The following is a 55663-nucleotide window of genomic DNA, read 5'->3' as shown; positions in this document are numbered from 1 at the left end:
CAGTGATAAAGATACAAAATTTAAACTAAAAAAACAACATAAATATTTGATAATCAATTAATTAAAACAATTTCTTGTTTTACTAAAACACAAAAAAGTCGGAAGAAAAATCTTCCGACCATGACTAGGTATTACATCCTCTTTTTTTTATGTCTTGTACAATCAGTAAATATCATAAAACTAATAAAGAAAAGTATAATGGAAAGCTTGGTTGCAATACCGAAATTTGCAGTATAGAAGTTATAATTAAAGTAAAAACAAAATGTTGAACATTATTAATAGAATTATTTTTGGATTAACTCACTACCACAGTGAGAAATCTGATTGTTGTTGTCACTGTTGAGGACTATATTCAAACCCGATAATACACTTTACTTTTTCTGGGTTTGGCAAATACCAATCCAACTCAAATTGATAAACAATTTTTTAATTCTTACAAATATTAATAATGAAACAAAATATTCAAGAGAGTGCCCTTGAGACAGGTTTGTCCAATCACTCTAAAACTAAAATAAAAAAATCCCCATCCATTGTTATTGCATTAGCATTTATCGTCTTAGTATTTGATGGCTATGATTTAGTAGTATACGGAACAATAGTAAAATCTATTCTAGCTTATGAAGCATGGGGGTTAACTACCGCTGAAACAGGCTCTATAAATAGTCTGGCTCTTGTGGGAATGGCAATAGGGTCACTTACTGTTGGCTACCTTACAGATTTAATTGGACGTAGAAAAGTTTTAATTGGAGCAGTCACATTTTTTTCTCTCTTTATGATTGCGACGGCGTTGGCTCCTACACCGTTTCTGTTCGGGCTTTTTCGCTTTATTTCTGGTTTAGGTCTCGGTGGTGTAATCCCTACAGCAGTAGCTACAACAGTAGAGTTTTCAAGAGCAGGGCGTAAAAATTTCAATAACGCTTTAATGTTTTCCGGTTATTCTATGGGAGGTATTTTCGCCGCATTGTTGGCTATCGGTTTAGTAGAAACAATTGGTTTCCGTGGAATGTTAGGGATCGGTGCATTGCCATTAATTACCGTTGTACCACTATTACTCTATTATCTCCCTGAAAGTCCGGTATATTTAAGATCAAAAGGTCGCATTAGAGAAGCAGATACAATTATAGCAGAATATGGCTTAACACCCATAGAACCAACTTCGCCAATTAAAAAAGAAGTTCGGCAAGTCGAAAAAAAACGCAATCCTTTATTGGCAATCTTTACAGGTCGCTGGGCATTGATTACAATTGTGTTTTTGCTCGCAGCTATTTCTGGTCAGATTTTAATCTATGGACTTAATACGTGGTTGCCTACGTTATTAACTATTGCAGGTTATTCGGCTACTTCAGCATTAACGTTCTTGTTGGTCACGAATGCTGGAGCAGTAGCAGGTTCGCTAATTGCTTCCCCATTGGCAGACAAGTTCGGAGCAAAAAGAGTTGTTTCAGCGGCATTTGCGATGGCAGGCATTGCATTATTCCTAATGGCTCTTGGCTTTAGTACAGGCGACGGTAATGGATGGTCTATGAGCCTTACTTACTTGCTTGTAGCCGTAGTTGGTTTCGGCTCCATAGGTGCACAAATTTTGTTGAATGGCTTTATCGCTACCTATTATCCCGATGCCACTCGTGGTACAGCTTTAGGTACTATCCTTGCAGTAGGTCGTATAGGTGCAGCAGTTGCAATCATTCTTGGCGGTATTCTTATCGCATCAGAACTGTCCAACTTTGCTAATTTCGCAGTATGGGCAATTCCTGCAATTCTTGGTACTATTATCGTATTGAGCGTTCCAAATAGTCAAAAGTAACCTTATAAAATTAGAGGAACAGACACCCGTTGTAATAATTACAATGGGGGTTTTGCATTGCATCAACAATACAATTTTACAATTCAGTAAATATCATAAATCTAAAAAGGAATTGCATAATATTTAGGATAACAAATGTACTGAAATTTGCAGTATAAGATAACAATTTAAAATTACATAGAAAATGAAAAAGTTAGTTTTAGGCTTGTCAGTAATCATATTTACTGCTTGTAACAATAATAAGAAAACAGAACAAAGTGTACAAGAAAACAATCAGCCTGTATTAGAACAAACAACTGTCCCGACGGAACAAGCAAACGAAGTTGAGTTGACCATCAGTGGCGGTGATGATATGAAATTTGATAAAACCGAACTTAAAGTAAAAGAAGGACAAACTGTAAAGTTGATTCTTAAGCATACCGGAAAAGCACCAATTGAAGCAATGGGACATAATGTTGTTATTCTTGCACAAGGTACAGACTTCAATGCTTTCGCTAATGCAGCAATCAATGCTAAAGATAATGACTATATTCCAAAAGAAATGGAAAAAGCCGTTATTACCAAAACAGATATGATTGGTGGCGGACAAACTACCGAAATTACTTTTAATGCTCCTGCAAAAGGTTCTTATGATTTTTTATGTTCTTTCCCAGGCCACTACATCTATATGAAGGGTAAGTTCATTGTAGAATAAAATCATAATTTTAAAATCAGTAAAAGTCACAAATCTTACAAGGAATACCATAATAATAAGTATCAAATTAAGACGGAAATTTGTTAAACATTAAAAATAAGATAAAATGAAAAATTTGGAATTAAGCATACCAGACATGCAAAGTGCTCACTGCCAATCAAGAGTAAATGGAGCAATCAAAGATATTAATGGCGTTACTATTGAAAAATTAGAAGCAGGGAAACTTGCTGTTTCAATAGAGAATGATAGTGTGAAACAAGAGTTGGTCCAGGCTATTGAGAAAGCTGGCTACAAAGTAGATGGCGGAGATAGCGAAAAAACGTCAAGCTGCTCTTGCTGCGTGTAAGTTCAATATTGCTCGGGGATTTGCTGAATATATCCCTGGGCTTTTCTCCATTTACTCTTAGGGTACCAAAACAGTGTTTCCCAATCTCTAACATAAAAAGTTATGTTACATCAATTAAAATTAGGTGACTGTTCGGATGTAATAACGAAAGTACACCGGGTAGCAGATCAGATTATTCAGACCCAATTGGATACAGGTTCATCTGCTCCGTTTGCGATTCAGATAACAAGCGAACTCAATACGGATTATCAAGAACTGAACAATCTGTTTCTTTTAAAATGTGATGTCAGCCTTGAAATTATATTTACAAAGCGAATAATTGAAAAGGTAAAAGAATTGCTGGTATATACCGAGCAAACTATCACGCAAATTGCAAAATCGTTAGGTTATAAAAAAGCTTCGGAGCTTACCGAGCAATTAAAGACCTATACAGGATTAACGTCTGCCCATTTCAAACAGATAAGAAAAAACAAGCTGGCAATTATCAGAAGACAGCAAGAAAAGTAAAACGAAATTTAATTATCAAATATCATGTTTTGATGAACCTCTCTTTGTGAACAACAAGTAGAGGTTTCCTTTTAAAGATAACAAAGCAGATAGAAATTATTTAAAATGAAGAAATTTACATGGCGAACCCATAAAACTGTGAAGGAAACACAGGATACTCTGACCATATACTTTGAAACCGATCAACAACAATTTTCCTACTTGCCTGGTCAGTATCTAAACATCAGATGCAACATAGATGGAGAGATGGTAATTCGCTCGTATTCATTTAGTTCCAAACCCTCAGATCCTAATCCAGCTATTACTGTAAAAAGAGTAACTGGAGGAAAAATGAGTAACTATATTTTTGAAAATGCAGACCAAATAGAAATATGGGAAATTGAAGCACCGTTTGGGAATTTTGTTTTGGAAGATACAATAGCTGGACAATCCAAAATAGTTCTTTTGGCCGGTGGTAGCGGTATCGCACCTTTATTCTCTATGCTCAATAGTATTGATAGTAGTCGTCAAATTCCCTTACTGATATACAGTAATAAAACGCCAAGTGAAACTATTTTTTATAATGAACTGGAAACTTTAGAGATAAATGAAAGTCTCGAAATATGCTATTCCTTTACTTCCCCCGAATTTATCTCTACTAAAATCAATCATATTGCAGGACGATTCTCTCTATTGGTACTTCGTTCCATAATCAAACGACTTGTTCCTGAAATAAACGATGCCCATTACTACATTTGTGGACCTACCGGCTTAATGGATTTATATAAAAATGCCTTAACAGGATTGAATATTCCAGAAGAAAATATTCATTTGGAATATTTCGACCCAGTTCCAGTTGATGTGGGAGATTTGGAAACTGACGGTGTTGTAAAAGATGTGATTGTAAATTACTATGAGGACTACTACGAGAATGATGAAAAGCAGACCTATGAATGCACATCACTCATTGAGGTGCAGCCGAAGCAATCTCTTTTGGATGCAATGAAAGAGCATCATATCAAAGTAGCGAGTTCCTGCAAAAACGGAACCTGTGGGGCTTGTTGGGCAGTAAAAACAGATGGCGAAGTACGGATGCTCCATAATGGGGCTCTGACAGAACAGGATATTGCCGAGGGAATAATTTTATTGTGCCAAAGCTATCCGACAAATGCGGATGTATGTGTAACTGTATCGTGAATAAGAAAAACGATATTGATTAAATAATATGCTGTTAAGCCTTTAATTTGATATTAAAATACTGACGACATATCGAAATAGCTAGAGATGTGCAACTTACTCTTTTGTAACTACTTTAATTCCGTTCATAAGCAATTCTAATGTTCGCTCAATGGCAGATTGACCAGACATCTGAACATATGCAACTGCGCCACCTACCATTGATATTAATATCAGTAAATCTTTTTCACAACAAAAGTCATCTCGTAATAAGTTGCTATTTTTTGCGAGTTGAATTGGTTTTTCGAAAATCTCAAACAATCTGGAAGAAGTCAAGGTTTGTTCCTGTCCGTTGATATAAGGTAAAAAGTTATGATATTCCACCCGTTGTATCAATACCTTTTTTAACAACAGATAGAATCCATTTTTGTTTTCTTGCAATGCTTTAGCGTATAAATCAAGTTGATCTAGATTGTAATGAAATACTGCCGACACAAGAGCTTCCCGATCCGGAAAATGACGATAAAAAGTCATTCTGGAAACATCAGATTCTTTGGCAATTTCAGTCAATGGAATATCTATTCCTTTCTCCATGAATAGATTCAAAGCAGTTTTTACAATTTTTACTTTATTTTGAACAGAATCGGATCTAGCTTTCAAATTCATATAATGATTTTAATTGGTGCAAAATTAATAATTTTTTAAATGTTACACTATGTAACATTTATTTGTTATTTGTTTATCTTTGATAAGAAACAATAACTTCAATATCCTATGAATGCAATTAATCCTGATAAAGTATTTTCACCCGCAAAATTAGGACCCATTACTCTTCCGAATCGGGTTATAAAAGCGGCAACCAGTGAAGGCAGAAGCCCTGACGGAAAAGTTACACAATCATTAATAGACTTTCATGAGGGCTTTATAAAAGGAGGGGTTGGTATGACAACTATTGCCTACTGCGCTATTTCCGCAGAAGGTTTTGCAGCACCGGGAGAAATTTTGATGGTTCGTGAAAATATTTCAGGCCTCAAACAATTTACACAGGCGATGCATAAGGCTGGCGGAAAAGCCTCCGCACAGTTAGGGCATGCCGGTCCCGTAGCCACCAAACAAATCACAGGTGTACAACCAATTGCTCCGTCAAGGTTTAGAAGTCCTTCTAGTTTTCAGGTTTGTCGTGAAATCGGCCGAGAGGAAATGAAAACCATTATCAGGCAATTTGCGGATGCCGCAGAAGTTGCTGCCGATGCCAATTTTGATGCGATCGAACTTCATTTTGGGCATTTGTATCTGGTATCTTCTTTTTTCAGTCCTTGGATCAACAAAAGAAAAGATGAATATGGCGGTTCTATTGAAAATCGTACACGTTTTGCAAAAGAAATCCTTCTTGCCGTAAAAGAAAGGGTGAAAGACCGTTTGGCAATTATTGTTAAAATGTCTATGGATGATGGTATTAAAAACTCAATCTGGTTAGATGAGTCCACACAAACAGCAAGAATTCTGGACGAAACAGGCGCTGTTGATGCGTTTGAGTTAACGATGGGATCTTCGGTAAAAAATCAAATGTATCTGTTCAGAGGTGAAACTGATTTAGAGGGCATGTCAAAAACACAGAAAGGAATTTTCAGATTGGGGGTAAAATGGTTTGGAAAATTAGTGTTAGGTGAATACCCGTACGAACATCTTTATATGCTTAAATCGGCTCGGCAATTCCAGACAGTAGTGAAAAAAGCTCAACTGATTTTGTTGGGAGGAATTAATGATTATGTGCATTTGCAAACGGCTATGCAGGAAGGTTTTGACTTTGTTGCGATGGGAAGGGCATTACTTCGCGAGCCCGATATCATCAATAAATTAAAAGATAATCCGTTGGGAAGAGGAAGATGTATTCAATGCAATAAATGTATGTCTACTGTTTTTCAGACAACCAACTGTGTTTTTATACCCGAATACGCTACTTCGTCTAAACTACCTGTATAAATTATAATTAAAAAAGACTGAATATGAGCAAGAAAGAAATAATCCCGGGGCCAACAGCCACAGATATTACCGTAGATTTGGTAGTTGTAGGTTCGGGAACCGGTATGGCAGCTGCACTAGCAGCCCATGAATTAGGATTAAAAGTATTAGTTATCGAAAAAACAGCTTTGGTTGGTGGCTCTACTGCACGCTCCGGTGGTGCATTTTGGATACCGGCAAATCCTGTTTTGAAACAAGATGGTTCCGATGATACATTGAAAGATGGAGAAACATATTTAACGAATTTAGTTGGAGATAATGCTCCTAAATCCCGTTGGGAAAACTTCTTGCAAAATGGTTCAGCAGCAGTAGAAATGTTGGAGAGAACCACGCCTATGAAATTCTTTTGGGCAAAAGGATATTCAGATTATTTTCCAGAAGTTGTAGGTGGTAAAGTCTTAGGAAGAACCTGCGAATGTCGTCCTTTCAATATGAACTTATTAGGAAAAGACACAGCAAGGTTTCGCCCCGGTCAACTTGAGGCACCTGTACCAGTTCCAGTGACAGGTTACGATTACAAATGGCTCAACTTAATGACAAAAACACCATTTAAGTCTATACCGATTATGCTGAAAAGAGGAATTCAGGGAATTGGCGGATTGTTGATTGGAAAACGATTAGTTGGTGGTGGTCAGGCACTGGCTTCAGGGATGTTTGCTGGTTTGCTTCGGTCAGGTGTACCGGTTTGGACCAATACTTCAATTACAGAATTATTGTTTGATGGTGATAAAGTAACTGGAATAAAAGCGGTTCAAAACGGAAAATTGGTTCAGATAAATGCGAAGAAAGGTGTGGTTTTGGCAGGAGGCGGATTTGATCATAATATGCTAATGCGCCACCAATACCAATCTCCCTCTTTAAAAAATGTAAGTTTAGGTAGCGAAGGCAATACAGGTGATACCATTCTGTTAGGAGAAAAGATTGGAGCAGAAATTACCAATATGACTTCAACATGGTGGTTTCCTGCTATAGCTCCATTAACAGAAGAAGGCGAACCACAAGTATTATTGGCAGAGCGTTCGCTTCCGGGATCATTTTTGGTAAACTATACGGGAAAAAGGTTTATAAACGAAGCGGTGGATTATATGAGTTTTGGACAAATCGTTTTAGAACAGGAAAAGTATGGAACGCCTATAAAAGATATGTGGTTGATTTTTGATCAGAACTACAGAAATAGTTATCTGCTTGCCGGCACACTTTTTCCGGGAATGAAAATTCCACAAGAGTGGTTTGATGCAAAAATTGCTTTTACGGCTGAAAATGCATCTGAACTGGCTCAAAAAGTGGGATTACCTGTCGAAGCGTTTACGGAAACATTTGGCAGGTTCAACACCATTGCAGCTACAGGAAAAGATACCGATTTTGGAAAAGGCAACAGCGCTTACGACCGTTATTATGGAGATCCAACACAAATGCCTAATAATTGTCTTCGACCGCTTTCTGGAAAATTATATGCGGTAAAAATCGTTTTATCAGACTTGGGAACATGCGGTGGAATGATGACAAACGAACATGGACAAGTATTGAAAACCAATCAGGCCGCTTTCCAGGGCTTGTACGCTTTGGGAAATAATGCCTCAAATATTTTTGGAAATAAATATCCCGGAGCTGGCGGAACCATCGGGCAGGGATTGGTATTTGGTTATATTATAGCACATCACGCAGCAAAAAAATAATAAGATATATGAGACTAAATAATAAGGTAGCAATAATAACTGGGGCAGCTTCCGGAATGGGGGAAGCTATGGCTTATTCTTTTGCCAAAGAAGGAGCAAAAGTAGTAGCGACCGATATTCAAAAAGATAAATTAGAAACTATTGTACAAAAAATCAAATCAGATGGTGGTGATGCCATTGCTCTAGTACATAACGTATCAAAACGGGAAGACTGGTTTGAAAAAGTACTTCCAGAAACAATCAGCGTTTTTGGAAAACTGGATATTTTAATCAATAATGCTGGGATTTCAGTGGCAGTTCCTTTTGAAGATCAAACCGAAGACACCTGGAAAAAAGCATATGACATCAACATAAACAGCGTGATGCTGGGAATGCAGGCCGCACTACCACACCTGAAAGAAAGAGGTGGGAGTATCGTGAATATTTCTTCGATTGCCGCTTTAACTGGAATGTCAGGCCCCGGAGTTTATACGGCTTCCAAAGGAGGGGTTTCAGCCATTACCAGAGCGGCTGCAGTAGATTTCGGACCTTTTGGAATTAGGGTAAATGCCATTAATCCGGGCTATATCTTAACACCTATGAGCGAGGCATTTTTGAATAGTCCAGACTATCAAGCCTATTTTCTAGGAATTATTCCTATGAAAAAATTGGGAATGGCTGAAGATATTTCGAATGCCGCATTATTCTTGGCATCAGATGAAGCAAAATACATTACAGGGGTAAATTTACCCGTAGATGGTGGAACAACAGTCAAATAATAAACCCCATTTATGTATTTTCACAAGCCAAGTTACTACAAATTAACCTGGCTTTCTTATATCCTCATTAATCAAAAAGTTATGCTAATGTATTGTTTTTGAAACGTGAACATAATTTCCTCTAATAACTTTCTCTTAAGTACTTAAATTTAATTGAAAATACAATTTCTACTCATTTTTAAGGGATAATTTCCTAAGCATCGCAGCACTCATTCCATCTGTATAAGCACCGTAAGCAGTGACCAAAATTCCCTTTAAGCCATCTTTTGAGGCTATTCCATAAACAGTAGATTCATCACTGGGGTTGCTATCTCCCTCATATCGGTAGACTTGCTCAATTTCAAAGTCATCAATAGTATATTTATTGTTGCCACAAATTAAGCAGTTGTCTTCAAGATTAAAATCTACATCGTAACCTTCCTTGCGAAGATTTTCAATCGCTACCAACACTGTGGCATATTTGTACATTACATTTGTCATATCATAATATTATTAAGTTACTATTATCCTATCGCTGTACTTTTAGAAATCCTCCTGCAACAAATCTTTTAATTTTCGGTGTTGTACGGACAAGTCAGCATACATTATTTTTAATCGGCTATTTTCTTCGTTTAAATTTACCAATTCTAAAAGGATATCGGATCTTAAATCCTTATATTTTGATTTCAATTCAAAAATATTTGTACCATATATACCATATTTCTCAAAAAGTTCCAGACCGGTTTTACCTGCGTTATAATCTTTCAATATATCTAAAACTGGATGTTCGTTTATTTCTTTACTATTCATTTTAATGGATATTGTCTATTACAAAATTCGTTATGATTAATGGTACTGGATATATACTTTTCCTTGATTAGTTTATGATATTTAATGTTGTTGAATATACTTTCTTAAAATATCACAAAAGAAAACCGAAATATCATAAAGTCTTATTTTTAGTAAATGCTGAATTTTGTTTTTTAAATATAATATAGAGCTTATGACACTGTTAATAAAAGGAATGGTGTGCAATAGATGTATGTATGTTCTTGAAAAAGAGTTAACTATTTTGGGTTTTGAAGTAGTGGATGTAAAACTAGGAGAAGCGATAATAAAAGATACAGTAGCTTTTTCGCAAAAACTGGGAGCAATCGAAGCGATGCTGAAAAGTAATGGCTTTGAATTAATGTATAATAAAAACCAAAAAGCAATAAACAATATTAAAGAGTTGGTTGATAATGGTATTAATATGCAATTGGAAAGTGGAATACCTACAAAATTTACAGCTCTTATAAGTAATAAGTTAAACAAGAATTACGATACACTGAGTGCATTGTTTTCTTCAGAAGAAGGAATAACACTTGAAAAGTACATTATTCACTGTAAGATTGAAAAAGTAAAAGAACTTTTGATGAATACAGAAATGTCTTTGACCGAGATTGCTAATGTATTAGGTTATAGTAGTCAGGCATACCTTTCCAATCAATTGAAAAAGCATACAGGCTTTACATCAAGCTATTTTAAACAGCTAAAGGATAGGGATAATCAAACTTTGATTCTTTAAATCAAAAGACTGAATTATTCACGTCCTGTTATTTAAGTTAAATGTAACTGTGAAGAGCTACTGATCATTCAGTAGCTCTTCGTTTTATGTCAATTATTACACCTTATGAAAAGTAAATTTCACAACTTTTAGCGGTCATTTCGTATAGCTGTTTGTATGTTGTAAACCGACCTTTGTCCCTGAAATCTAAAGTTAAAATAAACGTAACAAAATAAATGTAATGATGAAAACAGGTAAAATAGGTTTACTATTCCTTTTCCTAATAGGGATAGGTTTGATACAGAGTTGTAAACAAAAAGAAGAAAAACAATTAAAAGATGAGCCTCCGGTTGTAACAGTAGGTACGATCCAAAGTTCAGAAACAGAAGAATCTGTTGTTTATTCAGGTTCCATCGTTCCAGATAATATGACCACCGTGAGCTTCGCTGTTACCGGAACAATCAATAATGTGAGTGTCAATGAAGGTCAAAAAGTTAGTAAAGGACAGTTTTTAGCAAGTATAGATGCTACAGAATATGAAGCGGCCTTGCAAATAGCCAATGCTACATTAGAACAGAGCGAGGATGCATTCAGAAGGTTTGATGAATTGTATAAAAAAGGAAGTTTTCCTGAAAAAGATTACATCGATATCAAAACTAAAGTTGCACAGGCACAGGCAAATAAAAAAATTAATAAAAAGCGTATTGCCGACAGCCGTTTAATGTCGCCTACTAATGGAATAATTACAGTTAAATCAGCTGAAATCGGAGGTATGGCAGCACCAGGAGTGCCGGCTTTTACAATTGTTAAAACAGATCTTGTATACGCTCAGTTTTCAGTACCGGAAAGCGAAATAGGAAACTTCAAACAAGGTATGCAGGTAGAAGTAAACATACCTACACTGCAACGCAATTTCACAGGTAAAATCACAATTATCAATCCTGTCGCTGATGAAATTTCCAAAGCATATACTTTAAAAGTACGTCTTGACAATTCTGGAGGTATTTTAATGCCTGGGATGATTAGCGAAGTATCTGCAGGTATTCCGGCTAAAGTTAAACAAGTGCGTGTACCACTTACAGCTATCATAAACAATGTTGATAAAATCCCTCATGTGTATGTGATAGACAAGAATAACAATGCAAAACTGACAAGAGTTACTGTGGGTAAAATTGCAGGCGATGAGGTTATAATAACCAACGGACTTGATGAAAATCAAACTATTATTCTTGCCGGACAAAACAATGTGAAAGAAGGACAAAAAGTAAAAACTGAAACAGCCTCAGCGAAAGCGCCAACCGCAAAAACAGAATAATTTATGAAAAGAAAGATAAACCTCATTGAAGCGGCAATGAAATTTCCACAAGTACCGATAGCGATTACCGTTATCATGGTGCTTGCAGGTCTGATTTCATTATTGACAATGCCAAGAAGCGAAGACCCGCGTATAACAGTTAGACAAGGGCTTGTCGTTGCTTTTTATCCAGGAAGTGACGAAGAACAGATTGAGAAAGAAGTAACAGATAAACTGGAACAATATCTGTTCGGTTTTGAAGAAATAAAGAAGGAAAAAACACATTCAGAAAGTAAACCTGGGCAGGTTGTAATTACAGTTGAATTGCAAGATTACGTCAAGGATACTAAAAAATTCTGGAATACTTTACAGCACGGTTTAGATGCCAATATGCCTTTGATACTTCCGCGAGGCGTACAAGGGCCGTATGTGAACAGTGATTTTGGTGACGTGGTGGTTCAGATGATTGCTGTGTCTGCACCTGGACGTACATATGCCGAATTGGAAAATTATCTGGATGAATTGGAAGACGGTATTAAAACGATTCCTCAAGTTTCAAAAATAAAACGTTACGGAGGTCAGAAGCAACAGATATATGTCACACTTCGTGAAGATGTATTAAAACAATATGGTTTTGGCATCAATGAAATTGCTTCCACATTGAGCCAGCAGAATGTTACGATCCCAAGTGGAGATATTGAAATTGACAAAAATCGCTTATTGATTTTTACAGATGCTCAGTACCAAAATGAAAATGAAATCGGCAATCTGATTGTATATAGTTCTCCTCAAGGTGGTAATATCCGTTTGCAAGATATTGCCAAAATAGAACGAAGATATGAAGACCTAAAAAGTAAAATTACTGTAGCTGGTAATGATGTAATGATGCTTACTGTAGAGATGCAACCTGGTCAGAATATTGTTGACTTAGGTAAAGCATTGACCCAAAAAGTAACAGAAGTAAAAGAAGTTTTACCTGCAGATGTACAGGTCAATACCATTGTAGATCAGCCTGCTGTAGTAGATATGAACTTAGGGCATTTCTTTATTGAGTTTGCAATTGCCATTGGAGCCGTTATTCTGGTGGTAATGATTTTGCTTCCGTTTAGAGTAGCTACTATTTCTGCTATTGCGGCACCTGTAACCATTTTGGCAACATTTGCCATTCTGAATATGATAGGTGTAGAAATGCACCAGGTTAGTTTAGCTGCATTGATTATTGTACTTGGAATGGTTGTCGATGATGCCATAATTGTCGTAGACAACTATATAGAGAAAGTAGATGAAAAAGTACCATCATGGACTGCTGCCTGGCAAAGTGCAACACAGCTTATGGTTCCGATATTCACTGCGACACTTACTATTGTTCTATCATTCTTACCATTAGCATTTACACTAACAGGAATGACACGAGAGTTCGTACAATGGATACCAATTACGGTTAGTATAGCCTTGGCAGTTTCATTCTTAGTCGCGTTGTTTCTTACACCATATATGTGTTATCATTTCCTTAAAAAAGGATTGAAAAACCATGATGCACAAAAACCTAAAAAACGGAATTTCTTAGATAGAATGCAGGATGGTTTTGACAGAGCTATAGAGTTCTGTATGAAATATCAGAAAACGACTTTGTTTGCAGGTCTGGCGATTTTCTTCCTTTCATTTGTGGTAGGAAGCCAAGTGAAAACCGAGTTTTTCCCAATTGTGGAAAGAAATCAATTTAATCTTGAATTGTGGATGGACAACGGTACAAATATTCACGAAACAGAAGCAGCGGTTAAAAAGATTGAAAAGGAAATCGCAGGAGACAAGCGTATTGTTACCACAGCAAGTTTTATTGGTACAAGTTCACCACGATTTTATTCAACATATTCACCGGAAAACCCGCGAGAAAATTTTGCGCAAATATTTATCAATACAGAAAGTAATGATGCTACAAATGAAATGATAGATGAATATGTTCAAAAATTCAATAATTTCCTGCCAAATGGATATGTCCGCGTTAGACAGTTAAGTAAAAAACAACAGCCTGCTCCGATTGAGATCCGTGTGATTGGTAAAGATATTACGCAACAGAAAAAAGTAGCCAAAGAAGTAGCGACAATACTAGAAAACACAAAAGGAGCAAATTGGGTACGTACAGATTATCAGGATGATTATGTAGGTCTTAAGGCTGTGGTAAAAGAAGATATCGCGTTGCGATTAGGTGTTACCAAAGCACAGATTGCACAGGCTTTAGGTGCTAAAATAAAAGGTTTTCCTATATCACAAATGTGGGAAGGTAACAAAGCCATAGATATACTATTGCGTACGGACGAAGCTGACAGGCAAAATCTGGATGCTTTGGGAAATATGTACATCACCTCATCATTTGGAGCGAAAGTACCTTTAAAACAAGTGGTGGATTTACAACCTTCATGGCATACGGGAGCTATTGTACACCGTAACGGATTGCGGACATTAACTGTTTCTTCTGAAGCACAATTGGGTAGAAAACCTGCTGAAGTGTTCGCCGAGGCACAACCGAAAATCGATAGCTTAGAACTACCAAAAGGAGTTAAAATTGCCTATGGAGGAGAGTATGAAGATGGTCTGGAAAGCGGTCCTAAAATGGGAAAAGCTTTTATGATAAGTTTCGTGTTGATATTCTTAGTTCTGCTATTCCAATTCAAACGAGTGGGCAAAGTGTTCATCGTACTGGCATCATTCCCATTGAGTTTACTTGGAGCGATGCTGGGATTATTTCTTACAGGTTATGAATTTGGTTTTATGGCAATTATCGGTATTACAGCCTTATTGGGTATTGTAGTTCGAAACGGAATTATCCTTGTAGACTACGCTGATGAATTGGTGCGTGATCATGGACATACGATTAAAGAGGCGGCTCTATTAGCAGCTAAGCGAAGAATGCGCCCAATCTTCCTGACTTCTATGGCAGCAGCTATTGGATTGATCCCGCTAATGTCGAGTGGTTCTCCCGAATGGGGGCCGATCTCGAGTACAATATCAATAGGTATTTTAGTCTCTATGGTTACTACCTTATTTATAGTTCCGGTATTGTATAGCAGATTCGTAAAACCGTCAAAGAAATCCTTGAATAAAGGTATACACGATAAATATGATTTTCATCACGAAAGTTAATTGACAAAAAAATAAATCATGTTACAAAGAAAATATAAAACATTCGTAAAAGCTTTTGTATGTGCTCTTGCTGTTTTACAGGGAACAGATAACCTGTTTGCCCAACAGCAATTGAGCCTTGCAGAAAGTAAAGAGCTTGCATTGAAAAACAATCACAGGATTGGTAAAGCCAGAGAAGACGTAACTGCTTCCAGATCAGAGAAACAAATAGCAGACGTAACGGCAAAACCCAAAATAGATGCTTCTGCAACTGCATTTTACTTTGGTGAGCCTTTAAATACAATGCTTCCTGAGTACGGTTTCGCCCCAATGGTAAGTGTTACTCAACCAATTTATACAGGAGGAAAGATTAAGTACGGTAAGCAAATGGCGGAAACCAATATAGAGATGAGTATCGCTCAACAGAGATTGGTCGAAGACGATGTATTGTTAGCTACTGAAACCGCTTATTGGATTGTTGTACAGGCTAAAGAAGAAATAAAGATGGAGCAACAGGTCAAAAAGCAATTAGCTTCCCATTATACTTTTTTAAATAATCAATTCCAGGCAGGTATTATTTATAAAAATGATGTGCTTCGGGCAAAAGTACTTCAAAATGAAAATGAAGCTCGATTACAGGCGGCTGAGAACAAACTCATAGTGGCTAAAAAAAGATTAATCCAGCTAACTGGAATAGAACAAACGGATATTGATGTAGTTGGTACGTTGAGTGACGATGAATTTAGAAACCATGAGATGTTACAAAGCACACAAGCACATCGTCCTGAAGTAGACTTAGCCACAAGTGCCATAAAAATGAGTGAACTTACAAAGAATATGCTCAGAGCCGATCTAAAACCGACAGTTGGTTTATCACTTAACGGAATGGCTGCATTTGGAAAAGAAGGTATTAATTTTGGAGATCCAACCAAAAACAGTATGCTTACTTATTTCGGAATGTTAAGCGTAAAAATTCCCGTATTCGATTGGGGAAGTAAACGAGAGAAAGTAAAGCAACAGGAAGCTAACATACGTTCGGCAGAATATGGATTGAAAGAACTTCAAAGCCAGATTAATGTGGAGATAGAGCAAGCAACACTTAACCTTCAACTGCAGGCAAACAATATAGATTTAATGCAGGCTTCACTAATTGAAGCGGATGAAAATCTAAAATTAAGTAATGATCGTTTTCAAGCAGGAACTATCACTGGAGAAGATGTATTGATAGCAGAAACACTTTGGCAGCGTGCGTACAGCAGTATGCTGGATGCAAAAGTAAGATACAAAATTGCTGAAGCTGTTTATCACAAAGCCATCGGACAAATAAAACAGTAATCATTAACAATTAATGTAGAGGCTCAATATGCCTCTACATTTTTAAAATTGAAATTATGATAAAATGATACAAGAACAGCATACTGATAACCCAAAAGGTGTATTGATGATACCGGATATTTCAGGCTTTACAGATTTTGTAGTCAAGTCGAATATGTTTGTTGGAAAATATATAATAGAAAATTTACTTAAAGTAATAATGGACAGTAATATTCTGTGTTTTGAAATTTCTGAAATTGAAGGCGATGCCATTCTTTTTTATAAATACCAAAACATGCCAACATTTGAAGAGACATTAGTGCAGATAGAGCTTATCTACGGTAATTTTCAGAAGGAATTACAACGCTTATCTCAACAGTTAGCGATCGAAATACCTCTTTCTTTAAAGACAATAGTCCATTACGGTGAATTTACCCAGTACAAAATCGGAAAATTTGAGAAACTTTATGGTGCACCAGTCGTAGAAGCACACAAAATGCTTAAAAACCATATTGCAGAATATCCCCCTTATGCTTTGTTTTCAAATGCTTTTTTACAAGCCAATTTTGAGCAACCTGAGCAATCAACATTAGAATACGATAATTGCGAAGACTGTAAATATTTGCCCGAAATAGGCTACATTCACTATTTATAATACAGTAACCAGTAAATCTCGTAAATCTATCAAAGAATATTACAAGATGGAATAAAATCGACTTCTATACTTTTACATTGGATTTATTAGCTCATTTAATCCATAAAAGCAAGATGAAAAGTTTAGAAGAAAGGTTAGAAAAAAGAAGTATAAAACCAACATCAGTTAGATTATTAATTTTTCAGACAATGTCTGAATTTAAAAAAGCATTTAGCCTGACCGATTTGGAAACGGAACTAGAGACGGTAAATAAATCTACTATTTTTAGGACCTTGACCCTTTTTCATGACAACTTACTCATTCATACGATCGATGATGGTTCCGGCTCAATGAAATATTCAATTTGTAGTGATTCATGTATGTGCAATGTAGGTGACCTACATGTACATTTCAACTGTAACCGCTGTAAGAATACTTTTTGTCTTGAAAGTATTGCTATTCCACCGATTCAGCTGCCAGATAGTTTTTTATTGGAAAGTATAAATTTTGTAATGAAGGGAATGTGTAATGAGTGTTCGAGATTTTTTAAGAAACAAATAACTCCAAATAAAACCGCATTTTAAAAAACAGCCATATGTAAATATGGCTGTTTTGCATTTGCAACCAGGTTCCCAAATACTACAGCTAATTTTGTTGTGTAAAAATTCATAATATAGATATGGAAAATAGATATAATAATAACTCGAAAATAAAATCAGGTTACGTAGATAACCCAGATTTTGAGGTAAAAAAAATTGAATGTGTAGTTTCTGAAAAAGAAACAATGTATACCTATACATCAATACTTCAATCTATGTCATCACACCCTATAGCAAGAGCTATTTTTAAAGTGTTGCCATCTGTACAATTATCAGACTATAGAATTGAAAAAGTTGAAGAAATACAAGGAGGAATTAAAGGTTTTATTGATAATCATGAAGTAATTATTGGAAATCTTGAATTGATGAAATGTTACGATTTTTATTATGATGAAAGCTTGAATCATATCAATGAAAAGGTGATTCTTGTAATGATAGATGATAGATATACAGGCTGCTTTATAATGAAAGAGGTGTTAAATGACTAAATTTATTTTAAATAAATTGCTAATTACATAATCTTTTATAGATTTCATTCATGAGAAAAATAACTTATTTGTTAAGTTGAGTGCTATTATATTTTTTGTAAGTTTGTACCGACTTATTGGATGGATTATCAATCAATTAAAGTTTAAAATTAGAGAGGTGAAAATATTTGTATTTATATTCAGTGTTTATATGTTAGGGATGTCAATACTTCCCTGCACAGACGCTTTGTATGAATGTACAGCAAATAACAACCAGTTAGTAGAAATTGGACTATCACATGAAGATAATCATAAAACGGAACACAAAGATTTTTGTAGTCCTTTTTGTTCTTGCCAATGTTGTGGAACCATTACTGTAGCTATTTCGGATTTCAACATAACCGAAGTAGTATCCCCAAAACTTAAATTGAACGCTAAACAAAAGGTTTCTCTTAGAAATGTAAATCTCTATTCCCAATACTCCGGGAGCATATGGCAACCGCCAAAGATTAATGTTTAAAAAGTAATTACTAGTCTTTTCTCTTGCGCTTGTGAAGAATATTTCTTCGTGTGCGTCAGTAAAAATTATTGTACTATCATTTTAAATGATAGAAATCGTATATACTTTAAATATTAATACTAATCAAAAATGTTAGATAACATAATTAAATTCAGTATCAAGAATAAGCTCATTATTGGAGTAATGACTTTGCTGCTGATAATATGGGGCGTATGGAGTGCTACAAAACTTCCTATAGATGCCCAGCCTGATATTACAAATAATCAGGTACAAGTTATAACTCTATGTCCTACTCTAGCGGGGCAGGAAGTTGAACAATTAGTTACATTTCCAGTAGAGCAAAGTATTGTCAATCTTCCTGATGTGGAAGAGATACGAAGTATTTCCCGTTTTGGACTTTCAGTCGTTACCGTTGTTTTTAAGGATGAAGTAGACATCTACTTTGCTAGACAACTAGTTAATGAGAAATTGAAAGAAGCTGAGGAGCAAATTCCTGAGGGTGTAGGCACACCGGAACTATCCCCTGTTAGCACTGGCTTAGGTGAAGTGTATCAGTATATACTACATCCTAAAAAAGGTAGCGAAGACAAATATACCGCTATGGATCTGAGAACAATGCAAGATTGGATTGTTGCTCGTCAACTATATGGAACACCAGGAATTGCTGAAATCAATAGCTTTGGAGGGCTGCTGAAGCAATATGAAGTTTCTGTCAATCCAGATCGTTTAAGAGCTATAGATGTGAGTATTTCCGAAATATTTTCTGCATTGGAAACTAATAACCAAAATACAGGAGGTGCATATATTGACAAGAAACCCAATGCATATTTTATTAGAGGTGTAGGTTTGGTAAACACACTTGAAGATGTAGGGAATATTGTTGTAAAGAATATTTCAGGAGTTCCTATACTGGTAAAAGATGTAGCAGAAGTACGTTTTGGTAATGCCATTCGTTACGGTGCGCTCACCTACAACGGAGAGGTAGATGCTGTGGGAGGAATCGTCATGATGCTCAAAGGAGAAAACAGTGCCAAAGTGGTAGAACGTATTAAGGAGAAAATTCCGACAATACAACAATCTCTACCAGACGATATCGTTATCGAACCTTATCTCGACAGAACAGACCTTGTTGGACGTGCCATAGATACGGTTGAGAAAAATCTTATAGAGGGAGCTTTAATTGTAATTTTTGTCTTAATTCTGTTTCTAGGTAATTTAAGAGCTGGTTTAATTGTCGCTTCTGCTATTCCTTTGTCAATGCTATTTGCATTAGGCATGATGAGATTGTTTGGAGTGAGTGCCAATCTGATGAGTTTAGGAGCTATAGACTTTGGTTTGATTGTGGATGGTTCTTTGATTGTAGTGGAAGCAACAATGCATCATCTAGGGCTTAGAAAATCAAATAAGAGACTTACACAGGGAGAAATGGATGAAGAAGTGTTCGATTCTGCAAGAAAAATACGTACAAGTGCGGCTTTCGGAGAAATCATCATTCTTATTGTATACATCCCAATATTAACATTAGTAGGGATCGAAGGAAAAATGTTTACACCAATGGCTCAAACAGTCAGTTTTGCAATTATTGGAGCTTTAATTCTTTCATTCACCTATATCCCTATGATGAGTGCACTGTTCTTGTCAAAGAAACCTATCACAAAAAAGAACCTGTCAGATAAAATGATGGATTTCTTAAACAAAGTGTATCAGCCCCTTTTAGAAAAAGCTATTAGATTAAAATATGTAGTGATAGGATCAGCGGTAGGTTTATTTGCAATCAGCTTATTCTTATTTTCCCGAATGGGTGGTGAATTCTTACCGAAACTAGGTGAAGGAGATTTTGCAATGCATTGTATTCTACCTCAAGGGACTTCTTTAAGTCAAAGTTTGGAGACATCTATGCAAGCGTCTCGAATTCTGAAAGAATTTGACGAAGTTAAAATGGTGGTAGGAAAAACAGGTGCCGGTGAGATACCTACTGATCCGATGCCTCCGGAGGCTACAGATTTAATGGTCATTCTTAAGCCACAAAAAGAATGGAAAGAAAAAAAATCTTATGATGAGCTTTCAAACGAAATGATGGAAAAACTAGAAAGTATCCCAGGGGTTTTCTTTGAAGCTAATCAGCCTATTCAGATGAGATTCAATGAATTAATGACGGGGATTCGTCAGGATGTGGCAGTGAAAATTTTTGGAGAAAATCTGGATTCTCTATTGGTGTATGCTAATAAAGTTAATACTATAGTACAGACAATTCCGGGAGCGACTGCGCCACAAGTAGAAAGAGTGGATGGACTCCCTCAAATCAACATTGATTATGATCGGGCGAGAATTGCCAACTATGGTTTAAAAATTCAAGATATTAATGACATTGTGAGTACTGCCTTTGCAGGAAAAGCAGCAGGTGTAGTATATGAAAATGAGCGAAAATTTGATCTGGTAGTTCGTCTGGACAATGAGCACAGAACCTCTATAGAAGATGTAAGTAATCTATTCATACCAACGCCTAGTGGAGAACAAATTCCGCTTTCTCAAGTAGCTGATGTCAACTATAAATTAGGTCCAGCACAAATAAGCCGTGAAGACGGAAAACGTCGTATATATGTTGGCTTTAACGTTCAGGGAAGAGATGTTGCAAGTGTGGTGAAAGATATTCAAGACAAACTCGCTCAAGAAGTGAAACTTCCGAGCGGCTACTATGTAACGTATGGTGGTCAATTTGAAAATTTACAAAAAGCAAGCGATCGTTTACTCATCGCAGTGCCGATCTCACTTCTTCTAATATTTGTACTTCTTTACTTTACATTCCGTTCACTTAAAGAAGCGGCACTTGTATATGCTGCAATACCTATGAGTGCCATAGGTGGAGTATTTGCATTGTTGTTGAGAGATATGCCATTTAGTATTTCAGCCGGAGTTGGTTTTATTGCTTTGTTCGGTGTGGCGGTACTAAACGGAATCGTACTTATAGCAACATTCAATAGGTTAGAAAAAGAAGGTTGGGATGACATAGTTGCACGGGTAATTGAAGGAACCAAAACAAGGTTACGTCCTGTTCTAATGACGGCATCTGTTGCCAGTTTAGGTTTTCTTCCTATGGCTTTAAGTACCAGTGCGGGAGCTGAAGTACAAAAACCTCTTGCTACCGTAGTAATTGGCGGGCTGATTTCAGCTACAGCATTAACACTCTTTGTTCTTCCGCTACTGTATTTGGTATTTATGAAAACAAATAAAGCAATGAATAATAATAAAATTAAATCGATAACTCCAATAATATTATTGGGCATATTTTTAGGTCTCTCACAAAATATTCAAGCACAAGATATTTCCGCAGATAAAGCTGTCCGAATTGCATTAGAAAATAATTCAGGAATTAAATCTAAAGATTTAGACGTAAGGGCAGCTGAAAGTCTGAAACGAACAGCTTATGAATTACCGAAAACCGAACTAAATATTCAATACGGAAATAACGAAGGATTTGAATATAATGATGGAGTTATGATTTCTCAAAACATTCCTTTTCCCACACTATTTGGAGCAAAAAAGGATCTTATTAAAGAAGAAATTAAAAGCAAAGAATGGGCAAAGGCTCTTTCAGAAAATGAATTAAAGAAGCAAGTACGTACCTATTATTATCAGTTGGAGTATCTTGAAAATAATGCTAAAAAACTTCAATACCTTGATAGCATTTATCTTGATTTTATAAGAGTAGCTAACTTGCGATATAAGACTGGTGATATTGGTAAAATTGATGTAAGTACAGCAAACACTAAACGAGGTGAAATCAACCTTCTTGCTCAACAAAATGAGGTATTAAGAAAAAATGCATACCTGAATTTAAAAAATCTAATGCAGATTGAGGAGGATTTCACCATCGAAAAAGCACTAGAATATAAGCCTGTATTTATAAGTGACATAATAGATAATGATGCTGTTAGGAATCATCCAAGTATTCAATCTCTGTATCAAGAAGCACTTGTTGCTGAAAAAAGTAAAAAGGTAGAAAGAGCGAATGGATTGCCAGACTTTACTTTAGGTTACAGCAATATCTCATTGATTGGTGAACATAGCAAAAATGGTGTAGAAAAGTTTTATGGAAGAGGTCAAAGATTTGGATTTGTCGATGTAGGAATTTCTATTCCAATTTTTACAACCACAAGATCAAGGGTTCGTTCGTTGGAAATTCAAAAAGAATCTGCAGAAATGAATGCGCAATGGCAGGAAAATGTTTTGAAAACAGAAATGAAAAATGCCATGACTCAATATGAGCAAAATGTGAGTCAGTTTAATTATTTTATTGAACAGGCAATTCCGAATGCAGAAGAAATTATAAATGCTTCACGTTTGGGATATAGCACAGGAGACCTTTCTTATGTAGAATATCTGTATGCCGTTCAAACAGCTACTGATACCTATTTAAACTATCTTAAAAGTATACAGCAAATAAATGAATCTGTGATTGTTATCTATTCATTAACAAATAAATAAACAAAATGAAAGTCAATATAATAAAAGTAACATCGGTGTTAAGTATTATTCTAGCATCCTTATTTTTGATATCATGTGGAGGTAAAGAGCATAAAGAAGGAGATGGACATGACCACTCTACTTCCCAAGAATCATCAAAAGAAAGTCACTCAGAAGAGGCTGAAAATATAGCAACGTTAACTGAAGACCAGATAAAGACGGCAGGAATTGAATTAGGAAGTATTGAGCAAAAGTCTCTAACGGCATCTTTAAAAGCCATCGGTAAACTTCGGGTTCCGAATAAGAGCAAAGCTAATGCAACTTCCTTGTTTGGTGGAGTTATTAAAACCTTAACTGTTGAACTTGGTGATTATGTAAGAAAAGGTCAGGTGATTGCAACTATCTCTAACCCTCAGTTTGTTCAGTTACAAGAAGAATACTCTTCCATCCAAAGCAGAATAACGTTTGCAGAACAAGAGTTAGAGCGTCAGAGAGAGTTGAACGAAGGAAATGCAGGAGCTAAAAAGAACTTACAAAATGCTACTGCAGAATTAAGTACTCTAAAAGCTAGAAAAGCTTCATTACAGCAACAAATTCAGATGATGGGAATTAACCCCAACAATATTGCTAATAATAATTTTCGTTCAAGTCTAACGGTAACAAGTCCAATTGATGGTACCATCAGTGATGTATTTGCAAAAATTGGAAGTTATGTGGACGTTTCCTCGCCTATTGTTGAAATTATTAATAATAGCTCTATTCATTTAGATTTACAGGTTTTTGAAAAAGATCTTCCATTAATCAAGGTAGGACAGAAAATTAACTTCACTATTACTAATAATCCGCAAAAAAGCTATGCCGCTAAAGTAACTACTATAGGATCATCTTTTAGTGGAGAAAGTAAATCAATTGCTGTTCATAGTGAAATTATTGGAGACAAATCAGGTTTAATAGATGGAATGAATATCACTGGGCTCGTAAGTCTTGATGATGTGTTGACTTCTGCTGTTCCAAATGAGGCAATTGTGGAAGCGGATGGTAAATACTACATATTTATTAAGACAGATAAGGAACCGGAAGAACATAATGAGGGAGGTCATGACGATCATGGTCATGGTCATGATGAAGGAGAAGCAACACATGGGCATAAAAATGAAAAAGAAGCTTCTGAGCATGCTACCCAAGCAGCACAGAAATTGAATTTTGAAAAAATTGAAGTAGCAAAGGGTACTTCAAACATGGGATATACAGCTATTACTCCGGTTAAAGAGATTCCACAAAATGCTCAGATTGTAACTAAAGGTGCTTTTTTTATTAATGCTAAGCTTAGTAATACAGGTGGTCATAGCCATTAACATAATTTAAAAAAAATCATGAAAAATAATTTTGATGTAATCATTATCGGATCTGGACCAGGTGGCTATGTAACCGCAATCCGTTGTGCTCAATTAGGCTTAAAAACAGCTATTATCGAAAAATATGCAGTACTTGGAGGAACTTGTCTAAATGTAGGATGTATTCCTTCAAAAGCAATGTTAGACAGTTCTGAGCGGTACCATGAAATCAAGGATAACGTAAATGTTCATGGGATCTCTGTTGATAATTTGCAAGTTGATTTGGAAAAAATGATTGCCAGAAAAGCAGATGTTGTTTCTAAAATAAACGGCGGTGTAAGTTATCTGATGAAGAAGAATAAGGTTGAAGTATTTCAGGCAACGGGATCTTTTGTGGATAAAAACACCATTCTTCTGAAATCCGAAAACGAAGAAAAAACAATTACCGGTAAAAATATCATTATAGCGACGGGCTCTAAGCCCGCTTCGCTTCCGGGAATTGACATTGATAAAAAAAGAATCATCAGTTCTACCGAAGCGTTGGTTTTAAAAGAAATTCCGAAACATCTTATCGTAGTTGGTGGTGGTGTAATCGGAATGGAATTAGGTTCGGTTTACGCAAGATTAGGAAGCAAAGTAACCGTACTTGAATATACAGGAGGAATACTTCCGAGTATGGACAAAAAAATGGGAGTCGAACTTCAAAAATCTTTAAAAAAGAATTTAGGTTTTGAATTTTTGCTAAATCATAAAGTTACCGGAGCAACCAATAATGGTGATAATGTAACCGTTACTGCCGAAGATAAAAACGGTAATACCGTAGCAATTGAAGGGGATTATTGTCTAATGGCAATAGGTAGAAAACCTTATACAACAGGTTTAGGTTTGGAAAATGTTGGAGTTGAATTGACTCCACGCGGACAGGTTGCCACCGATAGCAATCTTGAAACCAATGTAAAAGGAATCTATGCCATCGGTGATGTTGTTGTAGGACCTATGCTTGCTCACAAAGCGTCTGAAGAAGGTATTTATGTGGCAGAAATCATCGCTGGGCAAAAACCTCACATTGATTATAATTTAATTCCTGGAATTGTTTATACCAGTCCTGAAGTTTCAAGTGTAGGGAAAACCGAAGAAGAGCTGAAAACTGAAGGGAAAAATTACAAAGTAGGACAATTTCCTTTTTCTGCATCAGGAAGAGCTATCACAAGTGGTAAAACAGAGGGTATTGCAAAAGTCTTGACAGATGCGGAAACGGATGAAATTTTAGGTTTTCACATTATTGGTGAAAGAGCCTCTGATTTAATAGGTGAACCGACTGTAGCAATGGCATTCAGAGCTTCAGCAGAAGATATTGCACGCATTTCGCACGGGCATCCAACGTATTATGAAAACTTGCGTGAAGCTTGCCTTGATGTTGATAAGATAGCTATTCATATTTAGATGAAAATTTTACAAGCCTTAATGTTTTTTTAGTAGCAAATTAAGGCTTGTATCAGTTTTTCGGGGAGTCTGAAAAGCAGTTTTGTATTTGCAACCAGGTTCCCAAATTTAGATTATAATTTTGCTGTACAAATAGGAATTAGTTAAAAACGACTACTAATACAGTTTACTAAAAAAATAATAATTATGTCAAAAATATGTTGCAGCACCGATGATGGTGGCCTGGATCTTACGGGTAAAAAACCGCACAAACATAAATATGATACTCAAGGTAATCAGTTATGCTGTTTAAAAACAGAAAAAATTTATAAAAATGCCGGTGCGGCAGATTTGTTGAAAGATGCCAATCACGACGATCACGACCATAGTGGACACGATCACGAGAGCCACAACGATCATGACCATAGCGGACACAATCACGACCACCACGGGCACAGCCACGGTGATGACCACGACCACAGTCACGACATAGAGGGTAAAACCACCTTTCAGTTATTTATGCCTGCGGGTATATCTTTAGCTTTATTACTTGTTGCTATTGGTTTTGATAATTACTTTCCCCAAACCTGGTTCACGGGTTGGGTTAGAATTGCCTGGTACGTTATCGCTTATTTGCCTGTTGGGTTGCCAGTAATCAAAGAAGCTGTTGAAAGTATCAGATACAAAGATTTCTTTTCAGAATTTTTCTTAATGGCTATTGCAACAATCGGTGCATTTGCACTTGGCGAATATCCTGAAGCAGTAGCTGTAATGCTGTTCTACTCCGTAGGCGAAGTCTTTCAGACTATTGCAGTATCAAGAGCAAAAGGTAATATTAAAGCCCTGTTAGACCAACGCCCTGATGAGGTAACGGTTATCAGAGCAGGTAAGCCTATTGTTGTAAAAGCTGAAGATGCCTACATAGGTGATGTTATTCAATTAAAGCCGGGCGAAAAATTAGGATTGGACGGGGAGTTAATTTCAGAAACCGCCTCTTTCAATACAGCAGCCCTTACAGGAGAAAGCAAACCTGATACAAAAAGTAAAGGTGAAACTGTATTGGCAGGTATGATTAACCTCAACACCGTAAGCCAAATAAAGGTAACAACCGATTATTCGGATAGTAAGTTGAGCAGAATTTTGGAACTGGTTCAGGATGCTACATCACAAAAAGCACCAACGGAGTTGTTTATCCGTAAATTTTCCAAAATTTATACGCCGATAGTCGTATATCTGTCTATTGCTATTACCTTACTTCCCGCACTTTTCGTAGATAATTATGTATTCAGTGAATGGTTGTATAGAGCATTGGTATTCCTTGTTATCTCTTGTCCTTGCGCTTTGGTAATCTCCATCCCTCTGGGTTATTTTGGTGGTATTGGGGCCGCAAGTCGAAATGGTATTCTGCTTAAAGGGTCTAATTTCCTTGATATTCTTGCCAAAGTAGAAAATGTAGTGATGGATAAAACGGGAACCCTCACCGAAGGTGTTTTCAAAGTACAGGAAGTCTTTATCAAACCAGAATTCAATAAAGACGAAATTCTCAACCTCGTCAACGTATTGGAAAGTCAAAGTACACACCCTGTTGCAACGGCAATCCACAATTATTGGGGAGAGGTAGATGCCGACGTAAATTTAGCAAATGTTGAAGAAATAGCAGGACACGGATTAAAAGCCACCGTTAACGGTAAAGAGCTTTTAGTAGGTAATTTCAAATTGCTCGATAAATTCAACATCAGCCATGATGCAGATACCGCAAACATCGTTTACACGGTAATAGCTGTTGCTTATGATAGAAAGTTTGTAGGATATTTAACCATTTCGGACAGCATTAAGGTAGATGCAAAAGCAACAATTGAAAAGCTGCGTAAAATGGGTGTAAAAACCACAATGTTGAGTGGTGATAAAAATACCGTTGTTCAGTTTGTTTCGGGACAGTTGGGCATTGACAGTGCCTACGGAGATTTATTACCTGAAGACAAGGTTAATAGAGTAAAGGAAATCAAATCCCGTAATGGCAGCGTGGCGTTTGTTGGAGACGGTGTAAATGATGCGCCTGTTATTGCGTTGAGTGATGCTGGGATTGCAATGGGAGGATTAGGTAGTGATGCCGCTATTGAAACTGCTGATGTCGTCATTCAGGATGATATGCCATCCAAAATACCAATGGCTATTAATATCGGAAAACAGACTAAAAAAATCGTCTTTCAAAATATAGCATTGGCATTCGGAGTAAAAGCAATAGTGCTTATACTCGGTGCAGGAGGATTAGCCACTATGTGGGAAGCCGTATTTGCAGATGTAGGTGTAGCTTTATTAGCTATTCTAAATGCGGTTCGAATTCAAAAGATGAAGTTCTAACTAAGAAGCTAGACTGCCGCAAGAAATCTTGCGGCAGTTTTTTTATCCTAAAAATATTTGTGAAATGGCTAAAAAACAATCACAATCTTCATTAAGCGAAGTACATAATTCTGTAGACACGACTGTTCCTGGTCAATCTCGCTGGCGAAGAGTTTTGGCTTTTTTTGGACCGGCTTATCTTGTCAGTGTCGGATATATGGATCCAGGCAACTGGGCAACAGGCTTGGCCGGTGGTAGCCAATTTGGCTACTCATTACTCTGGGTTTTAGTAATGAGTAGTATTATGGGCTTGTTGCTACAAAGCTTGTCTGCCAGGTTAGGGATTGTTCGAAATAGAGATTTGGCACAGGCAAACCGGGAAACTTATCCTAAGAAGGTAAATTTTGTATTATATATACTTGCTGAAGTCGCTATTGTTGCGACAGACCTTGCAGAAATATTGGGGATGGCAATTGGTTTACAGTTGCTCACGGGAATGCCTTTGATTTGGGGTGTTGCTATTACAGCCTTAGATACATTCCTGTTGATGACTTTGCAAAAATGGGGAATGCGCAAGCTCGAAGCCTTTATCATCGGTTTGATATTCGTTATAGGAATGTCGTTTCTTGTACAAATATGGGTAGCTGACCCTAATGTAGATGAAATTGCAACAGGACTGATACCACATATACAGAATGATACTGCATTGTACATTGCTATCGGTATTATCGGTGCAACGGTAATGCCACATAATTTATACCTACACTCTGCACTGGTGCAGACACGTAAATTTAATCGTGATGATGCCAGTATCAAAAAAGCAATTAAGCTCAATTTTTGGGATAGTGCCATTGCTCTAAATATGGCATTGCTTGTAAATGCAGCTATATTAATTCTTGCCGCTACAGTTTTTTATAAAACCGGACGTTCCGACGTGGCAGAGCTAAAGCAGGCTTATGAATTATTGCCACAGCACCTCGGAAGCGATTTTACAGCAAAACTATTTGCTGTAGCTTTGATTGCTGCCGGACAAAGCAGTACCATTACGGGTACGCTTGCCGGACAAATAGTAATGGAAGGTTATCTACGCTTTCGAATGAACCCTTTGTTGCGAAGACTTATCACAAGGTTACTTGCCATAGTTCCAGCGGCTTTGGTAATTCTCATTAATGGTGAAGGTAATGTCGATAGCCTGCTTATCTTCAGCCAGGTAGTGTTAAGTATGCAATTAGGTTTTGCGGTCATTCCTCTTATCCATTTTGTAAGTGATAAAAAGACAATGGGCAAATTTGCCATCAAGCCCGTAATAAAAATAGCGGCTTGGATTATAACCATCGTACTGGTATATCTCAACTCCAAACTATTGGTAGAAGAGGCTATCACTTTCTTTGCTACTTCAGGTAATATAGTCTGGAAAGGATTAATCATTTTGGGTGGGATTGGTTTTATGATCTTGTTGGCATATACCACATTATATCCTTTGTTTAGCAGAAAAGCGTTTTGTGAAATAACACCGCATGATAAACCTGAACCTTTGCAATTAAAATTTTATGCTTCATTTAATAAAATTGCCATTACTGTCGATTTCAAACAACTTGACCAAAAGGTTATCAACTATGCTATTACACAAGGTGGAAAAGATTGTACTTATACACTTATACACGTTGTAGAAAGTGTTGCCTCTGCCTCCCATCTTCAAGATAGTACAGATGAAGAAACGGTAAAAGATCGCGAATTTTTGGACGAATATGTAAAGCAACTACAACAACAAGGCTATCATGCAGAAGCAAAGCTTGGTTTTGGAAAAACAGCCGACAGCATTGGAGAGATTGTAAATAAATCCGGGGCAGAGCTTATTGTAATGGGTGCACATGGGCATAAAGGATTAAAAGATCTATTGTATGGTGCAACGATAAATCAAGTACGCCATTTAGTAAAAATCCCAGTACTGGTTATTCCAGCAATAAAAGACAATTAGAAAGATTAGAATTCAGTAAAAATCATAAATTAAACAAAAAATCGTACAATAATCGTAAATGTTATTTTAAATAGCTTTAAAGAAAGATTTAACCGTAAAAAGTAATGCTATGACATATGATGTAATTATTTTAGGAAGTGGTCCAGGAGGCTATGTAGCAGCTATTAGAGCTTCACAATTGGGGCTTAAAACAGCCATTGTAGAAAGGGAAAGCTTAGGAGGAATTTGCTTAAATTGGGGGTGTATTCCTGCAAAGGCTTTAATGAAATCTGCAGAAGTATTTGAATATCTTGCTCATGCAGAAAACTATGGAGCAAAGGTAGATGGGTATTCTGCAGATTTTGCTACCATTATAAAACGAAGTCGCGGTGTTGCTGACAAAATGAGTAAAGGCGTTCAGTTTCTGATGAGAAAGAATAAAATTGATGTCATTAGCGGTGTTGGTAAAGTTATCTCCAAAAATGAAATAACTGTTAAAGGGTCAGATGGAAAAACAGCAACTTATCAGGCAAAATACATCGTTCTTGCTACAGGTGCACGAGCTAGAGAATTGCCAAATCTTCCAATAGATGGTAAAAAAATCATTGGCTATCGTGAGGCAATGGTATTACCTGAACAACCCAAATCCATTATCATTGTGGGAAGTGGAGCGATAGGTGTAGAATTTGCCTATTTCTATAACAGTATAGGTACTAAAGTGACTGTAGTGGAATACTTGCCTCGTATTGTTCCTGTGGAAGATGAAGATATTTCGAAAGAATTGGAAAAAGCCTTTAAGAAAAAAGGAATTGAAATAATTACCATGCTTCTGTAGAAAAAGCAGATGTTTCAGCTACAGGAGTAAAAGCTACAATTAAAAAGACGGATGGTAGTGGCGAACAGGTATTGGAAGCGGATATACTGTTAAGTGCTGTAGGCATTGTAACAAATCTTGAAAATATTGGTATTGAAGAGTTGGGGATTAAAACAGAACGTGGAAAAGTGCTGGTAGATGAAGGGTGTAAAACCAATATAGATAATATATATGCAATCGGCGATATTATTCCTGGTCCTGCGTTGGCTCACAAAGCGATGAAAGAAGCTGTAATTTGTGCCGAAGCTATAGCTTTTAAAGAAAGTAAATACGACCATCAACCAACGCCTTTAGATTACGGAAATATGCCAGCATGTACCTACACTGGACCTGAAATTGCTTCAGTTGGTCTAACCGAAAAGCAGGCACGTGAGGCGGGAATGGATATTAAAGTAGGTAAATTTCCATTGATGGCAAGTGGTAAAGCGAGTGCAGTAGGTGCTACTGATGGTTTTGTAAAAGTGATTTTTGATGCCAAGTATGGAGAATGGATTGGAACGCATATGATTGGCTATAATGTAACGGAGTTGATAGCTCAAACCACAACTGCGCGTAAATTGGAAACAACATGGCACGAGCAATTGGATACTATCTTTCCACATCCAACTATGAGTGAAGCCATAAAAGATGCTATTGAAGATGCCTTAGGTGAGGCAATACATCTATAAATAAATACAAAATACTTTTAAATTTATCTTTAAATTGATTGATTATGAAAAACAGACTAAACTGTTGGAAGTGTGTACTGTTACTGTCTTCACTTCTCGGATTGTTGATACAGATCTAAAATCCAGATTTGGTAATTTTTAAGAAGGCAGATATTTTCATCTGCCTTTCCTCTATCTATTAATTCAATTATTAAAAAAGTCACGGAATATAAAACGTGACTTTTTTAATAAGAATAAACGAAATTAGTCTTAATTTAGAGTAGCTACTAGTGAAACTTCTAATTTATAAGCTTTTCCTACCGGACACATAGCTTTTGCTTGTTCTGCATAGTTTAAAAATTCTTCTTCATTTAAACCTGATATTTTTGCATTTAGCACTAAATCAGAGTTCGTAATATCGAAGCTGGTTGCTGTTATTGTACAAGATGTTTCTAAAGATTCTGCCTCAATCCCTTTGCTTGTAAGTATATAGTTTAACGTCATTGTATAACATGCAGCGTGTGCTGCGGCCATCAATTCTTCTGGATTTGTAGCGGTATTTTCTCCTTCAGATTTATTGTGTTTAAAAACACTGCTTCCAATGGCTGAATGTGCTGCATCGAAATTACCGCTTCCATTTTTAAAATTACCTTGCCACTTAGCTGTTACTTTTGCTTTCATTTTTAAATTTGTTTTAAATTACTTGACAAAATTACTATCTAAAAAACGTGTCATCAATGCATATACTTCATTCTTAATAGGACTTTTTTCCTTTAACGAACACTTTAAAGAGCGTTTCGGAAAGAAAGGGGGGGTAGACCCGTTTGAGATTTGAAAAATCGCACAAAATAGGAGTAGTCTTCATACCCGAGATAATCAGCAATTTCTTTAATGCTTAAGGTTGTATTGGCAAGTAACCTTTTAGCCTGAAGAATAATTCTTTGCTTAATAATGATGCTTGGTGCTACCTGTTTTTCAGATACAATTTTTTTATTGAGGTTTTTAGGTGTGATATTCAGCATATTTGCATAGTCAGAGACATTATGGTGCTTTCGATAATGAAGCTCGACCAATTGACTGAATTTTCTAGCTAACTCCTTATCATATGAAATGATTTGACTATCATTATTTGATTTTATCAAAGTTCTGGTTGCTGAAATGATTATTTGTTTGATGTATGTTTTTATCATTTCTTCAGCCCAAAAATCTTTTTGATTAATTTCTCTTTTTATAGACGAGATTAGTTTTAAGAAAAGTATGTCCAGATTCGTCGACAAATTTAGATAAGGCATCTCGAATACATTATCAAAAAGGAGCCCGTCACAGGCAAGCTCTTTATCATGGAAAGCTATGCAATAAAAATCAGGATTGAAATAAATAATACTTCCTCTAGATTCCTTGGATATTTGAAAATGCTGACCAATACTGAAGAAAAGCAAGACGTTTTCTGTAAAGCTGTACTCTACGAAATCCACAATAATGCTACCGTTTTTCTCCATATAAATGATTTTATAGTAATCTTCCAGCAGCGTATTGCTATTTATCCTATTTCCAGATTTATCATCAAAATCCAGATATCCTATCGATTGTCTTTTATTTAATCCGGCATCCATTTTTTATCAATTTATGAGTATTAGTCCGAAGGTTTGTCATTAATAACAAAGCCCTTAAAAGATTTAGGGCTTTGTATATATTAAACTAAAATTACACATTATACATTACAAGGTACCTCTGCGTTCCTGTTCTCTTTCAATTGATTCAAAAAGAGCCTTGAAGTTTCCTGCACCAAAACCTCTAGCTCCCATTCTTTGAATAATTTCGAAAAAGAATGTAGGTCTATCCTGAATCGGTTTGGTAAATATCTGTAACAAATAACCTTCTTCGTCAGCATCAATCAGAATTCCCAGTTTTTGCAATTCATTTAAATCTTCCTTGAAATTGTCGGCATGAGCTTTGATGCGATCCGGTATAGCATCATAATATGCCTGTGGCGGAACGGATAGGAACTCTACACCTCTTTTTTTCATTTCTTCTACCGTTTTAATAATATCATCGGTAGCCAAAGCTAAATGCTGTACACCGGCGTCTTCATAAAAATCCAAGTACTCTTCTATTTGAGAACGCTTTTTACCTTCAGCAGGCTCGTTAATCGGGAACTTAATTCTTCCATTACCATTTGCCATAACTTTTGACATTAGGGCAGAATATTCAGTAGAAACCTGTTTATCGTCAAAAGATAAGAAATTAACAAATCCCATTACATCTTCAAACCATTTTACCCATGTATCCATTTCGTTCCATCCTACATTTCCAACCATATGATCAATAAATTTCAGACCAACAGGTTCCGGATTATAGTCTGATTCCCATTTCGTAAATCCAGGTAAAAAGATTCCTTTATAATTTTTACGTTCTGTAAACATAAAAACTGTTTCACCATATACAAAAACACCAGCTTGGATTGCTTCTCCGTGTTCATCTGTAGTAACGGTAGGTTCCATAAATGGCTTTGCTCCACGTTTGGTAGTTTCTTCAAATGCACTTTTGGCATCCTCCACCCACAAAGCAACTACTTTTATTCCGTCTCCATGTTTTTTCACATGTTCCCCGATTGGAGAAGAAGAGTTAAGTGCAGTGGTCAGTATAATACGGATCTTGTCTTGTTTTACCACATAAGATACTTTGTCTTTTACTCCGGTCTCTAACCCTGCATAAGCTTCAGATTGGAATCCATAAGCCGTTTTGTAATAATGCGCTGCCTGAAGGGCATTCCCTACATAAAATTCTACATAATCAGTTCCTAATAGTGGAAGAAAGTCTTGTGCTCCTTCAAATATTTTTTCTAAACCGTATTCAACGCTTTTTAATTTATTTGTCATTGTTTTTTATTTTTATAATATGATTTTGATACATGATTTGTGTACACTTGATGAAGTGTAGTTGCATTTAGAACTTGTATACCAGCTATAACATAGCACGATGCAAAACCGATAGAAAGGTTTTGATAGACATTTTATAATTAGTTAGTTATTCCTCTGTAAATGTATTTCACTTATTTATAACAAACACTATAATCAGTAAAAGTCACAAAACAAACCCGAAATATTACAAGTGGAACTATTTTATGGTAAATAATCAGTAAATGTCATAAATCAAACAAGGAATATCACAACCAATATTACCTGTTATCTTATGAACTTTGTACTCAAGAAATACAATTAAAAAGTTCAAAACAATGGAAAGCAAAAACCTTCAATTCAAGACAAACCTTAACTGTGGTAACTGTGTTGCTAAAGTACAGGGTGATTTAGATAGCGCTAATGGTATCAGCGAATGGAATGTAGATACTACAAATAGTGATAAAGTCCTTACGGTTAAATCGGAAGGAATCAGCGAAGACGAAATCGTTACAATTATTAAGAAAAAAGGGTTTAAAGCCGAACCTATTTCACAATAATATAATAAGCAATTCATTAATCATAAAAAAGAGATAAAAAATGAAAAAGTTAATAATAGCAATAACCGTAATGTTGTTTGGATTTTCTGCCTTTGCACAAAACACAAACAATCTGTTAAACAGTTACATCAGTGTAAAAAACGCTTTAGTAAGTAGTGATAGCAAAGCAGCGAGCACCGCAATTTCGGTTTTCAACGATGCAGTAAAAGGTGAAGATAATTTTTCACAGAAAACTGATCTGTTAAAAGCGACAGAAAAATTAAACAAGGCTGGAAACAATATTGAAAAGCAAAGAGCAGCTTTTAACGATGTTTCTACTATAATGTGGAAACTGGTAAAGTCGTCTGATAAAGTAATTCAACCTGTTTATTATCAGTATTGTCCTATGAAAAAAGCATATTGGTTGAGCAAAGAGAAAGATATTAAAAATCCTTATTATGGCTCATCAATGCTTACCTGTGGCAAAGTTGCAGAAACTAAATAATAAAAACCTTTAAGGCATTGCTTATTGAGCAATGCCTTTTAATCTTTGTATAACCAATGCGATTTTTAAAATGAATAATAAAAAATTTCTTCACAAAAAGTTGTTGCTGCTAACTCTGTTAGCGCTCTTCATATCACAGGTCGGTATAGCCCAAAAAGTAGTACGTTACGATTTGTATGTAAAAGATACCATCGTAAACTATGCAGGCAAAGAAAAAAGAGCAATCGCTGTAAATGGGCAAATACCAATGCCAACACTTGAATTTACTGAAGGCGATACGGCAGAAATAGTGTTACATAATCAACTTAAAGAAAGTACCTCATTGCATTGGCACGGATTATTTCTACCCAATAAAGAAGACGGAGTTCCTTTTTTAACGCAAATGCCAATTGAACCTGGTGAAACCTTTACGTATCGTTTCCCTATTATTCAAACTGGAACGCATTGGTATCATTCTCATTCAGGATTGCAAGAACAGATAGGTATGTATGGGAGCTTTATCATGCATAAGAGAGCTGATGATAAAACATTTAGAAAAGGGATTGACGATTTGCCAGAAATACCCATTATGTTAAGTGAATGGACAAATCTTAAGCCGGAAAACGTTCATCGCATGCTACATAACGCAAGCGACTGGTTCGCTATACAAAAAGGAGCTACTCAAAGTTATGCAGAAGCTATTCGTACAGGAAATTTCAAAACAAAACTGAAAAATGAATGGAAACGTATGATGGCGATGGACGTAAGTGATGTTTACTACGACAAAGTATTGATGAATGGAAATCATTTGACAGATTTAAAATCAATTGATGGTAAACCTTTGAAAGCAGGTGATAAAGTACGTTTGCGCATTTCTAACGGAGGTGCATCGTCCTACTTCTGGTTAAGATATGCTGGTGGTAAAATGACAGTGGTGGCTAGTGATGGAAATGACGTAGAACCTATAGATGTTGATCGTCTAATAATTGCGGTTTCCGAGACCTATGATGTGGTGGTTACCATTCCCGAAGATGGTAAAGCTTATGAGTTCATGGCTACAACAGAAGATCGTACCCAATCTACGAGTTACTTTATCGGGAATGGAGAGAAAACAATGGTGGGTGCCATGCCTCGTCTTAAATATTTTGAAGGCATGAAAATGATGAACGATATGATGAAAATGAATGGGGACCTTGATGATATGGGAATGAATATGAGTTGGAATCAAATGGATATGAATGTCGTTATGTATCCAGAGATTACGGGCGAGGAAAAGAAAAAAGTAAAGAAAATGGACGAAGCTATGGATCATAGCAAAATGGATCATGGAGATATGAACATGAAGCAAAGTGCTGAAAAAACCGATCATAGTCAAATGAACCATGGTGAGATGAATATGAATGAAGATCCAAATCGCTATAATGCGAATGCATTAAGCGAGATTGTAACGCTTAATTATGCCATGCTGAAATCTCCAAATAATACTGAACTACCTAAAAATGCACCCGTAAAAGAATTGAAGTTTACATTGACCGGAAATATGAACCGTTATGTATGGAGTATGGATGATAAAGTACTATCTGAAAGCGATAAAATACCTGTAAAGAAAGGCGAAGTATTGCGCATTACACTCTATAATAATTCGATGATGCGACATCCTATTCACTTACACGGATTCGATTTTAGATTACTAAACGATAAAGGAGAAAACGCTCCGATGAAAAACATCATTGACATTATGCCGATGGAAACCGATACCATTGAATTCCTCGCAAATGAAGAAGGTGATTGGTTTTTTCATTGTCATATATTGTATCACATGATGGCAGGTATGAACAAAGTTTTTGCTGTGGGTGATTATAAAAACCCTTATTTGCCCAATAAGGATAAAGCCTATAAAATGTTACAGCGTGAAAGTAATATGATCCATTTTATGGCTCAGAATGATTTTGCGACCAATGGTAATGACGGTGAAATGATGTTTATGAATGCTCGATATAGTTTGGGTACAGAATGGAGATTAGGTTACAATGATATGCACGGTTACGAAGTGGAAACTCATTTTGGTCGTTATATAGGAAAAATGCAATGGTTGATGCCTTTTATTGGTTTCGACTGGCGTTATCGTAAAATGGGAATGGATGAGCATGAAAAAAATCTTTTTGGACAAGTAAATAAAAAAGATAAACGAGGAGCATTTAGTCTTGGTGTTATGTATACCTTACCTATGTTGGTTAATGTACAAGCGGAGGTATATCACGATGGTATTTTTCGTGTTTCGCTAATGCGAGAGGATATACCTCTTTCCAAAAGATTGCGAGCAGGGTTTATGGTAAATACGGATATGGAATATATGGCAGATTTGCGATATATCCTTACAAGACATATCGGTGTGAGAACACATTATGATAGCGATATGGGCTTTGGAGTAGGTTTATCAGTTAATTATTAATATTAACAACAAAGGGAAATAAAAACGGTTATTACATTACGTCATAACCGTTTTTTATTTTACACAAGTACGGAATAATCAGTAAACCTCATAAATCAAACAAGAAATATCACAACAAGAAGATTAAACTAATTTGACAATTTTGTATTGTAAATTTTTAAGATTATGACAGCTAAAATAAAATGGAATAATGTATACCTCTTGTTTTTATCACAAGCATTATTTCAGACCGCATCGATATTAGTCATTACACTTTCAGGAATTGTAGGAATGGTTATGGCTTCTGATAAAAACATGTCAACCATTCCAGTTGCGATGATTACAGTTGGCGCAGCAGCTATGATGATTCCAGCGTCAATAATTATTAAAAATTTAGGTCAAAGGAAAGCCTTTATGATTGGAACATTGATAGGCGTTCTTGCTGGCTTAGTTTCTTGGTATGGAATTGTTCAGAATTCGTTCTGGATTTTTGCTATTGGAAATATGTTGATTGGCGCTTATCAAGGGTTTTCACAGTATTATCGTTTTGCGGCTGCAGATTCTGTGCCGGATAATGCAAAGAGTAAAGCCATTTCTTTTGTGATTGCCGGAGGTGTCGTTGCAGCATTTGCGGGACCTAATTTGGCAAGATTTACACAGCATTTGGGAAGCATGCCTTATGCATATTCTTTTTTTTCTATTGTACTTTTAAGTGTCTTGGCATTTGGAGTAGTTTCGTTACTTAAATTTCAAGCAAAGCCGGTAGCTCGAAATAATGAATCTTTAAAAAAAGGTCGTTCATTAAAAGAAATTTTCAAAAGTAAAGATGCCGTTTTAGCTGTGCTTTCATCAGCTACAGCATTTGCGGTGATGGGAATGTCTATGACGGTTACGCCTATTGCAATGCATGGTTTCGGTCATAGTTCTGATGATTCGGCAACTGTAATTCAATGGCATGTGTTAGGTATGTTTTTGCCCTCATTTTTTACAGGCATCCTCATTCAGAAATTTGGAGTTTATAGAATCATTACAACTGGATTGTCGATTTTGTTTCTCTATATTTTCATTGCTCTTTCTGGTACCGATTTTACACATTTCGTATCGGCATTATTTATTGTTGGTTTAGGTTGGAACTTCTTGTTTATTGGTGGATCCGCATTATTAACACAAGTATATAGACCTGAAGAGAAAGAAAAAACACAAGCATTTCATGACTTCACGGTTTTTGCAGTAATCAGTATTGCCAGTTTTTTTGCAGGAAGTTTATTTAATAATTGGGGCTGGAATGGCATTAATATTGTTTTAATTCCAATGCTTCTTATTACATTAATTGCGGTAATTAAAATTACAATGACAAATAAGAGCGCGCACGAGAATCAGTAAAAATCACAATTATCTTCCAAAAAATCGTAACTAATAAAAACGAAATAATAAGGAACTTTGTAATTAGAAAAGAATCAAGTTATAATATCAAAATAATTAACGTTTTAAAAAAAAATATTATGAATACACAACATCAATCCAGCAGCGAAAATATATTTATTTGCCCTATGCACCCAGAAGTCAAAGGGAATAAAGGTGATAAATGTTCAAAATGTGGAATGAATTTAGTTCCAGAAAATAAAGGAACAGCAAAACATTTTGATGTGATTATATCTTCTGAACCTGAAGTTATTGAAGCAGGGAAATCGACGCAGTTTAAAATCATTGTAAAGAACGAAGATAAAGTTGTGTCATTAGAAGAAGTACATGAAATGAAAATGCATCTTCTAGTTGTGAATGAAGAACTAACTTGGTTTGACCATATCCATCCCATTGAACAAGAAGACGGTTCTTATCTTATTGATGAAATATTTCCAACTGCTGGGGACTACTTATTTTTTGTAGATTATAAGCCTGAGAACGAGGAAGGGAATGTTTACAAACATTCGTTAAATGTAGTAGGAAATACTACAGAAATAGCACAGTTAGATACAAATGCAAAATTTGAATCGGAATCAGATGGTTATACTGCCAAATTATTGAATGGTGCAGATTTGAAAACAAATACAAGCCAGCCATTGCAATTTGAGATTCTAAAAAATGGTAACAAGATTAATGACGCTGAATTGCAAAACTATTTAGGAGCAAAAGCTCATATTGTAATGATAAGCAAAGCTGAAAAAGAATTTTTGCATATTCACCCAATGTCTAATGAAAGTTATCAGATTTATGCAGAAACACTAATCAAGAAGCCAGGTTTATATAGAATGTGGATGCAATTTAAGATTAGTAATAAAGTGCACACTGTAGATTTTACGGTACATGTTGCTGAGGGTAACAAAACGAGCGAAGGTCATAATCATCATCACAAACACTAAAAAAAATCAGTAAAAATCGTAAATCAAACAAGGAATATCATAATAAAAAAAATAAGAAAATACAGAATTTTGTAGTATAAATATACATTATAAATAAATTAAAAAATGGAAAATAAAGAATTTCAATTCAAGACAAACCTTAATTGTGGAGGATGTGTATCAAAAGTAAAAGCAGATTTTGACAGTGCGGAAGGTATCTGTGAATGGAATGTAGATACAGCTAATAATGATAAAATCTTAACTGTAAAATCAGAAGGAATTACAGAAGATGAGATCATCGCTATCGTTAAGAGAAAAGGATTTAAAGCAGAACCTTTAGCAGAGTAATTTATCACTCTATATTTTATCCTGAGAGTGATAATGGATAGTATTCTTTTAAATAATTGTACTATCGCAATTTAAAATGAGGTAATTTATTGTAGGATGCCTGCAATTATTACCTCATTTTATTTTTTATGCCAGTTTTTAAATTTAAAATCCTTGTTTTAATGATAGATTATTGCCATTCTTTGATGAATGAATTGGATGATAGAATAACTGAACTGACTTACGAGCATAGCAATAACTCGTTAGAGTTGTATGAAAATGCTATTGTATTAGTTTTACAAAGGCTTGATTCGGCAAAGGAATATGTCAAGAAAAAAGGATTCAAAGATGAAGATGAAGAAATATTCTTTTTCAAACAACTTAAACCTCAGTTAGTTTCAAAATTGATATATTTAAATTCTATATATAAAATTGAAACAAAACGGCCCAGAGGAGGTGATAAAATTATTAAACAATATCTCAATCTTGAGCTTAGTAAGATCAAGCGTTTTTTTGATGCTAATTTGGAATTTTATAAATACTACAGAACTAATAGCACCCATTTAGATAAAAAATACTTTATCAGAGGAAATCATGATATAAAATTAAGCTTAGATACTTATTATTTTGAAGCAGATCATAAATTTGCAACCTCACACGATTATAAAGTAGCTAAAATTATTGCCAACGATTTAATACAGGTATATCTTGAAGACCAATTGAATAACAATAATAAAAAACATATATCAAAAAATTTAAGTTTAAATTGGACTGGTAGTAAAACAGCTTTGGTTGAGTTAATCTATTCTCTACATTCCAATGGTTCAATTGAAAATGGTAATATTGATATTAAGGTTATAGCAAAAACATTTGAGAATATGTTTAATATTGATTTAGGAGACTTCTATCATTCTTATTTAGAATTAAAAGGAAGGAAGATAAATCGAACCAAATTTCTCGATAGTCTTCGCGATGCACTTATCAAAAGAATGGATGAGCAGGACGAAAAATGAAAACAGAGTTTAAATGTGTGACATTTCATACACTAAATGAAGTTATGTATGTATAGTTATATAAAAATTAAATGCTGTAAATACAATTTACTAAATTATTACCAATAACATTTTTAGCGTTTATAGAACTCATATTATTTGCAAATACTGATTAAATTAATCTTTTATGCTTTAAAATTGTCTTATAATTTTAATTAAAGTATTGGCATAGAGTTTTTTATAAATTATTTCGAAATTTTCGCAACGAAATTGTTGCTTTGTATTACTATAAATGCATATTTTTGCACCGTTAATAAAAAAAGATAAAGTTCATTTACTTGAATTTTCTATGATATTAAAAGTCAATATCGGACAACAACAGTTTTAAATCATTAATAAAATGGTTCGAAAATTGTCCCGACAGGACGACAGTTTTCGGTAATTTTCTTAAAAATTGCAAAATGGGTGCGTAGCTCAGCTGGATAGAGTATTCCGATTCTCGGAACGGTGAAATTTAGATACTACCACTTAAAAAGTTTTCAGTAATTTCTTAAAAATTGCAAAATGGGTGCGTAGCTCAGCTGGATAGAGCATCTGCCTTCTAAGCAGACGGTCAAAGGTTCGAATCCTTTCGCGCTCACTGAAACCTCATAACTTTCGTTGTGAGGTTTTTTTGTTATACTATCTTATATGTGTTATTGCTATATTCTTTAGATAAATACTATATTGGACATTCTTGTGAAGATTTACAGGAAAGACTAAGAAAGCATCTTTCAAACCATACAGGTTTTACTGCTAAAGCCAAAGATTGGATTATCGTATATTCTGAAAACTATGATTCCAAATCTGATGCATATAAAAGAGAGCTTGAAATAAAAGCATGGAAAAGCAAGTCTAAAATATTAAAGCTAATCGAAAGTTCAAGTAAATAGAGCATCCCGATTTTTAATCGGGACGGTCAAAGGTTCGAATCCTTTCGCGCTCACTGAAACCTCATAACTTTCGTTGTGAGGTTTTTTGTTTTCTACAATTTAATCAAGATAATTTAAAATCCAGAAGTCCATAGTTGATTATTCAAAGTAAATCTTCCAATTATAAAATCCTCTTGATGATCTATAAAACCCTTCTCAAGTTTAAGATTATCAGCGACTTTATTAGCAGTATTCTCGTCTAAAAATACTCCAATTATTCTTTCATCATCTAAAAAAGTATCAATTGTATAAATGTGACTCACTTGAAAAACATGAATTAGTCCCAACTCTTTTATTGATTTAATATCTTCATCTAAAATATCATCTTCTGGTAAATAATCTCTTCCGACTTCTCCGATTATATTTTGAAACCCGTTCTCCCAATGTATCTTACCAAGTCTATACTTTTTAACAATTAATCCATCAGCGTATTCTGAAAACCCGGATAAAGTCAACGCTTTTTCTTTTGCTTCTTGTAATTTCTCCAAATTGTCAAAATATCCTAAAAACTTACAAACCGTGTGAATTTCATCCGTATAAATGTGCTCAAGAGCGTAAACAAAATAATCCATAATTTTTAAGAAAATAAAAACCACCGTAAATATACAGTGGTTTTCAAATTTATTATTAAAAATTTTATTTCAACTTATAAGAACTTCCATTCCAAAGATAGGTTTTTGAGGCTTTTTTCTTCTTCTCACGGTCTTTGTCATCTTTCTCCATTTCTTCCATTTTAAAAATAAAAGCATTGGGAATTCCGCCTTTATCATTTGGGAAAATAAATTCTTCAGAATGATAATAAACATCAGCATCACCGACGTTCATCAATTGAGGCAGAGCAATCAGTTTTTTATCTTTAAACAAAACGTATTGATCATAGCTTGCAATTCCGCAAGCTTCACCAGAAACGGTAGCTTTTAAAGTTAATTCCACGTTTTGAAGCTTGTGATTACTTTCAATATTAAACGTTCCGTAGCTCAGGCTTTCTCCTGATCCTGTCTCGAAAGAAACCTCATCAACCAAAGTACTTCCTTCCACAACTTTTATGGCTGCAATATTTTGCTGGATATTAATTTCCGGATATTGCTTATCTTTTTTATTAATCGTTTTCGTTAAACCAAACAAAAAATCGTACCCGTTCTTATTTCTGTAACCCATAGCAAGATTTCCGCCCCAAACGTAGCCTTCAGAAATCTCATCACCTTTCTGATAGGATATTTTGTACCAATTCGCTCTTCTTTCTCCTAACTTCAAAATCTTTTCATCTTTTTTAAGAATCAAAATCGATTGATTGGTTTTTAAAGAATCTAAAATCTGAGCATTCACATTAGGAGACTGTCGTATTCTCGCCCAATCGGTGAATATTTTTTGTGTTTTATTTTCTTCAAAATGGAAAACTCCGTTAGCGTAATCATAATCTTCCTCCTGCGCAGAAAAAATCTGAACGATGAGTAAAAACAAAATTGTGAATAAGGGTTTCATAATTTTAGGTTGAGGCTAAGATTGACATTTAGGCTAAATTTCAGGTTAAATAAATTGGTCATTTTATTTTTCAAGCAATAAGCTTACCCATTCTTCGCGTTGCAATTTCTTTTTGAGTTCTAAATTATTTTCTTTACAAACCTCAAGAATATCATCAACATCAAAGAAACACAATCCTGAAAGCAATAATTTCCCGCCTTCATTTAAAACGGAAACATAAGTCGGAATATCTGAAATCAAGATATTTCTATTGATATTGGCTAAAATAATATCGTAATTTTCTTTGCCTAAATTTTCAGCTGTTCCCAATTCAATATCCAATTCTACTCCATTTCTTGCGGCATTTTCTTTTGAATTTTCAACGGACCACTCATCGATGTCGATGGCCTTTGTATCTCCGGCTCCGATTTGTTTTGCATAAATTGCCAAAACTGAAGTTCCACAACCCATATCCAACACTTTTTTACCGTTAAAATCAATATCCATCATTTGTTGGATCATTAAATGTGTTGTTGGGTGATGGCCTGTTCCGAAAGACATTTTTGGCTGAATGATAATTTCATGCATTCCCGGAACAGATTCATGGAATTCTGCTCTGATTAAGACTTTATCATCAATATTAATCGGTTCGAAATTCTTCTCCCATTCTTCGTTCCAGTTGATGTTCGGCATTTCCTGAAAAGTATATTCAATTTTTACTTCTTGATTCTGGAAAAGCGGTAAATTTTTCAGTTCTTCTTCATTAAATAAATCTTTCTGAATATATCCTAAAATACCTTCCAGCTCTTCCGTGAAACTATCGAAACCTATCTCGATAAGTTCTGCCATTAATATTTCGTTCCAAGGCTGAAGCGGAGAAATTCTGAAATCGAATTCTAAATAATTTTGCATGCGAATAATTTGTTGCAAAAATAAAACTACTTTTTTGATTTATGGTTTTAAACACAAAGAACACAAAGTTTTTTTTAATTTACTTTACGTTTTTAAGTTCGCAAAGGAAGAACTACGTTCGTAAACCTTCAGTTTATACTCAGTAAAGAACACTAAGCATGTCATTCTGACGAAGGAAGAATCTGTTTTGTTTTATTTAGAAAGATTGTAAGTCACCTCCAATATTGAGATGAAAGACAAAAATCCTATCCCCGATTGCAATGAAAATCCTTTTTTGAAAAAAAAGATTGTAATGGAAAGCGGGAAATAGATCCTAAAAAATAATGAATGATTATTTATAAAATGTAGATTCTTCACTTCGCTCCGCTTCGTTCTGAATGACAAAATAGTACACATAAAAAAGCGAACCGAAGTCCGCTTTTATTGATTATATTTTAAACCAATTAAGGATTTGTAGAAAATATAGATCCATTCGCAATTAAAGCTCTTCTGTTCATTTTCAGAATATCTCTTACCCATTCTGCAAAATCTTCAGGCTGAAGAACTTTATCTGGATTTCCGTCTGTCAAACCACCCTGAATAGACATATCTGAAGCAATTGTACTCGGCGTCAAAGTGATTACACGAATATTCTGTTTTCTCCATTCTGCCATCATTGATTGAGATAATGAAACAACTGCTGCTTTTGAAGCCGCATAAGCCGACATATTAGGACCACCTTTTAGACCGGCTGTAGAAGCTACATTGACGATATCACCCTCACCTTTTTCTTTTAAAAACGGATACACCGCTTTTGCTGCATAATACACCCCAAAAAGATTGGTTTTGATGACCTGTTCCCAGGTTTCGGAAGACATTTCTTCGATCGATCCGAAGTCTCCGATTCCTGCATTGTTGATTAAAATATCTACACCGCCGAGCTGTTTTACCAATGATTCAATACCTGCTTTTACCTGAATTTCGTTATCGACAGAAAAAACGGCGTATCCTGCATTTACTCCCGTTCTTTGAATTTCATCAACGGTCATTTTTAAATTCTCTTCATTTCTTCCTGTGATTCCTACATTTACACCTTCATTAGCCAAAATCAAAGCTACAGCTTTTCCAAGGCCTCTACCGCCACCTGTAATGATCGCATTTTTTCCTTTTAGGTTCATTTTAAAATATTTTAATGCAAATTTACGAAAGATCATTTTTAAAACTTTTCAAACTCTCTTTATTTAATAGATTTTTATCATTTGAAATTTCAATTGAATAATTTATGACGTTATAAAAAGTGAAACCGACTCATTAAAAGCCGGTTTCTGAAAGTAATATATAAAAAGTAAATTATTTTAAGGGATAATGATCTGATCCTGCACTTCGAAATTTTCAGAAGCTGTAAATTCGTTTCCATACATATCCTGTGCTTTTACCTCAACTTTATGTTTGCCTAAAGATAGTTTATTGCCAAAACCTCCGCTCCAGATGTGTTTTGACTGTTCAGGATTTGAAGGTCTTCTTCCCGGGAAAAGTTTATCGGTAGCATCCCATTTGAAAACGGAATTTGCAAAATTCGGATCGATGGTTTCAATGTATTCCATTTCCTCCCATTTTCCGCCGTCGATTCTGTATTGTACTTTGTCTTTTTTACTTCCCATAAAGAAATTAGCCAAAATTTTTGCTGAAGTTTTAGACGGATGAGGAATTACTTTTGGTACATACAACTGAATCTGATGATCTTCCGGCTTTCCTGCCGTTTTGTATTTAACCTTATACTGATTATCATTAAAGCTGATAAAAGAATATCCTTTTGCTGTACCGTCTCTCATAGTAGATGTCGGCAAACCTATTTCGTCTGATGTTCCGGACCACCAATCGCCACAAGTTGTCCCTACGTTGTACTCGTGAAGATCTTTTGAGCCGTTCCATCCCTGAGCTTTTCCGTAGAAAATCTGCTGCTGAATGTGGGTGTGAGCAGAAAGCAATAAAGCATTTTTGAATGGCGTTAATGCATCAAATAATTTCTGACGATCTGCATTTCTGAAATTATCTTCGTTCATATGATCCAAAGGAATGTGGAAAGAAACGACAATCAGTTTATTTTTGTCAACAAGTTTTAAATCGTTTTCTATAAACTGCATCTGATCTTCTCTAAAACCACCCCAATATCCTTTACCATCTCTCGGATCCGGATACAGAATATCATCAAGCACAATAAAATGTACATTACCATAGTTGAAAGAATAGTTTGCCGGACCAAAATTGGCTTCAAAAGTTTCGTCTGAAAGCATATCTTCTTTAGCATCATAGTTCATGTCATGGTTTCCCATCACATTATACCAAGGAAGACCAATTTCTTTCATGACATCTGCATAAGGCTTCTGTAAACTTAGATCATCACCCACCAAATCTCCTAAACTAATCCCGAACACGGCATTTTTCTTGGTAGATTTCACTTCGTTTACGATCGCTCTTTTGAAATAGTCCAACTGCTTTTCTGTATAAGGTTGTGGATCTCCAAAAACCAGAATATCAAAATTTTTGCTTTCGTTCTGTTTATGTAAAGCGAAGTTTAATTCCTTCGGAAGCGCTCCTGTAGGTGTGGATCCTTTATATTTAAAATCTGCGGGAGAACCATTTGGTTTATACTGATAATAATATTGCGGTAAATTATTCTGATTTAATGCAACCATATAACCAGATGGTTTGATCACAAAAATCGTTTGTCCATCGGAAATCGGTAAACTGTATTTTCCGCTTTTGTCTGTTAGAACCACTTGCGCACCGTTGGAAACAGCGACTCCTTCAATTCCTTTTTCGCGGTTTTCTTTTTTCTGATTTTTATTTACATCTTCAAAAACATATCCTGAAACCGATGTTTGTGAAAAGGCCATCGCTGAAATAAGTAATGAAGGTATGATGAATTTATATTTCATTGTAATTATATTTTTTTAGATTAAAAAATTATTGATTCCACCACATTTTTGTGTTGATATTATCACCGCCCATGTTTTGAGATGCTGTAACATAGTTTTCATAGTTCTGAACTTTTGTAACTGTTGGATATGGCATTCTCTGAGGCATCTTTCCATCATTCATGAGTCCTCCGTTATTGGGTAAAACAGGAAAACCTGTTCTTCTCTGCTCATACCACTGCTGATGATCTACGAAAAATAATCCCACATATTTCTGAAGCATAATTCTTTCTAAAGTTCCGTTATAAGCAACTTTTGGATTAGCAAAATAGTTTGCAGGCATTGTTGCTCCCCATTGTTCAAGGGTTGCTTTTACTCCGTTTTCGTAGAAAGTCTGAGCATTTCCAGGAATAATTCCTTTAAACGCCAACTCAGAAAGGATAAACTGAAGTTCTGCATTAGGCATAATCAATATTTTCAGCGGTGCTTTTGCTAAATTCTGATTCAGATTGGAAGGCTGATAATCAAAAGTAGTTCCTAAAGCATAGCCAGACGGAGCTCCTTTGTAACCGATATTCGGATTTGGTGGTGTTACACTTTTTGCCTGAGAAAAAAACATGCTTAATCTGGGATCGTTATTATCGACCAAAGTCTGTGTAAAAAAAGCTCCTGAAGCTCTGTAAGCCGTAAAATCCTGTGGCCTTGCAATTGGAGGCATTAATGGAGCGACTCCGGAAATATCCAATACTACTCCATCAGCATTATTTTGGAAGATAGGATATGTTGTCGGGTTATTAACAATGTCGGTAATTCTCTGATGTACATTTACTTCTCCGTTTCTTTTTAAAATCCTTGTCAAAAGTCTTAATGAAAGAGAATTGCAGAATTTTTTCCACTTTACAATATTTGCAGCATTGGAGTTTGCCTGAAAGAATAAGTCGCCTTCACTTAAAGCCTTTGTCGTATCAAATAATGTATTAGCTTCTTTAAGATCATCCAACAAGAACAGATAAATATCTTTTTGCCTATCATACTTCGGCCTCATGATATTTTCTTCAAGTCTCAAAGCTTCGGTCATCGGAACATCACCGAATGCATCGGTAAGATTTGCCATAATCCACGCATTAAGAACTTTAGATATTGCCAGATAATTGGCATTATTCTCTTTTTTTGCAGCTTCATTAAGTTCTTTTACCTGCTTAAGCCATTTGTAGCTTGTATTCCAGTATCCGTTTCCGGTACTTTCTGTGAGATAATAGCGGCTTACCGTATTTCCTTCATTTGGAAAAGCTAAAGCAACCTGCATGATATCAAATGTAAAATCGTCAGCTCTGTTGTATCCGTAAGAACCCATTTCATACTGAATCGGAACCAAAAAACTTCCTACAGAAGGCTGTTTTATTTTGCTTGTATCTGTATTGATCTCTTCAAAGCTTCTTTCGCAAGAATTTACACTAAAAACTGAAAGAGCAATTGCGGTAGATAAAAATATTTTTTTCATAAGGTTGATCTTAGAATTTTAAATTAACTTGAAAACCGACAGTTCTTGCCGATGGAAGCTGACCTATTTCAGCACCTGGAGTAATTGTAGAGTCATTAAGAGCAGCAACTTCCGGATCAAACATTGGAAACTTCGTCCACATCCAAAGGTTTTTACCAAAAACAGCTAAAGTAAGTTCTGTAAGCTTTAGAGGAGCGATTACATCTTTTGAAAATGAGTAGGCGATTCTTGCGTCTCTCAGTTTAATGAATGAAGTATCAAAAGTATTGGTCTCAATATTAGCTCTTCTGTAGTAATCACCGTAATATGCTGCTAAACCAACTGCTTTTGTATTAGGGCTGTAAGTTCCGTCAGGATTTAAAACAACCCCCTGTCCTACAATTGTTCCACTTGGATTATCTCTTCCCATCAAAGTATTCTCAAGTTTACCTTGCTCGGACATTTTGTGATGGGTTTGAGAGTAAGCCATTCCACCATACTGACCATCAAATGAGAAACTGATCTGCCAGTTTTTGATTTTGAAATCATTTTGAAAACCAGCTCTCCATTTCGGAAATGCATTGCCCACTTTTTCCACACGATCCGGTCTTGCAGGAAGTCCGGTTGCCTGATCATAAACTACCTGTCCCGCTTCATTTCTTAACAGTTTGAAACCATATAAATCTCCTAAAGATCCTCCTACAACTGCATTATAATATAAAACACCTGCAACGGTAGAAATAGTGTACGAGTTTTCTCCTGCAAATTCATCTGGTAGAGTAAGAATTTCGTTTCTGTTTAAAGTCCAGTTGGTCGAGATATTCCAGCTAAAATCTTTTGTTTTGAAAGGCATTGCACTTAAGCTCATTTCTACCCCTCTGTTTCTCACTTTTCCTGCATTGATGATTCTATTTGAATAACCTGATTCTAATAATGTAGGAATTGTGATGATCTGATTATCTGTATCATTCTGATAAAGCGTTACATTGTAGCTTAATCTGTTTTTCAGCACTGAGAAATCCATACCGGCTTCAATGTTGGTGTTGTCTTCAGGTTTCAAAAGCGGATTAGGATATGTTCCCGGAGTTAAAACAGAACCTATGAAATCACTCGGTGTATAATATTTATCTAACTGATACGGAAGTCCTGCAACCCCAACTTTTGCCCATGAAGCTCTTAATTTCCAATAATTAAAGTTTGGACTTGATAATTTAAAAATATCTGAAAGAATAAAGCTACTGCTCACAGAAGGATAAAAGAACGATCTGTATTGCACTGGAAGTGTGCTGCTCCAATCATTCCTTCCTGTAACATCTAAGAATACTAAATTATCATAGTTTGCACTTACCAAACCGTAGACAGAGTTGGTCTGTTGATCATTTGGTCTCGGAACTTTTGTAATTAAAGAAATAGCATTATTCAGACTGTAATCTCCGACAACTTTAAGACCTTCAGCACGGTAATCTGTCATTACATATTCGTTATAACGAACACTCGCCCCTGCATTTGCGTTTACATTAAACTTGCCATAATCTTTTTTGAAGGTAAATAGCAAATCATTATTAAATTCATTATTCTTAATATATTGCTCTCTATAAAAACCTTTAAGGTAATTCGCTGAACTATAAGGTCGTTGTGTTGTTCTTTCTTCATCCAACATTTCAATTCCTGATCTTAACATCAAACTGAAATTTTTGTTAAAATCATAAGTTCCCGAAATATTTCCTGTGATCATTTTCTTTTCAACACCATTGAGCATCTGATAAGCAATCAGATAAGGATTGTCTATGAAACTACTGAACGGGTGAATCTGATCTACCTGCTCTTGTCCCGGTTTCCAGATCGGTTTATACCAAGCCAAATCAACATTCGGATTCTGGAAAATCATGAAATAAGAAATCGACTGATTGTTGTATCCTGTTGCAGGGAGGTTATCGCTTTTGGTATTTGCGTAATTGAATTTTGTTGAAACCCTGAATTTATCTGTTACCTTATGATCCAATGAGAATGCCATATTAAAACGATCAAAACCGGTGTTTGGCATCATCCATTTGTTATCCAGGTACGAAAGTGATGCCCTGAAACTTGTTCTGTCTGTGCTTCCTTCTACAGAAACATTGTTTGAAGATGTAACTCCTGTTTCCCAAAAACCTTTTATATTATCTTTATATGGTCTCCACAATTGTCTTTCCGCACTTTGTCCCAATAAATTAGGGTCGTACTGAAAATAGTATTGTCCATCGAATTTGGGTCCGAAAGCACTACTTGTTCCACCCGTACTTACTCCATCCGCAGATAACCCGTAAGAATAGAAAAATTGCCCTGCCGTGTTTTTCACTAAAGTTCCCTGACCGTACTCATATTGATAATCCGGCCATTTTAAAACAGAATCAAAACTCAAAGAAGAATTGAATGAAACTTTAAGTCTCCCATTTTTACTTTTTCCTGATTTTGTCGTTACCATTAAAGCTCCGTTCGCCGCTCTTGAACCATATAATGCGGCAGCTGAAGCTCCTTTTAGAACGGTAACCGATTCAATATCATCAGGATTGATGCTGTTCAGACCATTTCCCAAATCAATTGGTAAATCTCCTCCTGTTCCTGCTCCATAAGCTGCTGTTCCTGTTCCTGTTGTCGAATTGCTCAACGGTACACCATCTACAACGATCAAAGCATAGTTACCATCAAGATTAAAAGATTTTTCTCCTCTCAACGTAATTCTTGAAGAACTTAAGGGTCCTGCTCCTGCTGTCTGAATCTTCAAACCGGCTACACGACCTTCCAGACCTTGTGCCCAGTTGTTGTTCTGAATATTTTCAAAAATTTCAGAATCTACTTTTTCAGCAACATAGCCTAAGGATTTATCCTGTCTTTTAATCCCTAAAGCAGTTACCACAACTTCATCGATCGTTTTTACCGAATCTTTTTTTACCTGCTGTTGAGCCGCCATCTGGACGCTGACTAATCCGAGAACGGATAATAGAAGCAGTTTTTGAGTCTCTTTACGCATACAATTTTTTGTTTGCGCAAAATTAGACTGCTATGACGAGCATAGCTTTAATATGGTTTTAACATATTTTAAAGAATTTTTAAACCACATATTAATTTATGATTAACAGAAATGCATAAACTTTTAGCTTACAAGGCTTTAAAAGAATGAATCATTTTTAATATAAAAAGTGACCTATTTTACCATATCTTTATTGTCTTTTTCTGAGAAAATAAAACACTTCACTTATATCGTAAAGCATTATTGTTAAAGTATTATTCTTAATTTAAACAAAAAAAATCTGCTTCAAAAGAAACAGATTTTACTAAATATTTTTTTTCGGAAAAGATTATTTTCCTTTCAGCTGATCAGGAATATTGGTCGTAATAAAACCGATTCCCTGAGATTTTAATTCTTCATAAACTTTCTCATCATTTACCGTCCAGGAATTGGTAATTAAACCTAATGTTTTTGCCTCCGAAATCCAGGTCGGGTTTTTCTGGAAAACACTGTAATGATAATCTAATCCGTCCAAACCTTCATTTTTAATCTGTTCCGGTGATAATTCTCCATTCAGATACTGTACTTTGAATTTTGGCTCAACTTTTTTAATTTCCTTACAAATATTTAAGCTAAATGAAATAAATTCACTTTGAGATTCAAGCTTCATATCTTTTACCATTTTAATAGTTTTTGCTACAATCTCGTTTTCTTTTTCCTGAGATTTGACCGGTTTAATTTCGATAATTAATTGTAAAGATTTGTCTCTCTTTCCTTGCTTCAGATAATCTTTTAAAGTTGGAAGCTTTTCACCATTCGACAGTTTTAATTTTTCCAATTCTTTGAAATCAGTTTCTTCAATAATCATTTTTCCGTGATGCTCATCATGATTAATGACCAAAACACCGTCTTTCGTCATTCTCACGTCGAATTCAGCTCCGTAAATTTTTAATTTCTGTGCATTTTCCAATGCCTTGATCGAATTTTCTGTAGTCGGAGGATTTGTCTGAAAATAACCTCTGTGTGCAATAATTTGAGTTTGTGCATTCATAAAAGCTGTCGTTAAAACTGCAAACCCTAAGATAAACTTTTTCATAATTTTAAATATTCTTCTGCATTATAATTCCAGTTAAAGTTTGATTTTATTTTTTTAAACTGAAATTTAAAACAATATAATGATAATTATACAATTCGCTGCAAAGGTAAAAGAGATTTGCGACGATGCTTTAAAATGAATTTGAACATTTGTTGAATTTAATCTTAATTTTAATCATCCATTTCTCCACAATACTTATTATTTTTGTTGAAAAGTTAGAAAACCCATGTCCGAAAACATTCAGCATAAAATTGAGCAACTGAGAAAAGAGCTTCATCAGCATAATGAAAACTATTATCTGCTGGATGAACCAAGCATTTCTGATATGGAGTTTGATCTTCTTTTAAAGGAACTTCAGGATCTGGAAGCACAATATCCCGAATTTCATGACGATAATTCGCCAACTATTCGTGTCGGAGGTGGTGTCACCAAAATATTTCCGACCATTCAGCATCAGTTCAGGATGTATTCTCTGGATAATTCGTACGATTTTGATGATCTGGAAGACTGGGAGAAAAGAATTATTAAAACCATTGATGAGCCCGTAGAATTTGTTGCCGAATTAAAATATGACGGTGCTTCAATTTCCATTCTTTATGAAAACGGAAAACTTGCACAGGCTGTAACACGTGGCGACGGATTTCAGGGCGATGAAATTACCGCAAATGTTCGTACCATTTCGGATATTCCATTAAAATTAACAGGAGATTTTCCTGAGAAATTTTATATGCGTGGAGAAATTTATTTGACGAGAAAAAATTTCGAGAAAATCAATAAGCTTCGTGAAGAAGAAGGACTTGATCCGTTCATGAACCCGAGAAACACCGCAAGCGGAAGCTTGAAAATGCAGGATAGCGGTGAAGTGAGAAAACGCAGACTTTCATCGGTTCTTTACCAGTTTGTTTCAGAGGAAGTTCCTGCCGAGACCCATTGGGAACTGCTTCATAAGGCTCAAAACTGGGGATTCAAAATTTCTGATCAGGCAAAACTGTGCAAAACTTTAGACGAAATAAAAGAATTCATCAATTTCTGGGATGTTGAAAGACACAATCTTCCTTTTGAAATTGACGGAATCGTTTTAAAAGTAAACTCCTTAAAACAACAAAGGCAGCTTGGCTATACGGCAAAATCTCCTCGTTGGGCAATGGCGTATAAATTTAAAGCAGAAAAAGTGGAAACCGAATTGCAAAGCGTTTCTTACCAGGTCGGAAGAACGGGAGCGATTACTCCGGTTGCCAATCTGAAACCGGTCTTATTAGCCGGAACCATTGTAAAAAGAGCTTCTCTGCACAACGAAGATATTATCAAAAAACTGGATCTTCATGAGCATGATTTTGTTTATGTAGAAAAAGGGGGCGAAATTATTCCTAAAATTGTTGGCGTAAACACCGAAAAAAGAACACCGGAAAGCAAAGAATTAGAATACATTAAAAATTGCCCGGAATGCGGAACTGAGCTTATAAAAGTAGAAGATCAGGCGATTCACTTTTGTCCGAACGAATTGCATTGCCCGCCACAGGTTGTCGGAAGAATGATTCATTATGTTTCGAGAAAAGCTTTAAATATTGAAAACCTGGGAAGCGAAACCATCGAACAGCTTTATAAAGAAAGACTGATTGAAAATCCTGCCGATTTTTATGCTTTAACCAAAGAACAGCTTCTTCCACTTGAAAGAATGGCTGAAAAATCTGCACAGAATATCATCTCAGGAATCGAAAAATCGAAAGATATTGCTTTTGAAAAGGTTTTATACGGAATCGGCATTAAACACGTCGGAGAAACCGTTGCCAAAAAACTGGTTAAAAACTTCAACACAATCGATGATTTAAAAAAAGCCACTACAGAAGAGCTTTGCCAGGTTGAAGATATCGGGATGAAAATCGCAGTGAGCATTGTTGATTTCTTCAATAATTCGGAGAACATTTTAATGCTTGAAAGATTAAAATCTTATGGTGTTCAGCTCGAAAAAGGAGAAAATACCAATGAAGTTTTATCTAATGTTTTGGAAGGAAAAACGTTCTTATTTACCGGAAAATTATCACTTTTCACAAGAGAACAAGCCGAAGAAATGGTTGAAAAGCACAACGGTAAGAATATTTCTGCCGTCTCTAAAAACCTGAATTATCTTATTGTTGGTGAAAAAGCAGGAAGCAAGCTGAAAAAAGCTCAGGAAATCGGAACAATTACGATTTTGGATGAGCAGCAGTTTTTGGATTTGATAGAGAAATAATACGTTTTTAATAATTTAACCCGTAGTGCATTATAAAAAAAGTTATTCATGTTACAAAAATTTGTAAATTGTATTGACTACCAATCAAATACATTCATGAATAACCTAGATGCAATTTACGATTTTATTCTCACAAAATTGAGAG

At 35.5% G+C, this 55663-nt stretch carries 44 protein-coding genes, 1 tRNA gene and 1 pseudogene; 32 read left to right on the top strand and 14 right to left on the bottom strand.

The features are described 5' to 3' along the window. The first annotated feature begins 448 nt into the window (after positions 1 to 448). From BA768_RS12025 to BA768_RS12005, 5 genes are all read left to right on the top strand, one after another. Entirely contained in the window at positions 449 to 1804 is a 1356-nt protein-coding gene (locus tag BA768_RS12025; RefSeq protein WP_083206665.1) for an MFS transporter, read from the top strand. A gap of 184 nt (positions 1805 to 1988) precedes the next feature. Then, positions 1989 to 2498: a plastocyanin/azurin family copper-binding protein gene (locus BA768_RS12020; RefSeq protein WP_038330915.1), complete on the top strand. Its 510-nt coding sequence runs from the start codon at positions 1989 to 1991 to the stop codon at positions 2496 to 2498. A gap of 106 nt (positions 2499 to 2604) precedes the next feature. Further along, complete coding sequence (locus BA768_RS12015) at positions 2605 to 2844, top strand: heavy-metal-associated domain-containing protein (RefSeq protein WP_038330917.1); 240 nt, start codon at positions 2605 to 2607, stop codon at positions 2842 to 2844. A 102-nt stretch (positions 2845 to 2946) separates the two neighbouring features. Then, the gene (locus BA768_RS12010; RefSeq protein ID WP_052217452.1) at positions 2947 to 3351 is read left to right on the top strand and encodes a helix-turn-helix domain-containing protein; all 405 of its coding nucleotides are present in this window, start codon (positions 2947 to 2949) and stop codon (positions 3349 to 3351) included. Between the two features lie 105 nt (positions 3352 to 3456). Further along, positions 3457 to 4527 (top strand): iron-sulfur cluster-binding domain-containing protein, encoded by a 1071-nt coding sequence (locus BA768_RS12005; protein ID WP_038330919.1) that lies wholly within the window; start codon positions 3457 to 3459, stop codon positions 4525 to 4527. A gap of 96 nt (positions 4528 to 4623) precedes the next feature. Here BA768_RS12005 and BA768_RS12000 read toward each other — a convergent pair whose 3' ends face one another. Further along, entirely contained in the window at positions 4624 to 5172 is a 549-nt protein-coding gene (locus BA768_RS12000; protein WP_052217454.1) for a TetR/AcrR family transcriptional regulator, read from the bottom strand. A 108-nt stretch (positions 5173 to 5280) separates the two neighbouring features. Between BA768_RS12000 and BA768_RS11995 the strand changes: the two genes are divergently transcribed. From BA768_RS11995 to BA768_RS11985, 3 genes are read left to right on the top strand one after another with little or no spacing between them, the layout of a single operon-like run. Next, positions 5281 to 6489: an NADH:flavin oxidoreductase gene (locus BA768_RS11995; RefSeq protein ID WP_065720937.1), complete on the top strand. Its 1209-nt coding sequence runs from the start codon at positions 5281 to 5283 to the stop codon at positions 6487 to 6489. A gap of 23 nt (positions 6490 to 6512) precedes the next feature. Continuing rightward, positions 6513 to 8204 carry a 3-ketosteroid-delta-1-dehydrogenase gene (locus BA768_RS11990; protein ID WP_038330924.1) on the top strand — a complete coding sequence of 564 codons (1692 nt, stop codon included), beginning with the start codon at positions 6513 to 6515 and terminating at the stop codon, positions 8202 to 8204. Between the two features lie 8 nt (positions 8205 to 8212). Next, positions 8213 to 8962 (top strand): SDR family NAD(P)-dependent oxidoreductase, encoded by a 750-nt coding sequence (locus BA768_RS11985; protein WP_065720936.1) that lies wholly within the window; start codon positions 8213 to 8215, stop codon positions 8960 to 8962. Positions 8963 to 9130: 168 nt separating this feature from the next. Here BA768_RS11985 and BA768_RS11980 read toward each other — a convergent pair whose 3' ends face one another. Continuing rightward, complete coding sequence (locus BA768_RS11980; protein WP_052217456.1) at positions 9131 to 9442, bottom strand: hypothetical protein; 312 nt, start codon at positions 9440 to 9442, stop codon at positions 9131 to 9133. A 42-nt stretch (positions 9443 to 9484) separates the two neighbouring features. After that, the gene (locus BA768_RS11975) at positions 9485 to 9751 is read right to left on the bottom strand and encodes a hypothetical protein (protein ID WP_038330929.1); all 267 of its coding nucleotides are present in this window, start codon (positions 9749 to 9751) and stop codon (positions 9485 to 9487) included. A 193-nt stretch (positions 9752 to 9944) separates the two neighbouring features. Here BA768_RS11975 and BA768_RS11970 point away from each other — a divergent pair, with 193 nt between their 5' ends. The 14 genes and pseudogenes from BA768_RS11970 to lpdA (BA768_RS11905) all read left to right on the top strand — a co-directional run bounded on the left by BA768_RS11970 (position 9945) and on the right by lpdA (BA768_RS11905) (position 31494). Beyond that, entirely contained in the window at positions 9945 to 10508 is a 564-nt protein-coding gene (locus BA768_RS11970) for a helix-turn-helix domain-containing protein (protein WP_038330931.1), read from the top strand. Between the two features lie 223 nt (positions 10509 to 10731). After that, a complete protein-coding gene (locus tag BA768_RS11965; RefSeq protein WP_160279570.1) occupies positions 10732 to 11802 on the top strand; it encodes an efflux RND transporter periplasmic adaptor subunit in 1071 nt (356 codons plus the stop codon). Between the two features lie 3 nt (positions 11803 to 11805). Continuing rightward, positions 11806 to 14922, top strand: coding sequence for an efflux RND transporter permease subunit (locus tag BA768_RS11960; RefSeq protein ID WP_083206663.1), 3117 nt, complete (start codon positions 11806 to 11808; stop codon positions 14920 to 14922). Between the two features lie 18 nt (positions 14923 to 14940). After that, a complete protein-coding gene (locus BA768_RS11955) occupies positions 14941 to 16236 on the top strand; it encodes a TolC family protein (RefSeq protein WP_038330936.1) in 1296 nt (431 codons plus the stop codon). Between the two features lie 64 nt (positions 16237 to 16300). Further along, positions 16301 to 16870 carry a DUF2652 domain-containing protein gene (locus BA768_RS11950; RefSeq protein ID WP_065720935.1) on the top strand — a complete coding sequence of 190 codons (570 nt, stop codon included), beginning with the start codon at positions 16301 to 16303 and terminating at the stop codon, positions 16868 to 16870. A gap of 113 nt (positions 16871 to 16983) precedes the next feature. Continuing rightward, the gene (locus BA768_RS11945; RefSeq protein WP_052217463.1) at positions 16984 to 17433 is read left to right on the top strand and encodes a Fur family transcriptional regulator; all 450 of its coding nucleotides are present in this window, start codon (positions 16984 to 16986) and stop codon (positions 17431 to 17433) included. Positions 17434 to 17528: 95 nt separating this feature from the next. Continuing rightward, complete coding sequence (locus BA768_RS11940) at positions 17529 to 17936, top strand: hypothetical protein (protein WP_038330938.1); 408 nt, start codon at positions 17529 to 17531, stop codon at positions 17934 to 17936. Positions 17937 to 18093: 157 nt separating this feature from the next. After that, entirely contained in the window at positions 18094 to 18435 is a 342-nt protein-coding gene (locus tag BA768_RS21780) for a DUF6660 family protein (RefSeq protein ID WP_350320026.1), read from the top strand. Positions 18436 to 18564: 129 nt separating this feature from the next. Next, on the top strand, positions 18565 to 22920 hold the full coding sequence (locus BA768_RS11930) for a CusA/CzcA family heavy metal efflux RND transporter (protein ID WP_083206662.1): 4356 nt from the start codon (positions 18565 to 18567) through the stop codon (positions 22918 to 22920). 5 nt (positions 22921 to 22925) lie between these two features. Further along, positions 22926 to 24254 carry an efflux RND transporter periplasmic adaptor subunit gene (locus BA768_RS11925; protein WP_083206661.1) on the top strand — a complete coding sequence of 443 codons (1329 nt, stop codon included), beginning with the start codon at positions 22926 to 22928 and terminating at the stop codon, positions 24252 to 24254. 18 nt (positions 24255 to 24272) lie between these two features. Then, positions 24273 to 25676, top strand: a complete 1404-nt coding sequence (gene lpdA, locus BA768_RS11920; protein ID WP_065720933.1) for a dihydrolipoyl dehydrogenase — start codon at positions 24273 to 24275, stop codon at positions 25674 to 25676. Positions 25677 to 25862: 186 nt separating this feature from the next. Next, on the top strand, positions 25863 to 28016 hold the full coding sequence (locus BA768_RS11915; protein WP_065720932.1) for a heavy metal translocating P-type ATPase: 2154 nt from the start codon (positions 25863 to 25865) through the stop codon (positions 28014 to 28016). A 64-nt stretch (positions 28017 to 28080) separates the two neighbouring features. Beyond that, positions 28081 to 29973: an Nramp family divalent metal transporter gene (locus BA768_RS11910; RefSeq protein ID WP_065720931.1), complete on the top strand. Its 1893-nt coding sequence runs from the start codon at positions 28081 to 28083 to the stop codon at positions 29971 to 29973. 109 nt (positions 29974 to 30082) lie between these two features. Then, a pseudogene (gene lpdA / locus BA768_RS11905) lies at positions 30083 to 31494 on the top strand (dihydrolipoyl dehydrogenase). A 249-nt stretch (positions 31495 to 31743) separates the two neighbouring features. Here lpdA (BA768_RS11905) and BA768_RS11900 read toward each other — a convergent pair. The 3 genes from BA768_RS11900 to hppD form a co-directional block, all read right to left on the bottom strand. After that, positions 31744 to 32154: an OsmC family peroxiredoxin gene (locus BA768_RS11900; RefSeq protein WP_038330952.1), complete on the bottom strand. Its 411-nt coding sequence runs from the start codon at positions 32152 to 32154 to the stop codon at positions 31744 to 31746. A gap of 104 nt (positions 32155 to 32258) precedes the next feature. Next, positions 32259 to 33086: an AraC family transcriptional regulator gene (locus BA768_RS11895; protein ID WP_065720930.1), complete on the bottom strand. Its 828-nt coding sequence runs from the start codon at positions 33084 to 33086 to the stop codon at positions 32259 to 32261. A 105-nt stretch (positions 33087 to 33191) separates the two neighbouring features. After that, the gene (hppD, locus tag BA768_RS11890; RefSeq protein ID WP_065720929.1) at positions 33192 to 34352 is read right to left on the bottom strand and encodes a 4-hydroxyphenylpyruvate dioxygenase; all 1161 of its coding nucleotides are present in this window, start codon (positions 34350 to 34352) and stop codon (positions 33192 to 33194) included. A gap of 356 nt (positions 34353 to 34708) precedes the next feature. Between hppD and BA768_RS11885 the strand changes: the two genes are divergently transcribed. From BA768_RS11885 to BA768_RS11845, 9 genes are all read left to right on the top strand, one after another. After that, positions 34709 to 34930 (top strand): heavy-metal-associated domain-containing protein, encoded by a 222-nt coding sequence (locus BA768_RS11885; protein WP_065720928.1) that lies wholly within the window; start codon positions 34709 to 34711, stop codon positions 34928 to 34930. Positions 34931 to 34970: 40 nt separating this feature from the next. Beyond that, positions 34971 to 35414, top strand: a complete 444-nt coding sequence (locus BA768_RS11880) for a DUF3347 domain-containing protein (protein ID WP_065720927.1) — start codon at positions 34971 to 34973, stop codon at positions 35412 to 35414. A gap of 70 nt (positions 35415 to 35484) precedes the next feature. Further along, positions 35485 to 37845, top strand: a complete 2361-nt coding sequence (locus tag BA768_RS11875) for a multicopper oxidase domain-containing protein (RefSeq protein ID WP_065720926.1) — start codon at positions 35485 to 35487, stop codon at positions 37843 to 37845. Between the two features lie 165 nt (positions 37846 to 38010). Further along, positions 38011 to 39207, top strand: coding sequence for an MFS transporter (locus BA768_RS11870; RefSeq protein ID WP_038330962.1), 1197 nt, complete (start codon positions 38011 to 38013; stop codon positions 39205 to 39207). 119 nt (positions 39208 to 39326) lie between these two features. Continuing rightward, positions 39327 to 40184 carry a heavy metal-binding domain-containing protein gene (locus BA768_RS11865; RefSeq protein WP_228388405.1) on the top strand — a complete coding sequence of 286 codons (858 nt, stop codon included), beginning with the start codon at positions 39327 to 39329 and terminating at the stop codon, positions 40182 to 40184. 105 nt (positions 40185 to 40289) lie between these two features. Beyond that, a complete protein-coding gene (locus BA768_RS11860) occupies positions 40290 to 40511 on the top strand; it encodes a heavy-metal-associated domain-containing protein (protein WP_038330965.1) in 222 nt (73 codons plus the stop codon). A 161-nt stretch (positions 40512 to 40672) separates the two neighbouring features. After that, positions 40673 to 41503, top strand: coding sequence for an RteC domain-containing protein (locus BA768_RS11855; protein WP_038330969.1), 831 nt, complete (start codon positions 40673 to 40675; stop codon positions 41501 to 41503). Between the two features lie 545 nt (positions 41504 to 42048). Continuing rightward, a tRNA-Arg gene (locus tag BA768_RS11850) sits at positions 42049 to 42122 on the top strand. 52 nt (positions 42123 to 42174) lie between these two features. Next, positions 42175 to 42414 carry a GIY-YIG nuclease family protein gene (locus BA768_RS11845; protein WP_262484173.1) on the top strand — a complete coding sequence of 80 codons (240 nt, stop codon included), beginning with the start codon at positions 42175 to 42177 and terminating at the stop codon, positions 42412 to 42414. A gap of 113 nt (positions 42415 to 42527) precedes the next feature. Here the strand turns inward: BA768_RS11845 and BA768_RS11840 are convergent, their stop codons facing one another. From BA768_RS11840 to BA768_RS11805, 8 genes are all read right to left on the bottom strand, one after another. After that, entirely contained in the window at positions 42528 to 43025 is a 498-nt protein-coding gene (locus tag BA768_RS11840; protein ID WP_065720925.1) for a hypothetical protein, read from the bottom strand. A gap of 64 nt (positions 43026 to 43089) precedes the next feature. Next, positions 43090 to 43935, bottom strand: a complete 846-nt coding sequence (locus BA768_RS11835) for an SH3 domain-containing protein (protein ID WP_065720924.1) — start codon at positions 43933 to 43935, stop codon at positions 43090 to 43092. Between the two features lie 63 nt (positions 43936 to 43998). After that, on the bottom strand, positions 43999 to 44826 hold the full coding sequence (prmA, locus tag BA768_RS11830; protein ID WP_065720923.1) for a 50S ribosomal protein L11 methyltransferase: 828 nt from the start codon (positions 44824 to 44826) through the stop codon (positions 43999 to 44001). 443 nt (positions 44827 to 45269) lie between these two features. Beyond that, a complete protein-coding gene (locus tag BA768_RS11825) occupies positions 45270 to 45983 on the bottom strand; it encodes a 3-ketoacyl-ACP reductase (protein ID WP_034679409.1) in 714 nt (237 codons plus the stop codon). Between the two features lie 177 nt (positions 45984 to 46160). Continuing rightward, complete coding sequence (locus tag BA768_RS11820; protein WP_065720922.1) at positions 46161 to 47744, bottom strand: calcineurin-like phosphoesterase C-terminal domain-containing protein; 1584 nt, start codon at positions 47742 to 47744, stop codon at positions 46161 to 46163. A gap of 28 nt (positions 47745 to 47772) precedes the next feature. Continuing rightward, positions 47773 to 49224, bottom strand: a complete 1452-nt coding sequence (locus BA768_RS11815) for a SusD/RagB family nutrient-binding outer membrane lipoprotein (protein ID WP_065720921.1) — start codon at positions 49222 to 49224, stop codon at positions 47773 to 47775. Between the two features lie 10 nt (positions 49225 to 49234). After that, positions 49235 to 52213, bottom strand: a complete 2979-nt coding sequence (locus BA768_RS11810; RefSeq protein ID WP_065720920.1) for a SusC/RagA family TonB-linked outer membrane protein — start codon at positions 52211 to 52213, stop codon at positions 49235 to 49237. 328 nt (positions 52214 to 52541) lie between these two features. Beyond that, positions 52542 to 53288, bottom strand: coding sequence for a glycerophosphodiester phosphodiesterase family protein (locus tag BA768_RS11805; RefSeq protein WP_065720919.1), 747 nt, complete (start codon positions 53286 to 53288; stop codon positions 52542 to 52544). A 226-nt stretch (positions 53289 to 53514) separates the two neighbouring features. Between BA768_RS11805 and ligA the strand changes: the two genes are divergently transcribed. Continuing rightward, the gene (ligA, locus tag BA768_RS11800) at positions 53515 to 55518 is read left to right on the top strand and encodes an NAD-dependent DNA ligase LigA (RefSeq protein ID WP_065720918.1); all 2004 of its coding nucleotides are present in this window, start codon (positions 53515 to 53517) and stop codon (positions 55516 to 55518) included. Positions 55519 to 55663: the final 145 nt, after the last annotated feature.

The organism is Chryseobacterium sp. CBo1 (genome assembly GCF_001693475.1).
Taxonomy (GTDB): Bacteria; Bacteroidota; Bacteroidia; order Flavobacteriales; family Weeksellaceae; genus Chryseobacterium; species Chryseobacterium formosense.
The sequence above is the reverse complement of the archived record's forward strand: the minus strand, read 5'-3'. Positions and strand labels throughout refer to the sequence as shown.

Coding starts and splice junctions, on each gene's coding strand:
- BA768_RS12025 (WP_083206665.1), top strand. CDS start 449: ATGAAACAAAATATTCAAGAGAGTGCCCTTGAGACAGGTTTGTCCAAT.
- BA768_RS12020 (WP_038330915.1), top strand. CDS start 1,989: ATGAAAAAGTTAGTTTTAGGCTTGTCAGTAATCATATTTACTGCTTGT.
- BA768_RS12015 (WP_038330917.1), top strand. CDS start 2,605: ATGAAAAATTTGGAATTAAGCATACCAGACATGCAAAGTGCTCACTGC.
- BA768_RS12010 (WP_052217452.1), top strand. CDS start 2,947: ATGTTACATCAATTAAAATTAGGTGACTGTTCGGATGTAATAACGAAA.
- BA768_RS12005 (WP_038330919.1), top strand. CDS start 3,457: ATGAAGAAATTTACATGGCGAACCCATAAAACTGTGAAGGAAACACAG.
- BA768_RS12000 (WP_052217454.1), bottom strand. CDS start 5,172: ATGAATTTGAAAGCTAGATCCGATTCTGTTCAAAATAAAGTAAAAATT.
- BA768_RS11995 (WP_065720937.1), top strand. CDS start 5,281: ATGAATGCAATTAATCCTGATAAAGTATTTTCACCCGCAAAATTAGGA.
- BA768_RS11990 (WP_038330924.1), top strand. CDS start 6,513: ATGAGCAAGAAAGAAATAATCCCGGGGCCAACAGCCACAGATATTACC.
- BA768_RS11985 (WP_065720936.1), top strand. CDS start 8,213: ATGAGACTAAATAATAAGGTAGCAATAATAACTGGGGCAGCTTCCGGA.
- BA768_RS11980 (WP_052217456.1), bottom strand. CDS start 9,442: ATGACAAATGTAATGTACAAATATGCCACAGTGTTGGTAGCGATTGAA.
- BA768_RS11975 (WP_038330929.1), bottom strand. CDS start 9,751: ATGAATAGTAAAGAAATAAACGAACATCCAGTTTTAGATATATTGAAA.
- BA768_RS11970 (WP_038330931.1), top strand. CDS start 9,945: ATGACACTGTTAATAAAAGGAATGGTGTGCAATAGATGTATGTATGTT.
- BA768_RS11965 (WP_160279570.1), top strand. CDS start 10,732: ATGAAAACAGGTAAAATAGGTTTACTATTCCTTTTCCTAATAGGGATA.
- BA768_RS11960 (WP_083206663.1), top strand. CDS start 11,806: ATGAAAAGAAAGATAAACCTCATTGAAGCGGCAATGAAATTTCCACAA.
- BA768_RS11955 (WP_038330936.1), top strand. CDS start 14,941: ATGTTACAAAGAAAATATAAAACATTCGTAAAAGCTTTTGTATGTGCT.
- BA768_RS11950 (WP_065720935.1), top strand. CDS start 16,301: ATGATACAAGAACAGCATACTGATAACCCAAAAGGTGTATTGATGATA.
- BA768_RS11945 (WP_052217463.1), top strand. CDS start 16,984: ATGAAAAGTTTAGAAGAAAGGTTAGAAAAAAGAAGTATAAAACCAACA.
- BA768_RS11940 (WP_038330938.1), top strand. CDS start 17,529: ATGGAAAATAGATATAATAATAACTCGAAAATAAAATCAGGTTACGTA.
- BA768_RS11930 (WP_083206662.1), top strand. CDS start 18,565: ATGTTAGATAACATAATTAAATTCAGTATCAAGAATAAGCTCATTATT.
- BA768_RS11925 (WP_083206661.1), top strand. CDS start 22,926: ATGAAAGTCAATATAATAAAAGTAACATCGGTGTTAAGTATTATTCTA.
- lpdA (WP_065720933.1), top strand. CDS start 24,273: ATGAAAAATAATTTTGATGTAATCATTATCGGATCTGGACCAGGTGGC.
- BA768_RS11915 (WP_065720932.1), top strand. CDS start 25,863: ATGTCAAAAATATGTTGCAGCACCGATGATGGTGGCCTGGATCTTACG.
- BA768_RS11910 (WP_065720931.1), top strand. CDS start 28,081: ATGGCTAAAAAACAATCACAATCTTCATTAAGCGAAGTACATAATTCT.
- BA768_RS11900 (WP_038330952.1), bottom strand. CDS start 32,154: ATGAAAGCAAAAGTAACAGCTAAGTGGCAAGGTAATTTTAAAAATGGA.
- BA768_RS11895 (WP_065720930.1), bottom strand. CDS start 33,086: ATGGATGCCGGATTAAATAAAAGACAATCGATAGGATATCTGGATTTT.
- hppD (WP_065720929.1), bottom strand. CDS start 34,352: ATGACAAATAAATTAAAAAGCGTTGAATACGGTTTAGAAAAAATATTT.
- BA768_RS11885 (WP_065720928.1), top strand. CDS start 34,709: ATGGAAAGCAAAAACCTTCAATTCAAGACAAACCTTAACTGTGGTAAC.
- BA768_RS11880 (WP_065720927.1), top strand. CDS start 34,971: ATGAAAAAGTTAATAATAGCAATAACCGTAATGTTGTTTGGATTTTCT.
- BA768_RS11875 (WP_065720926.1), top strand. CDS start 35,485: ATGAATAATAAAAAATTTCTTCACAAAAAGTTGTTGCTGCTAACTCTG.
- BA768_RS11870 (WP_038330962.1), top strand. CDS start 38,011: ATGACAGCTAAAATAAAATGGAATAATGTATACCTCTTGTTTTTATCA.
- BA768_RS11865 (WP_228388405.1), top strand. CDS start 39,327: ATGAATACACAACATCAATCCAGCAGCGAAAATATATTTATTTGCCCT.
- BA768_RS11860 (WP_038330965.1), top strand. CDS start 40,290: ATGGAAAATAAAGAATTTCAATTCAAGACAAACCTTAATTGTGGAGGA.
- BA768_RS11855 (WP_038330969.1), top strand. CDS start 40,673: ATGATAGATTATTGCCATTCTTTGATGAATGAATTGGATGATAGAATA.
- BA768_RS11840 (WP_065720925.1), bottom strand. CDS start 43,025: ATGGATTATTTTGTTTACGCTCTTGAGCACATTTATACGGATGAAATT.
- BA768_RS11835 (WP_065720924.1), bottom strand. CDS start 43,935: ATGAAACCCTTATTCACAATTTTGTTTTTACTCATCGTTCAGATTTTT.
- prmA (WP_065720923.1), bottom strand. CDS start 44,826: ATGCAAAATTATTTAGAATTCGATTTCAGAATTTCTCCGCTTCAGCCT.
- BA768_RS11825 (WP_034679409.1), bottom strand. CDS start 45,983: ATGAACCTAAAAGGAAAAAATGCGATCATTACAGGTGGCGGTAGAGGC.
- BA768_RS11820 (WP_065720922.1), bottom strand. CDS start 47,744: ATGAAATATAAATTCATCATACCTTCATTACTTATTTCAGCGATGGCC.
- BA768_RS11815 (WP_065720921.1), bottom strand. CDS start 49,224: ATGAAAAAAATATTTTTATCTACCGCAATTGCTCTTTCAGTTTTTAGT.
- BA768_RS11810 (WP_065720920.1), bottom strand. CDS start 52,213: ATGCGTAAAGAGACTCAAAAACTGCTTCTATTATCCGTTCTCGGATTA.
- BA768_RS11805 (WP_065720919.1), bottom strand. CDS start 53,288: ATGAAAAAGTTTATCTTAGGGTTTGCAGTTTTAACGACAGCTTTTATG.
- ligA (WP_065720918.1), top strand. CDS start 53,515: ATGTCCGAAAACATTCAGCATAAAATTGAGCAACTGAGAAAAGAGCTT.